We start from the raw sequence: 55,936 nt of genomic DNA, 5'->3' as shown, positions 1-55,936 counted from the left end.
GGCTGGCGCTGACGCTGTCACCGCAGCTGAGGCTATCCCAGCCCTGTCGGCCCTGACACTGGCTACCGCGCTGCTGATACTGATAGAGATTGAATGAGATGCCATTGTGATAGCCAATCTGCCGCGAATGGCCGCGTACGCCATCGCTGCCCTGCAGCAAGGCAGCAGAAGCGCTCAGCGTACTGTCGCCCAGTGCGCCCTGCCAGTCGATGCGTGATTCATTGTATAACTTGTCACCCAGGCTGGAGAAACCGCTGGTCAGCGTCATCGAACGCAAAAATCGTGCGCGAACGCCCATCTGCCAGGCTGGCGTAGCCTCACTCTGACGTTCGCTAACCCGTCCTGCCTGGACAAACCACTCATGGCCAGTGGCGCGACTATTGCCTGCGGCTTTGGAAAAAGGGATCTCTTCGCCTCGCACCAGGACGCCGTTTTCAAAAATACGCAGCTGAACCAGATAGCTGCCGTCCGGAAAGCTATCACTGTTCAGCTCCTGCAAACCGGCGGTAAAATATTGTGTGCCCAGCAGTTGCTCGCCGCGATAGAGGTCAATGCGTGCCGGACGATTTAGCACCACGGTCAGCGGCGTGGCATCTTCTTTGCGTGCCACCGCCTGATTCAGCCACGCCTGCGTAGTGCCGAGACGCACGCCATCGAACTGCGGCATCGGCAACAGCGAGAAATTAAAGCTGCCGCCCAGCGGGCTCGCCAGATTACGCTGATCCAGCCTGCCTGCCTGAACATAATGGCTTTTACCGATATCCTGACGCAGCCACAGATCCTGTAGCTGCAGGTTGGTTTGCGTACGCGCAGCGGAGGTTGCCGCTATCGCCTGCCAGTTAGCTGCCAGATAGCGTCCTTCGCCAAGTCCAAGCGTGCTGGTGGCGTTAAGCGAGGCATTGTGCATCGTGCGCGATGAGGACCAGTTCAGCGTCTGACTCTGGATAAATGCATTACGCGACTGCGCCGCCTGATAGTAGCGGCTGGCCGTGCTGCGTGCCGCCAGCCATGCGGGATTAACAAAAAGATCGATGGCATTGCGACTCTCATCAAAGATGATCGCCACGCTATCGCTCTCGATAAAACCACACCCGGCCTGTGCTTCACTCTGACAAAACAGATGCCCATTACGGGCCAGCGGCATCGTAAGGGCTGCAAGCAGCGCATCGGCATACTCGGGGCGGATTTTTTCCTGCTGCTGTAACGCCGCTGTGATCAATTCAGGCTGCAGAAATTGCAGTGTATTGGGCTTGACCTGCGCCATATACAGTCCCAGAGTGGTACCAAGAATAGTGACTTCAACCTGCTCATCCTGCCCTAACAACAGCGACTCAAAGCCTGCAGGAACCCGTTCGGTATGGCCTCCCTGTGCGGCATCGCTTTTGCCCGCATAGAGAACGGCAGCGATCGCCAGCGCCATCGCGGTAGGCAGTGGATATTTCATTACCTCTCCTGAAGATAAGCGCGTGCGAACACGCGCTTGCGGCGATTAATTTCCAACGGCCTGCGTCAGCACCAGCTGCACCATGCCCTGATAGGTACCAGCAGTATCAACAGGAGCCTTGGTGGCCTGGCTGATCACCAGCGGCAGGGTCACTGACTCGCCAACGCCAGACGCCGAACCAAACAGTTCAGCGGCGGTCAGGGTTTGCTCGACCGTAGTCAGGGGTTTAGTCGCCAAAGTAACCGCTAACGGGATAGTCGCAGCTGTGGTATTGGTGGAATGAACCAGCTGTGGCTGACTGCCCAGACGCACAGTCACGTCTTTTGCCTTATCATTGGTGTAGATTTTGGTCTCCATGCGATGACCATCAAGGCCGACGCCGGGCAGGTAGCCCAGACGAATATTTTGTTCTAACAGCGTGCCATCGGCGTTACGCAGTTCCAGCGTAGGGTCAATATTGGCGGTAACGTTAATAATGGCTTCGGCAGCCAGCGCAGAGGTGCTAAACAGCGCGGCAAACAGTGCCGCAGTTGCTGCGATTTTCATAAAAACTCCTGATAGTAAGATGCCGTTATCCGGCGTGGTGTAAGACTGCGCGCTACCGTTCTGACAGGCGCAGGGTTTGAAGAGTGTCTTTGTCGTCAAGGTATCTGACGCGCAGCGCCTGGCTGGCTGCGAGATCGGATAATTTCAGCGCGGCGCCAGGAAACAGGCTTTTTTTCAACGGCTGCCAGCTGCAGCGGCTATCCGCGTGCGCAGCGGGACAACGGCTGTATTCACGCAGGCGCAGCCTCAGCGTGCCGTTATTGGTGATGCCCGGTAAGGCGTGGTCACGTGATAAGGCAATAATGCTTTTTTCCGGCAGCTGGCGAATCAGTACGCCCCATACCAGGCTAAAGGAAACCTGCGCGCTGGTCTGACGTTCGGCAGGGTTGCCCTGCTCTTCGGCCGTCACCGGCTCGAAGTAAGCGCGGTAAAAGGTTTCCCGCTGCGGTTTATGTAACGCGATGATACGTACTGTTTTTGTCGCACCTGCAGCAAGCGCAAAGCGCGTCGGCGAAATCACAATGCCTTTGCCCTGCCAGCTCTCAATTTCCTGCTCCTTTTCCTGCGGCGTCGCCGGATTGAGCACTTCCTTAATCACGACGCGGACATACTGCGTACGATCTGATTTCGACATCACATTGATGGTTTGACCGCGCTGCTCCTGGCCATCAATCTTTAATGACATCGGGTACACCAACATATTGGCAGCGCCAGGTAGCGCCGTGGTAAGCAGCAGTAACAGAAGTGCGAGGTGGCGTTTCATGGCGGTTCCTTTGCCGGTAGTGATCCAGAAGATTCTTGTGGTATTACATAGCGACAATTCAGGCAGGAAATTAAACCGGGCAGGATTTTTTAATTTGAAACAAAAAAAAGAACAAATTAAATTAAAAAATAATTTTTACCTCTTAATTAAAATATAAAAAAATAAATCATCATAAAAAACCAATAATATAAATAAAGCGACAAATAAGAAAAATATAGCAGAGATGATTTTTACCCATAAAAAAGCCAGCCCCAAAGGACTGGCCTGATTAATAAAACAACAGATTAGCTTAGCTGGGTCTGCACCCCGCTCTGAATCAGCAGTTCCGCATCTTCGCCGCTGTGCTGCCAGACAGTATATTCCACGCCGCCGACCGTCAGCGTGCCATTCTGCTGCTGCCAGTCGCCGCTGTCGCCCAGCACATCGTCAAGGCTCACCACGTCGCTGGCGTCGCCTTTGATCATCAGTTGATTTTTGCCGTCGGCGATAAACAGATCTTTTTCGCCAAACGACAGCACATCTTCTGCCGTGACGGTCAGCATGGTGCTGCCGTGGTCGGTGAGATCAACGCCTTTCTGCACGGTGCCCGTAAGTGCGTCAGCCATCAGCAACGCGGCGGATTGTTCATCAGGCGTAAACAGCAGGGCATCTTCCTGAGTATTCAGCATACGAGCATTGCCACCCGTAACACTTTGCGGGTTGAGCAGCTCTTCTGAGCGGATATTATCCAGGCTGATATTATTACCTTCGACGGCAGAAGTGCTGTTTTTTATCTTTATATCAACCACTTTAGTGGAGGTCGCATAAAAATAACCTTCATAAGTATTCCACTCCGTTCTGGACAGCGTTTGCGGGGTAATTACCGTTACGCCATCAACTTCAAAACTGAGTTTGCCAACCGCAAGTGTCTGATGCGCTTCTTTGGCATCAAAGCTGAACTTATATATTTTTCCAGCCTGCACGCTCATCTTGCGGGTCATTACCTCGCCGCTCCAGTTTGTCCCGGCAGCGGTAAAAAACTGCAGGAAATAGCCCGATTTTCCGGAACGGAAAACTGACTCACCGCTGTTGCCATAATTGCCCTTTAACGTCCAGCCGCCCAGCGTAGCGCCATCGAAATTGGTTTCCAGCGACGTTTTCCACTCCGGCTGCGCAGGCACCCTCGGCGCAATGACAATATTGTCGAAGGCAAAATCATTGCCCAAACGAGAGTTCTGGCCGTTAGTCACCGCCACCCGCACGGTTTTGGTTTCGTTTGCAATGTAAGTGCCGCTGCGGTTTTGCCAGCTTTGTCCCACATCAGCCTGAGCAATAACGGTTTGACCATCCACGGTCATGCCCAGTTTAGGCGCATAACTGTGGCCGTTAAGGCGTAAAACATCAAAGCTAAAAGTATATACCTGGCCTTTTAGCACCGTGATATCGCGGTACACCACATTGCCGGAAAATCCGTCACTGGTACCATTGGTATAACTGCCTGCTTCATTGCTGTTGCCTGGCGCGGACCAGTTTTTCACCAGAACCTGCCCGGATTCAGCATACTTGCCTGCCGCCGTCCAGCCCTGCAGCGTGCCGTCGTTGAAGTCCCATACCGTGCGGCTGTCGATCAGATTACCGCGCACTTCTACTGCGGTTTGCGTACTGAGTTCACTGGTGTTCCCCGCCGCATCAACCGCTCTTGCCCTGAAGTACCAGCGGCCATCCGTCAGGTCCGGTGCCGGAATAGTGACTTTCCAGTTGCCGTTTTTATCGGTGCTGGTTTGAACATAGCGGTTACCGTTGCCCCATCCTTCATTGCCTTTAGCCAATACAACGATAATTGTGCTGTTTGGCTCCGCCGTACCGCGAATTTCTGGCGTGCGATCGTTGGTGAAATCACCATATCCCAGCTCACGTAACGATCCTGCATTATCCCACATGCTGGTGATTACCGGGCTCTGAGGGGCAACCGAATCAACGGTAAAGGTCAATTTACTCGACCATCCGCTTTCATTACCTGCGGCATCGACAGCCTTGGCGCGCACGTCCCATTTGTTATTCGCCAACTGGGGCAGTGGCGCTGACCAGCTACCGTTATTCGGAACGATGATCTCAAGGCGCTGCGCCTTTGACCAGGGATCGCTATTCAGGGCGAACTCTACGATAATTCGGCTGCCCGGCTCGGCCGTGCCGCGCATCTCCGGTGTGGTGTCTTTAATATAACCGTTGTGGGCAACTAATTTGCCTGTGCCAGTATTGTCCCACGCCCCTTCTATAACCGGAGAACCCGCCGTTGTATCAAGTTTGATATGGAAGCGATTGGTATAATCAAAGGTCGTGCTGCTGCTGACGTAGAAATCCCATGTGTGATCCTGATACAGCTCAGGGGTAAACGACCACTCGCCTTTGGCATTGGCTTTCACGCTGGCCATTGGCTCCCAATCAATACCGGAGCGACTAAAGCGAATATAAACAATACTGTTCGCCTCCGCCGTGCCGCGCAGCGTCGGCGTGCTGTCATTAGTGATAGCACCGTTGGCCAGCGCGCCGGTAACCGTCCCGGAATCATCGTATGCATCCACAATGATCGGCTTCAGGGCGTTGCCGCTTTGAATATTTAAGGTAAACACCTCATCATTCGGATTACGGGTAGCGCTGCTACCTGCCTGGAATTCGTAAAGGCCGCTGCCGCCTTTCAATTCACGGGATTGATGCTCCCATTGACCGTCAATACCCGCTTTGCTACTGCCAAGCACCACCCAAGTGCCGTTAACGTGGCGCGCATGGATATATACAATGCTGTTCGCCTCCGCCGTACCGCGCAGCATTGGTGTGAGATCATCGGTGGTTGCGCCATTAGCCAGCTCGCCGGTGGCCGTCCCGGAATCATCGTATGCATCCACAATGACCGGCTTCAGCGCATTGCCGCTTTTTACATCCAGTTTAAAAGCACCGGCAACATCACGATCGGCGAGATTACCGGTGGTGCTGACGTAAAAGTCCCACATATGGTCCTGGTAAAGATTTGGCGTAAACGTCCACTCGCCTTTGGCGTTTGCCTGTACGCTGGCGGTAGGCTCCCAGTTGACTCCTGAGCGGCTAAAATGGATGTAAACGATGCTGTTGGCTTCCGCAGTGCCGCGCAGCGTCGGCGTACGGTCGTCGGTAATGGCGCCATTGGCCAGCGCGCCGGTGGCCGCGCCTGAATCATCCCAGGCATCAATAATCACCGGCTTCAGCGTGTCGCTGCCGCTTTGCGCAATAGTCAGGCGAAAAATGTCCGCCGCCGGGTTGCGCACGTCGCTGCTGCTGACCTGAAAATCATACTGTCCGGCGTTAAGCTGCGTCGTTTCTATTGACCAGTTGCCGTTGGACTCTGCCCGCGTGCTGCCCACAATCAGCCACTGGTCGGCGGCATTTTTAACAAACAGGTACACCAGCCCGCCCGGCTCCGCCATGCCCTTGAGCGTTGGCCGGTTATCGTCGGTTACTGCCCCAAATGCCAGCTCGCCCTGCGCCGCGCCCACGCTGTCCATGCCGCTGGTGATGTAAGGCTCGGAGGACGGAGGTGCATCCGGATCTTTGATGTTTATCACCCAGCTTTCAGAAGGTTCACTGGTCTGATTGTGGCGATCGGTGGCAGTGACATAGACCTCATGCTGGCCGTAGCCCAGCTCTTCCTCAATCACCCAGCGGCCATTGTTGCTGGCAACCGCCGACCCGAGAAGCTCACCGGTTGTCTTGTCGAACAGGCGCACAGTGCTGCCGGGTTCGGCAAATCCCACCAGCGTAGGCCGGGTATCATCGGTAATTTGTCCTGAGGACAGCGGCATGGTGGTGCCCACGTCATCAATCACCGACTGAATCTTCGGCTGGTCCGGTGGCGTCGTGTCGACGTTGATGATGGCCTGAATCGGCGCGCCGTAGTTCATCGCCACGTCAATATAGCGCAGGGTGAGATTGTGCAGGCCATCCATCAGCCTTAACGGCAGCTGGAATTCCCATGAACCATCGGCTTCGATGGTCACCGTATAAACCGTATCGTTAATGACAAATTCCACCTTGCCGCCAGCTTCTTCAGGCGCCGAGCCTTTCCAGAACTGATAGGGAGAGTTGCTGTAGTTTGTTCGTCCAGTGGTGGGGTCGTAAGGAAAATCTGACATGGGTTCATCCTTTAAATGTGACGTTGTTACGCAGGTAATTAGCGTGCGTAAGGTCTCATTTTGATAAATACTGATGAACAAGCCCTGTCCCAAAAAAAAGCTGTCTAGCTGCGCTTTTTGAAGAGGAAAAAAGTGTTGGCCAGGAGATACTGGCGTGCTAACAAAAGTCGAATAGCGTCTGTAACGCGCATCAGTTCAGTGAAAAGCTTTGCTATCGCGCAATAAGCGCAGCGAAAAAGCGGATTAAACAGGCAAATACTTAAAAAGAATGCCGGAGCAGGCTCCGGCAGAAGAAAGAAAGTTAGATCGCTTTGGCTAATTTAGATGGGCTGACCTGCCACTCCAGTTTGCTTTCCGTGTCATCATCGCTAAAAGTCACGCAGGCGATAGCGGAGGTGGCGAACATCGGCGGCGCTTCCGCCGGGCACAGCTCGCTGACCAGATAGCCCACCAGCGGCAAGTGCGAAATCACCAGCGCCGATTTTACGCCCATTTTTTCCAGCGCATGCAGGTAGCTGGCGACCTGAGCGGGATCGCCGCCCGGCGTCAGTTCAGGCAGCACTTCTGCCGAAACCGGCAGCTTCAGCGCTTCGCGCACCGTTGCCAGCGTCTGCTCTGCACGCAGATAGGGACTAACCAGGACACGCTCAATATTCAGGTTCTGGCCGTTAAGCCAGGTCGCCATTTGGCGTGATTCGTCACAGCCGCAATGTGTAAGGGGTCTTACCGAATCACTTGCTGCTTCAAGGGCGGCATCGCCGTGACGCATGATGAAAACTTGCATAAAGCACCGATGTTGTTTGACATGATCGCCGGTAAACCGCGCCTACCGACTCTTCATTCACGCGAATGAACGCTGTGTTTTACCGCAATGCTCTGAGTATAGTCAACTGATTGTTTATTAAATAAGCGCTTCTCAGAGCAGTGCCAGTCGGGCCCTTTTTTACAGCCTCAACTAAGCCGCTGAATTGGGATGTTTATTCGCCACATCCGGCAGCGGATAATAGCGTTCACCCTGCTCAGCCAATCGGTTCAGCGCCGCACAGGGTGCGAAACGATCGCCATGCAGCTGCATCAGGCTATGCAGCAGCTGCCGCAGGTTCTCAGCGCCAAAACTGTCGATATAACGGAATGGCCCACCCGTAAACGGCGGAAAGCCAATACCGAATATGGCGCCGATATCGCCGTCGCGTGCGCTACGAATCACCCCTTCATCCAGACAGCGCACCGCTTCATTCAGCATCATCGCCACGCAGCGCTGGGCAACCGCGCCGTCGGCCAGCTGGGTTTTCGGCTGCACCTTAAGCAGCGAATAGAGGCTGGTATCAGGCTGACGCCCACGCCAGCGTGGCGCATCGTAGCGATAAAAGCCGCGGCTATTCTTGCGACCTTTGCGGCCATCGTTGAGCACCGCAGCAAACGCTGGCGGTGCGGCAAAGCGCTCACCAAATGCCTCGGTTAACACCGGCACAATTTTACTGCCGACATCAATGCCGACCTCATCCAGCAGCTGCAATGGCCCTACCGGAAAGCCGAACTGCACCAGCGATTTATCGATGTGCTCAATCGGCTCGCCTGCCAGCAGGCAATGCAGCGCTTCATTAATGTAGGGTGCCAGAATGCGGTTAACGTAAAACCCGGCTTTATCCGCCACGACGATTGGCGTTTTGCCCTGCTTTCTTGCCAACGCCACCGTGGTTGCGACGGTTTCAGGCGATGTCGCCGCATGCGGAATGACCTCCACCAGCGGCATTTTGTCGACCGGACTGAAATAGTGCAGCCCGATGATGTTCTCAGGCCGCTGCGCGCCAGCGGCGATAGCCGCAATCGGCAGCGATGAGGTATTGGAGGCAAAAATGGTCATCTCGCCGCACTGCTGTTCTACTTCCGCCACCATCTGCTGCTTCAGTGCCAGATCCTCAAACACCGCTTCCAGCACAATATCGCGATGGGCAAAGCCTTGATAATCGGTGCCGCCGGAGATCATCGACATTTTCTGCTGGCGTTCCGCTGGCTTCATCTGCCGACGCTGCACTTTCTTGCTCAGCAGATCCCAGCTGTACTGCATGGCATGGTTGATGCCCTGATTATTAATATCTTTAATGCGTACCGGCAGCCCGGCATGCATCGCGGTCACGCTGGCGATGCCGCCGCCCATCAGGCCGCCGCCCAGCACGCCGACGCGCGCGATGGTGCGCGGCTCCGCGTCCTGCTCTTTTTTCATTTCGGTGGTAGCAAAAAACAGGCTGCGCAGTGCGACAGACTGCGGCGTCATCGCCAGCTCCCCAAAGGCCTGCGCCTCCGCGGCATAGCCATTGCTTTGGCCTAATCCGCGCCGAACCACCGCCAGAATCTGTTCCGCCGCCGGATAGTTGCCGTGGGTTTTGCGCTGGGTCTGCTTGCGCACCACAGAGAACAGCAGCGGACGCGCGATCGCACTCTGCGCCAGCCGTTCGCGCCACGGCAGAGGCCGACGCTTTTTCTTGCCCTGCAGTGCGCTTTTCACCGCGGTCTCCAGCAAAATAGAGACGGCAACGGCATCATCCACCAGCCCGCATTTTAACGCCTGGCGGGCGCGCAGGGTTTTACCGGTGAGTATCAGGGGCAGCGCCTGCGTCACGCCAATCAGCGCGGGAAGCCGCTGCGTGCCGCCGGAGCCTGGCAGCAAACCTAGCTGCACTTCCGGCAGGCCGAGCCGGGTTTTGTCGTCCAGTGTGCAGATACGACGATCACAGGCCAGCGCCAGTTCCAGGCCGCCGCCGAGGCAGGCGCCGTGAATCGCCGCCACGGTAGGAAACGGCAGATGGGCAATCTCCGCCATCACCTGCTGTCCCTGCTCTGCCAGCGCCTGTGCCTGTTGCGCGCTCTGGCAGCGATCGATCATGCTGATATCAGCACCGGCAATAAACGAATCCTTTTTACCCGAGATAAACACCAGACCAGCCAGCCGCGGGTTTTCCCGCGCCTCGCTGATGATCTGCCGCAGCTGCGCAGCAAACTCCGCCTTCAGGGTATTCACCTTTTCATCAGGTACATCAATAGTAATCACCGCGACATGATCCGGCCGTAGAGTGAGATGAAACGCTGAACGGTTCATGCATCCACCTCCAGTACCATCGCCGCGCCTAACCCACTCGCCGCGCAGGCGGTGACCAGCCCGAGTCCGCCGCCGCGTCGTCGTAGCTCATGCAGCGTTTGGGTAATCATGCGCGCCCCGGTGGCGGCAAACGGATGGCCGTAGGCGATAGAGCCGCCGAGCACGTTGAATTTCTCTTCGTCGATCTCACCCAGCGCCTGCGGGCGGTTGAGCACCTCGCGGGCGAAGCGATGATCGTGAAACAACTTGAGGTTGGTCAGGGTTTGCGCGGCGAAAGCTTCATGCATATCAATCAGGGTGAGCTGATCGAGGGTGATCCCGGCACGATCCAGCGCCAGCGGCGAGGCGTAAACCGGGCCCAACAGCATATCCTGATGCACATCAATGGCGGTAAACGCGTAGCTGCGCAGCCAACCGAGCGGCGTGATGCCCAGCTCGCGCGCACGGGATTCGGTCATCATGATCACCGCCGCTGCTCCATCGGTAAGCGGCGTGCTGTTCGCTGCGGTCACCGTGCCGTGCCGGCGATCAAAGGCGGGACGCAGGCGCGCATAATCCTGCGGCTGCGAATCGTGACGCACGTTGTTGTCCTGCTCAAACGGCGCGCGCCACGGCGGGATAAAGGCGGTCATCACCTCCTGCTGCAGCTTGCCCTGCTGCCAGGCGAGCGCCGCCCGCTGGTGAGATCGGTGCGCCAGCGCATCCTGCTGTTCGCGGCTAATGCCGTGGCTTTTTGCCATCTGCTCGGCGGTATCGCCCATGCGCAGACCGGTGGAATATTCCGCGACCGCGGGCGGCACCGGTAACAGATCTTTTGGCCGCAGCCGTTTCAATACCGCGAGCTTCTGCCCCAGCCGCCGCGCCTTGCTCAGATCGAGCAGCGCGCGTGCCAGTGCTTTGCTGACGCCAATCGGCAGCACCGAGGTGGAATCGGCACCGCCAGCAATACCGGCGCGAATAGTGCCCGCACGCAGGCTTTCCGCCACGTTGGCCACCGCCTGAAAGCTGGTGGCACAGGCGCGGCTGACGCTGTAAGCATCGGTGTGCACGCTAAGCCCGCTGGAGAGCACGATTTCGCGCGCAATGTTCGGCGCCTCCGGCATCTGCACCACCTGCCCGAACACCAGCTGCTCAATGATTTCCGGCGGCAGTTCGCTGCGCGCCATCATTTCGGCAATCAGCAGCCGACCCAGCTCCACGGCGGGCAGCGCCTGCAAAGCGGTTGACTGGCGGGCAAAGGGCGTACGAAGCCCGTGAGTAATAGCGATGCGTTCACCCTGGCGCAAATGCGGCTGACTCATTGTTTCCACCTGTAATCAAATGTTGGCTTCATGCCAAAAAGAGGTCTGACCTCCCAAGTGTTAACCGGATTGTTGCGCGACGCCAGAGTGAGAAAAAGAAAATGCGAGAGAAAACACGAAATTGCGGGCCAACAACTGGCCCGTTTTGTTTAGCGCAGGCCGAGCTGAAAAATCAGGGTTTCTGCCTGACAGCAAAAGGTAAAATCGACGTCGAGGCGCACGCCGTCGCCGTCGGGCAGAAAGCGCGGCGCAATAAAACAGGGCTCTGATTCCACCTGATGCGCTTTCGCCGACAGGCTGGCCAGCATCGCTTCTGCCTCTTCACGGCTGGCAAATACCCGCGACCAGGAGGCGGTACAGTCGCTGTTATCCATTATCGTGCCGACATCGACACAGCAACAGGCGGCGGTTTCGGTGGCGCGGGGTTTGTTCAGATCAGACATAGTCGACTCCGGTAAGCTAAAAGCGGATAAGTGTACTGCGTGAATTTTACCCCTTTCGCGGAACGATGTTTACTGCATCAGGTGGGCAAAGGTTGATCCAGAATAACGATGTTGCATTCTGTGAAATCAGAGCCAAATGAATTTGTTAAGCAGATCTTATTTTGTCGATCAAATCGGCAATATTTGAAAAACATTATTGCAACATCACCAGCGGTCAGCTCTATACTGGCCCAACTGGTCTGATTTGTCAGTTTCAGATTAGTCCCTAGAATCCGCCTTCACCTGTTACCCGTTGTAACAGAGTCTAATAAAAATCTAACTGAGGTTGTGGTCATGAACCATAAGAACCTGTTTGCAAAATCAGCAGTGGCAATTGCGGTGGCGCTCATCTCTACACACGCTTCGGCAGCGGGCTTTCAGCTTAATGAATTCTCTTCGATTGGTTTAGGCCGCGCCTATTCAGGTGAAGGTGCAATGGGTGATACCGCCGCGTCAGCCAGCCGTAACCCGGCAACCATGGCGCTGATGGATCGTCCGATGTTTTCAATGGGTGCGGTTTATATCGATCCTGATGTCAATATCAGCGGCACCAGCGATACAACGGGTAATAGCCTGGATGCCAAAAACATTGCGCCCTCAGAATGGGTGCCTAACCTGCATTATGTGCAGCCAATTAACGATCAATGGTGGGTGGGCGCGTCGGCCACCGCCAATTACGGTTTGGCGACCGAGTTCAATAACGGCTATGCGGCCGGCGCTTACGGCGGCAAAACCGATCTCACCACGGTTAACTTTAACCTCAGCACCGCCTGGCGCATGAACGACCACTTCAGCCTTGGCGTCGGCTTTGATGCGGTTTATGCCCGAGCGAAAATCGAGCGCTATGCCGGAGAAGGCGGCGCACGCCTCGGCATTCCTGCCGACACGCAGGTGGCGCATCTGAAAGGCGACGAATGGGGCTATGGCTGGAACGCCGGTGTGCTCTACGAAGTGGATGAAAATAACCGCTTCGGCTTTACCTATCGCTCAGAGGTGAAGGTCGATTTCGACGGCGATTACAAGAGCAGCCTGCCGCCAGCGTTAAATGCCCGCAACACCGGCTTACCGTACGCCACCGGCGGCACCACCATTCCTGGCGCGCTGACCCTGAACCTGCCGGAAATGTGGGAAGTGTCGGGCTGGCATAAAGTGGCGCCGCAGTGGGCGGTACACTACAGCATGGCTTACACCAGCTGGAGCCAGTTCCAGGAGTTGAAGGCCACCGGTTCAAACGGCCAGACGCTGTTCTATAAAGATGAGAGCTTCCACGACGCTTACCGCATCGCGCTTGGCACCACCTACTCTTATGACGATAACTGGACCTTCCGCACCGGTATCGCCTTTGACGACAGCCCGGCACCGGCAGAAAACCGCTCTATTTCCATTCCCGATCAGGATCGCCTCTGGCTGAGCGCCGGTACGTCCTATGCGTTTAATCAGGATGCGTCAGTAGACGTCGGTATTTCTTATATGCACGGTCAGCATGTGACTATCGAAGAAGGCCCGTACAAATTTGAGTCAACCGGCAAAGCCTGGCTCTACGGCGCAAACTTTAACTACACGTTCTGATGCTGCCCTGAAGGCATAAAAAAAGCCGATCTGACGATCGGCTTTTTTTTATCTGTCTGGCTGTGCTTACTCGGCGTCAATATCCTTGAGATCGCCTTCGATCGCCGCCGCATTAGGGTTCTCTTCCGGCTTCAACTCACCGCCGCGGGCGAGGAAATCGTGCCGCTGGAAATAGGCGTTGCGGATAAAGGCGTACGGATCGTCCTGCTGGCGCAGAATGCCGTCAGAATCAAGCAGCTGCGCGCGTGTTTCCACCCCTTCGAGCGCCCATTTGCCCAGCGATATTGGCCACGTCAGCCAGCCCAGCACCGGATAGAGCGTATCGACGTAATCGCCGCCGTCTTCACGGATGGTAAAGCTACCGTAGGCTGGCAGTTCGACATAAGGACCGTAACCGACACCATAATGGCCGAGCGTGCTGCCAAAGCGACGAGGACCGCCACGCGCCAGCTCAGGATTGGCCTTGCCCGCCACGTCGATGAAGCCGCCGAGACCCAAGGTGGAGTTAAGGAAGAAGCGCGTAAAGTGAATCATCGCCTGACGCGGTTCACCAATCAAAAAGGCGTTAACCATGCTGGCTGGCTCCTCCAGATTGCCCAGCACGTTGCTCAGCCCGGTGCGCGCCGGTGCTGGCAAATAATCGCGCCACGCCACCGCCACCGGCCGCAGCACGTAAGGATCAACTACGTTGTAGTTGAAGTTAAACATGGTGCGGTTAAAACCTTCCAGTGGATCGCTACGGCCCTGCGGTTCATCCCCAGGTTGCGAGCTGGCGCAGCCGATCATCAACACGCTGGCAAGCGCGACGCCGCTAAGGCGATAGTTCATGGTGTTCTCCCTGTGCTGATTTACTGGGCCCCGTTCAGCGCTGCTGCTGATTAACCTCAACAGACACCGACTGATGACCATCATATGGCGTGACCGCGCTTTCGCCGAACCAGTCACCGGACTGCGGATTCGCGCTGCCGTCACGAGAAATACGCACCCGCACTTTGACCTGATGCTGCGCTGACAACAAACGATCCGGCATCATCGCGTTGCTGTCATCCAGCGTCAGCGATAGTGGAAAGTGGCCTGGTGGCACACGCTTCACCGCGACCGGCACCGGCGAAAGCCCGTCGGAAACAGAAATATACATGACTCCGCCCGGCGGTAACATTTTTTCTGCCGCGGCGGAGAGGCTGATGGTCAGCGGTAAGCTGCCCGCCTGTTCCCCGGCCGCGGCTTTTGCCTGAGCGATACTGTGGGTGATTTTTTCCACCCGTGCATCGCCTGCGGGCAGCAGCGTCAGCATGGTCTGCCAGGCGTCAATCGCCTGCGCATAATGTTGCTGTTCCCAGGCGTTAAAGGCCAGCAGCGCCAGAATGCGCAAATTGCTGCCATCCTGCTGCTGCATTTCCTGCAACAGAGCACCGCCTTCACGGTTATCCTCTGCATCGCCGGAGCGCGTCAGCACTTCAGCATAGCTTAAACGCACCTCTTCGTTGGTCGGCGCCAGTTGCAATGCGTGCTGAAAGGCCTGCGTGGCGGTGGTGACATCGTTTAGCACCATGCCGATGCGCCCCAGAATCATCCAGTCGTTGAGGTTTTGCGGATCCTGCTGCAGGCTGCTGCGAATGCCCAGTCCAAGCCGCGCCAGCTCTTCCATCGACAGTGGTTTGGCCTGCGGGTCCATCATCCGCGCGCGCAGCTGCGGCAGCGAGGCCTGCACCTGTGTCCAGGCCGTCAACTGCGTCAGACCGCCGGTTTTCAGATAGACGCCCAGCGTGACGCCGATCAACAGCAGCACGCCTGGCAGCAATACCCAGCGGGAAACCGCGGCGCGCGCATTGCCGGTCTCAGCATCAGGAATATCCGCCAGCAGCGTCTGTTGCAGTTCGCGCACCATTCCTGGTCGCTCCGCTACCGTGCCCTGCGCTTCATCTTCCTCCAGCTCCTGCAAACGCTGATGATAAAACGCCTTGTTCAGGGCATCGCGCTGATGGCGATCGACGCCGTGATTCCGCCAGGCTGGCAGCACAAACAGCGCGCAGGCGGCCAGCAGTAATAATAAAAGCGTTAGCCAGTAGAGGCTCATGGTTGCTTCCTGTTGTGATCGAGCAGGGCATTCAGCCGCTGTTGCTCATCGCTATTCAGCGTCGGCACCTGCCGCTTACGACTGCGTAAAATAATCGCCGCCCCGCCCACCAGCACAAACAGCAGCGGGCCGAGCCATAGAATCAGCGTCGCGGCGGTCAGCGGCGGCTCATAGGTCACAAAGTTGCCGTAGCGCGCCACCATGTAATCGGTGATCTGCGCCTTGCTCTGCCCTTGCTTCATCAGCTCATACACCTTCAGCCGCATATCTGCCGCAATCATGGCGTTGGAATCGGCGATGCTGTTGTTCTGGCATTTCGGACAGCGCAGCGACGCGGTGAGTTCACGATACTGCTGCTCCTGCGCCACCGAATCAAAGTGCAAGGTATCGATAGCCGCGAACAGGCTGCCGCTGAGCAGCAGACCTGCCAGCAATATAACGATGCGCCTCATACTCCGCTCTCCCGACTGTATTTCTCCCACAGCGGCTTCACTTCCTGATTCCAGACGCGCTCGTTGAGATCGCCAGCGTGGCGATAGCGAATAATGCCTTTGCCATCAATCAGAAAGGTTTCCGGCGCGCCATATACGCCGAGATCGAGGCCAAGCATGCCGTTGCCGTCGTACAGGCTGAGCGCATAGGGATTGCCCAGCGTATTCAGCCAGTTAATCGCCTTGCTGCGATGGTCTTTGTAGTTCAGCCCGACCACGCGAATGCCCTGTTCGGCCAGTCCGTTAAGGTATTGATGCTCGGCGCGGCAGGTCGGACACCAGGTAGCCCAGACGTTAAGCAGGATCGGCTTGCCGTCGGTGAGGATCTGCTGATCGTAAATTTTGCCAGGCTGATCCAGCGACTCCAGCCGAAACACGGGCACCGGCTTGCCAATCAGTGCCGACTCCAGCCGCGTAGGATCGTCGCCGCTGGCATTGCGCGTCAGCTGCCAAAGCAGCGCCGCCGCCAGCAGCAAAAACAGCACCAGCGGGATATAAAGGATTTTTTTATTCATGCTGGCTCCTGCTGCGCTTTCTTACGGGAACGGTAGCGCGGATCAAGCAGGCAGAGCACGCCGCCCGCTGCCATAAACAGGCCACCAAACCAGATCCAGCGGACAAAAGGCTTGTAATAAATTCGCACCGCCCAGGTGTTGTTATCCAGCTCTTCGCCCAACGCCGCGTAGAGATCGCGAGTAAAGCCGCCGTCAATTGCCGCCTCAGTCATCATCGCGCGCGCCACGTTGTAATAGCGTTTTTCCGCATGCAGCGTTGCTTCCGGCTTGCCGTTGCGCGTGACGTCGATGATGCCCACGCCGCCGCTGTAGTTAGGGCCTTGCAGACTGTGCACGTCGCGAAAGGTAAAGTGATAGTTGTGAATATCCACCGTGTCACCCGCCTTCATGCGCACATCGCGTTCGACGCTGTAGCTCTGGCTGAAGGCGATGCCGATCACCGTTACCGCCACGCCAAGATGGCCCAGCACCATGCCCCAGTGGCTGCGCGAAAGGTGGCGCAGTCCGGCAAAAAAGCGATGGCGATGGGTGGCGCGTTCATGCAGTTCCATCAACGTCAGCAGAATTACCCACACCGCCATCAGCAGGCCAACTACCGTCATCGCCTCAATGCGATCCTGTAGCAGCCACGGCAGCACAATGGACAACGCCAGCGTAACCAGCAGCGCTACCGCCAGCCGCCGCCACAGCTTTTGCGGCTCATCACGACGCCAGCGCACCAGCGGGCCGATGCCCAGCGCCAGCGCCAGCGGTGCCATCAGCCAGGTAAACATCGTATTAAAGAAGGGTTCGCCAATCGAGATGCTGCCGAGGCCGAGCTGTTTGTGCACCAGCGGCAACAGCGTGCCGAGCAACACCACCAGCATCGCGGCGATCAGCAGCACGTTGTTGCCCAGCAGAAAGGATTCGCGTGACCAGGCTTCATTCTGTATCCGGCTGCGCACCTTACTGCCCTTGATGGCGTAAAGCAGCAGCGAACTGCCAATGACAATCACCAGAAAGGCGAGAATAAACATGCCGCGCGCCGGATCGGAGGCAAACGAGTGCACCGAGACCAGCACCCCGGAACGTACCAGGAAGGTGCCGAGCAGGCTCAGCGAGAAGGCGGTGATAGCCAGCAGCACCGTCCAGGCTTTGAACGCGCCGCGCTTTTCGGTCACCGCCAGCGAGTGAATCAGCGCGGTGCCCGCCAGCCACGGCATAAACGAGGCGTTTTCTACCGGATCCCAGAACCACCAGCCGCCCCAGCCAAGTTCGTAATAGGCCCATGCCGAGCCAAGCACGATGCCAATGGTCAGAAACACCCACGCCGCGGTGGTCCACGGACGCGACCAGCGCGCCCATGCGGTATCAAGTCGTCCAGCCATCAGCGAAGCGATAGCAAAGGCAAAGGCCACCGAAAAGCCGACGTAACCCATGTAAAGCAGCGGCGGATGAAAAATCAGCCCAATATCCTGCAGCATGGGATTGAGATCGCGGCCATCAATCGGAAAGTCGGGCAAGGTACGCGTAAAGGGATTGGAGGTAAAGGTGATGAACAGCAGAAAGCCGAAGTTAATCATCCCCATTACCGCCAGCACGCGCGCCACCGCATCCTGCGGCATGCTGCGGCTAAACAGCGCCACCGCCAGCGTCCAGCCGCTGAGCATCAGCACCCACAGCAGCAGCGATCCTTCATGCGCGCCCCAGGTGGCAGCAATGCGGTAGTAAACCGGCAGTTGGGTGTTGGAGTTGGCCACCACATAGGCGACGGTAAAATCATTGGCGATAAAAGCGTGAATCAGAATGATAAACGCCGCGGCGATGCAAAAAAATACGCCCCAGGCGAGTGGGCGTGCCAGCGCCATTAATCGTCCATCCTGGCGAGCGGCGCCCCATAAAGGATAAACGCTTAACAGCAGCGACAGCCCCAGCGCCAGACAGAGCAGAAAGCTACCAATTTCCGGGATCATGGTTGGGCTCCCGCCAGTGCAGCCGGGCTGGTATGGTTCTTTTTCATGGCGTCTTCAATTTCCGGCGGAGTATATTTTTCATCGTGCTTAGCCAGCACCTCTTTTGCATTGATCAGGCTGCCGTTCTCCAGCACGCCCTGCGCAACCACGCCCTGCCCTTCCCGAAACAGATCGGGAAGAATCCCCTCAAAGGTCACGCTGACCACGCCACTGGCATCATAAAGTTTGAACGAGACCTGCAGGCTTTGCGGATCGCGCTTCACGCTGCCCGGCATCACCATGCCGCCGACGCGCAGGCGCTGACCAGGCTCGGGTTTTTCGTGCGCCTCGCCTTTGCCCTGCAGAATTTCACTCGGGGTATAAAACAGATCGATATTGGCGCGCAGCGCATACATCACCAGCGTGGTGATTAATCCCAGGCCCACGACAATAGCGATAACGACCAGCATGCGGTTTTTACGGCGGCTGTTCACGGTTGATCTCCTGCCGACGTGGCGTGGTTTTTCTGTTTCGCCGCACGGATGCGCCGATCGCGGGCCTGCTGCTGTTGAATGGCGGTGAGCAAGCGACGTCGTTGCAGCACGGTGTGCAGCACCAGCCCGGAAAGCGCAATCAGGGTGACGATGACTGAAAGCCAGACGAAGAAGGCGTAGCCGCCCATGGCAAAAAACGCCTGCCAGGATGAGAATGCTGGCGTCATGGCTGGCCTCCGGTTTTCGTCGCCACGGCGATTGCCCACGGGCGATGCCGTTCGGTAAACAGGATCAGGTTACGCAGCCGCATCAGCGTCAGGGTAATAAACAGCAGCAGGCAGCCAAGGATCGACCAGCGCAACGGTGTACGCATGCTGGGCGCGATCGCCTGTTGCAGCATGCCGGACGATCCCTGATGCAGCGTATTCCACCACTGCACCGAATAGTGGATGATCGGCAGATTGACCACGCCCACCAGAATCAGGATGCTGGCCGCGCGGCCCGCCAGACGGCGATCGTCAAACGCATGCCACAGCGCAATCACGCCCATATAAAGGAACAGCAGCACCAGTTCAGAGGTTAACCGCGCATCCCAAATCCACCAGGTGCCCCACATCGGTTTACCCCACGCAGAGCCGGTGACCAGCGCGATAAAGGTGAAGGTTGCCCCCACCGGCGCCATTGCCGCCGCCGCCAGATCGGCCATTTTTATCTGCCAGATCAGGCCGGTAAACGCCGCCACCGCCATCGCCGCGTAAATGCCCATAGACCACATGGCGGCCGGAACATGAATATAGATAATGCGATAGCTGTTGCCCTGCTGGTAGTCCGCCGGGGCAAAACCAAAGCCCCAAATCCAGCCGGTTAACAGCGTCGCCAGTGCCAGCAGCGCAAACCAGGGCACAAGACGACCGCATAACTGGTAGAGCCGCTCAGGCTTTGCCAGCTGATGTAACCACTTCCACATTTTTATTGCTCACAGTGAAGATAAGAAATCGAATCAGTGCAGGCTGATACGCAACGCGGCGGCGGTCGCAAACGGCGACAGCATGGCGCTGAGCACCAACATCGCGCCGAGAATGGCCAAATAGCCGCCGATCGGTAAACCCATGCCGGCGGCATCGATGGCCGCACTGGCAAATATTAATACCGGTATCGCCAGCGGCAATACCAACAGGCTCAGCAGCACACCGCCACGGCGCAGGCCCACGGTCAGCCCGACGCCGATCGCCCCTAAAAAGCTGAGCGTCGGCGTGCCGAGCAACAGGGTCAGCGCCACGGCGCGCCAGCTGGCCATATCCAGTGACAGCAGCAGTGCCACCAGCGGCGACAGCAGGATCAGCGGTACGCCGGTCAGCAACCAGTGCGCCACCACTTTGCCGATCACCGTGACCGGCAGCGGCGTGGGCAGCAGCAGCAGTTGCTCCAGCGAACCATCGAGAAAATCATCGCGAAACAGCCGCTCCAGCGCCAGCAGCGAGGCCAGTAAGGCAGCCACCCAGACGATGCCCGGCGCGATACGCGCCAGCAGCTGCGGCTCCGGGCCGACGCCCAGCGGAAACAGCGTAATCACGATCAGGAAAAACCACAGCGGATTGACGATCTCTGCGCCGCTGCGAAAGGCGAGCTGCAGTTCACGCCGGATAACGCGAATCAGCATGCGTCAGGCTCCACGCCGCACAGCTGGATTTTGCGCACGCGTCCATTGCCTTCCGGCAGATCCTGATGGGTAGTTAAGATGACCATGCCCCCGTTATCGGCATGTTGCATGAAATGCATCATTAATTTATTTACGCCCGATTTATCGATAGCGGTCAGCGGTTCATCGAGGATCCACAGCGGCGCCTGGCTAAGCCAGAGACGCGCCAGCGCCACACGCCGTTGTTGTCCGGCAGAAAGTTGCGCCACCGGCACCGTTTCATAGCCGAGCAGATCGACGCTCTCCAGCGCTGCATCACGCTGCGCTTCCGTGCTGCTCGCATGTAAAAAGGCCAAATTTTCGCGTGGCGTCAGCACCGCTTTGATTCCGGCATGATGACCTAAGTAGAGCAGATCGCGATGCCAGCGCTCACGCTGACGCGCTATCGCCGTGCCGTGCCAGTGAATGGCACCGCTTTCCGGCTGGCTAAGCCCGGCCAACAGCCGCAGCAGCGAGGTTTTTCCGGCGCCATTCGGCCCGTCAATCTGCACAATATCGCCCGCGTCCGCGCGAAAATTCAACGCGCTAAATAGCGTACGCTCATCGCGAACACAGGTGAGATTAATGATTTCCAGCATGAGGGAAAAATCGCGCTATAAAAATGAGGGCGGCATGATAACACATGCCAGCATACTGCCGAAGCGCGCGCGGTGGCCGTAAAGGCCGCTCTGGCCGCGGATTGCCCTGCTGAAACAGCAAAAGCGGGCTAAAATAAGCAGAGTTAATACCTTGTTACTCTTGGTTGTATTTACCGTAACAATTTCAGAACACAAAAACCCGCTACGCTTATTGCCGTGCGCAAATATCACTGGGGAAAAACATGAAGTCAGAAGAAACAATAAAAGAGCACGACGGCGAAAGTAACGAAGTCGATAGCGAAGAAAAAGACAAGGGCGAAGAGATTGAGGTCGACGAGGAAGATCTGCCTTCCGGTGCCGCGGCGATCCATGAACAGATTCGTGAAGATGGCCAGAAAGAGCTTGAGCGCGACGGCATGGCGCTGCTCTGGTCCGCGATTGCCGCTGGTCTGTCGATGGGCGCCTCGCTGATGGCGAAAGGGATTTTTCAGGTCCATCTGGAAGGCGTGCCCGGCGGCTTTTTGCTGGAGAACCTCGGCTACACCTTTGGCTTTGTGATTGTCATCATGGCACGTCAGCAGCTGTTTACGGAGAACACCGTCACCGCCGTGCTGCCGATCATGCATAAGCCCACCGCAGGCAACTTTGCGCTGCTGCTGCGCCTGTGGGGATTGGTGCTGCTCGGCAATATGATCGGTACCGCCACTGCGGCGCTGGCTTTTAGCCAGATGCCAATCTTTGACGATGCCACGCGCCAGGCATTTACCCATATCAGCGAGAAAGTCATGGAGAATTCGCCTGGCGAGATGTTTGCCAATGCGGTGATCTCCGGCTGGATCATCGCCACCATGGTGTGGATGTTCCCTTACGCAGAATCGGCAAAAATCGTGGTGATCATTCTGATGACCTGGCTGGTGGCGCTTGGCGATTTGGCGCATATCGTGGTGGGTTCGGTGGAAGTATTCTATCTGGTGTTTACCGGTGCTGCGAGCTGGCATGAATTTTTATGGCCGTTTGCCGTGCCGACGCTGCTTGGCAATATCACCGGCGGCACGCTGATTTTTGCGCTGATCAGTCATGCGCAGATTCGTAACGACATGAGCAACGACAAGAAGCAGAAAACGTCGTCGCGTAAAAAAACCGCCTCGAAACAGTAAAACGCGCGCCGCTGGCCACTCTGGTGCCAGCGGCGCGTTGCCCCTAAGGATGAGTGATGTCCCCTTCCGACCAGCAACTTGAACACCTTTATCAACAGGCTACCAAGCGTACGCTTACCGGCTGGCAGCAGCAGCCCGATATCGGCAACCTTCTGAGTGCGCCGCGCTATGCACAGGATAAATTTGCGCTTACCGCGGGTATCACGCCGGTCATAAACGCGGAGATTCAGTCACTGTTAGCCACGCTGCACCAGCTCGCCGCTGAGGATCCGCTGGCCGATGTCATGCCGCCTGGCGCAGTGCATTTTACCTTTCTCGCCATTACGCCGCCGCACTATGACACGGCGGATGCGCAGGATGATTTCAGCCAACTGACACAGGCATTTCAGACGATTACACCGCTGCGCGTGCGGCTGGAAAAACTGCGGCTGGTGGCGTTGCCAGGGCAGCTGTTGCTGGCGGGGATACCCGATGCGTACAGCCTGGCCATGCGCGCCGCCTTCACGCAACAATTGCTGGCAAGCCCATGGCAGAACGCGTTGCACCAGCGCTATCCGCATACGCCGCTGCCGCCGCCCTTTTGGCACAGCACCCTGCTGCGCTATGAAGCGGAGCAGCTGCCGCCGCACCTCCGTGCGTTTTTCATGCAGCATCAGCATCGATTTTACGGCGCGGTCGATGCGCCGCTGAAGCTGGTGATGAGTAATTACAACTGGAGCAAAGCCAGAGTGATTGCCGCCTCGCCTTAGTTAAACAGCGCGAAGGTGCTGACAAAATAGGAGCCGGCAAAGGCGACATAGCTCAGCCACACCAGCATGATTAGCGTCACAGAGAGTTTGAGAGACATGATGTTACCTCGTCAGCAAGGGGGTCAGGGAAAGCGTCTTTACTTTCCTTTACGTTATGCCTGACTGCCGGGAGGGTTATTGATCCAGCGCAATTCTGTGTGCGTTGGCGATAGCCGGAATAATGCGCTGCGGACAGCTGCGGCCGGAGGCGGTATTGATCGCAACAAAACCCTGCCATCACTTGTAAAAAATGCGGCAATTACGGTAACATGCGCCGCGACACTGATGTGTCAGGTTGTCTCCTTAGTTAAATGGATATAACGAGCCCCTCCTAAGGGCTAGTTGCAGGTTCGATTCCTGCAGGGGACACCATTCATTCATTACCCGCCATTCCCTCGCATTACTCAAACCCGCACTGGTTAGGCCTTCCCGCTCAATTGATGTTACCCGAAGTAACCCAAAGTGAATTGACTGCACCAAACTTTTGCGGGCATATTGCGGGCACAATGCAAAATGCCCACGGAATTATGCCCACATGCTAACGGTTAAGCAGATAGACGCGGCCAAGCCAAAAGAAAAATCATATCGCCTTGCCGACTCAGGTGGCCTGTTCCTGTTTATACCGCCTACCGGTAAAAAGGTGTGGCGCATGCGATACCGATTTGAAGGCAAAGAAAAGACGCTGGTGATTGGGCCTTATCCGGAGATCGGATTAACAGAGGCACGGGCGCGCCAGTCAGAAGCCAGAATGAAACTGGTGCAGGCGTTAGATCCGGCCGGAGAGAAGCAGCAGGCTAAGCAGCGTGAAGTTCAGAAGGCGACAACCTTCGGCACCATCTTCGATGAGTGGTACAAGCATAAGCGTGAGGTTTGGTCTGAAGGATATGCCGTGGAACTGCTCAGCATGTTTGAAAAGGATATTCTTCCGTACATCGGCCATCTGACTATGGAAGAAGTGGAACCAATGGTGCTGCTTGGCGTGTTAAGGCGTTTTGAAGAGCGCGGAGCTATGGAGAGGGCCAATAAAGCCAGAGGAAGGTGTGGAGAGGTTTTCCGTTATGCCGTAGTAACCGGTCGCGCCAAATATAACCCGGCGCCCGACCTGGCTGATGCACTTCGCGGTTATCGGAAAAAGAACTACCCTTTCCTGCCGCAAGACCAGATCCCCGCCTTTAATAAGGCGCTGGCAACATATCCGGGAAGCATCATAGCCAAGACGGCTACGCAGATTCTGCAGTACACGGCTATGCGTACAAAGGAACTTCGCTCCATGCAATGGGTGAACGTCGATTACGAGAACATGCTCATCACCATCGATGCCGAAGTGATGAAAAGTCGCAAAGCGCATATCGTCCCGATGTCACAACAGGTTCATGACCTGCTGAAAATGCTGCAGCCGATAACCTCAGTTTCTGATTTCGTGTTTGCCGGCCGCAATGACAAGCGTAAGTCGATTAGTGAAAACACCGTGTTACAGGTTATCAGGCAAATTGGCTATGAAGGGCTGGCGAGTGGGCACGGATTCCGGCACCAGTTCAGTACGGTTATGAATGAGCACCAGTGGCCTCACGATGCTATAGAGAAGCAGCTGGCGCATACTGACCGCAACAACATCCGCGGCATTTACAACCACGCGCAGTATCTCGATAAGCGAAGGGAAATGATGCAATGGTGGGCGGACTGGATTGATGGAAAGGCGGAATAACCACCTCATTCAAAACGGCAGGCCAAACTGGTCATAGTCGAACTCAAAAAAATGTACTCCGATCAGATTTTTTTCTGTCTATAAAGTGTGAGTAATCCCTGCCGATAACTTAAAGTTCTGAACATGACCAACCAACGCTCATCATATTTAAGTTTTAATTATATTCATGCTCGCCCGCTTATTGCGGGCTTTTTTTTACCGCTTACGCTTGAACCCCTTAAAAAGCCTATTAGGCTTAATTTTATCTTAGGACAAACCGGGCGCTCCTACCGTTCGGTGTGTGGGGTCAGGCTCGCAGGAACGCGGGTCTTTTCTCTCTATCTTCACATGAGATTTGAACAGAACTCTTATAACAGAGCGCATTAAGCGTTCGTGCATCACCACGCTACTGCCCATCATCGCCTCTGATGATGGGACTTTTTTCCTTATCTCAAATTAGCGGCTATGCTTGAATGGCATAAGTAGTGTGGTGAGTTGATGTAATTGATTGCTGTTTTTAGGCCTGCCAAAGAGTTGAGTTTTAACCCGCCCTTGTGGCGGGTTTTTCGTATCTGTTAAAACAGCAGGCCAAACTGGTCATCGTCGAACACTTCCAGCTGCGGTCTGATGCTCTCAAGTGCAAGCAGATAGTCGATCCCCTGCGCCAGTGACGTCGGCTGCCCGAACTCCATCCAGAAGTAGAAAGTATACGTCCGGCCAAACCAGTAACCTCCGCCGCACTCCTTGGCTCGCTGGAAGAACACCCACTCTCCTTCTCGAAAGTTTTCAAGGCTCTCCCCTCGGTAAATCACCTGATAGTTACTGTCTCTCCCGCCCATAAATCCTCCTACGATAGATGCTGTATGGATAAACAGTAATATCGATCAGCGGATTTGATCAAGCCGAAACGGGAAGCAAATTTGTAAAGCTGATGAGAGTGCTGGATTTTTAGGCTGGCGGCTGCGGACATGCGTGACTAATCTCAAATCACACACCCCGAAGCCTGCTCAGAGAGGCACGGCTGAGTCATTGTCCGGTCGCCGGGCTTTTTTATTCTGCTCATAACTCAAGGGAATTAGTTTCAAATCAAACTACGATTGGGCTTGTGAGTTAAGATAAGGTAATCTTTATGGAGCTATCGCTGGTTGGCGATCTGGCGTGATTAATCAGAGGGTTGTTTATGTATTACACTGAAATTGAAGGGAACATTAAGAACACAGGGAGTGCATATATAAGCATAAATAACTTCCCAGTTAAGTTAGACCTATTAAATCCCCATGAAAGACGCTATGCCGCCTGCGCCGTTCTTGATGTCCAGTATCCTCAGTATGATATTGACCGAATGCTTATAAGTAAGTTTGTTCGAGAAGGTGATCGGGTGTTAGACGCAGGTGCAAACATCGGTTTAACAGCTCTGCTATTTCTTGAAAGCGGCGCATCATCAGTTACAGCAATCGAGCCTATACCTGAAATTTACAGGAGAATTAAAAATATTGGCTGCGATCAGATAAAACCTTTGAAGGCTGCTTTATCTGATAAAGAAGGGTTGATAGATATTTATGTCTCAGAGGCCCACAATCAGGGCTCTACATACGATATCGAAAGTGTAAATATGTTCAGGCACATCTTCAATGAAGAACCAAAGAAAATTTGCGTCCCTAAAATAACCATTGATGGCATTAATGAAAGTTATGACATCTGGAAAATGGATATTGAAGGTGCCGAAAAAGACGCATTGATGGGTGCTGGTAAAACCCTAAAATCTCATCCGCCCAGAGTGATATTTTCTGAGCTTTGGGGTGATAAGCTTGAAGAGTTTTATGCAATTATCAAGCACACACATCAATACGTTTACAGAGCTGCCATATCGAAAGATGGTTATAAACTACATTTAATAGCACCTGAAGATTTTTTAAATGTAGAGAGTGATTACCACTCCATTTCTCCAACCTTTGTCTTTCTACGAGAAAAGCCGGATGAGCTACTCTGAATCGCCTTGCTCTGCTGGAATTTGAGACGGATCTTCTACGGGGTTTGAAGTTAGTTTAAACCCCTTGTCAAAATAAAAGCGACCGTCTTTTTTGTTGTAGAACATCCCTATCTGGCACGGCTTATCTGAGATTGGAACAAAATAGTACCCCAACATCTTAAACTCTTCATTTTCTGCAACGATTGTATTCATAACCTCAATGTCATCATCTGCGATCATGGCAAGATTCGCGGTCATTATGCATACTCCTCAATTATCATTATGCCTGAAATGCCAGGGTTTCCCTGAACTGCTGATGTTGTAGATGGAACGCCAATTCCTCCAGAACCGTAATATCCGCCCTCAATAGGTGAAGGCAACGGCATCTGCCCAAGGTTTGTACCAGGAACTACCTGGATTACAGTGCTGGCTTTAGCGATGCCTCCAGATGAGTTAATAGGCGTAATTGTGGAGGTAATTGGCCGGCTTGATAGACTAGCCCCTGCTGCAGCTGCCCCCGTCGATAGAGGCATTGACACACCGCCAGGGCCGCCCGGGAGTGTGAAGATAGACCCGAAGGATGTGGCGCCGCCCGCCCCCCCTGTATTCTGACCTGCTGCTGCTGCTGCCCCGCCAGATCCGATTACTATTGATACGGGCGCAGCAAAGGAAGAAGCAGGAATTACAATATCGATATATTGACCGTAATAACCACCCTGAGACATTCCGCCATTACTTCCACTAGAGGCTGGTTCGCTTCCACTTGCGCCACCGCCAGCTACCGCCCTTACTCTGATAAAAGTTGTACCCGATGTTGGCGTATAGTTTCCAGAAGTAAGGAAGGTCGACACATTCAAAAGCCTGCCAGGGGTAAACTTTTTCATGCCGGACTTTAAGTTAGAAAGAATTGTTGCCGGAGTTCCATTATCCAAGACACCAACGCCTGCTGAGTCTGAGATAAATTGGGCCAAAACATAGGCCACCGCCGTACTCCTTCGCGCGCTGGAAGAATACCCACTCCCCTTCTCGAAAGTTCTCAAGACTCTCTCCGCGGTAAATCACCTGATAGTTACTGTCTCTCCCGCCCATAAATCCTCCTACGATAGATACTGTATGGATAAACAGTATTATTGATCGGTAGATTTGATCAAGGCGGAGCGGCTGAGAGATTTGTAAATGCTGCAGGAAGTGGGGTTTGATGCATGATTTGTAAGCGGGCTAACTAATCCTTACTACACGCTCAGAAAATTAGGTTACTATATCTTATCACTTCCTTTACGAATTCATGACAACCGCTAACTCTCAAAGAGTGCGCGCCCGTCATGTCAAAAATAATAATGTCTGATTCATGAGAGATGACGATAGATGCACCTATCAAAAGAAGAAAGTAACGCCCTTTATCTGGTGAAAGCCATTGGCATCATTGCCGTTGTTTTAGGCCACTATGCAGATTTTATGAGCGTCCTGAAGCCTTATTACTTTCACATGCCGCTATTCTTTTTTGTCGGCGGGATCACGTTAAAAGACCGGTTAAACGTACGTAAACTTTTTAAATCAGTTGGCACATCATTAACTTATCTTATTATTCGATATTGCATTATTGGCTGCCTCGCACTGGCCCTCATTGACATTGGATTTTCATCGCTGTCGAATCCGTTTGGCAGTAACGTGCTTGATAGCATCAGCAAGGCTTATTTCGGCAATATGCATAACAACCAGTTGTTTCTGGTAGCGTGGTTTTTGCTGGCCTACATCGTTGCCTTGGTGCTTTGCACTATCATTGTCGCTCTGTTCAACAAAATTCCGGCAAGCGAATCGGTCCGATCTTCATTGCTGATAGCTCTCGCCATTACTGGCGGCTTGGTTGCCATGAATGTTGTGGCGGTTGAATACCAGTCTTCACACAGGCAGATTTATAACCTCGCAACGCAGTCAATGTATGGCTCAATGTTTATGCTGATCGGTTATGCAGTCAGAGCATTTATATTCCGCGCATACTCTTTTAGCGCACTATTGCTGGTGTTCATGCTGACTACGGTCATAACGGTGTCGTATGGCACGACCCCTATGGTTATGTCATGGAGTGAATATAAGGATGGTTTCATCCTGACAACGCTGATCGCCCTTCTCATCATCTATTGTGTTTTTATCCTGGCGAACGCGTTCTCAAGGTCCGTCAGTGACAGTTCAGCCGTTATTCTGGTGGGGAAGAGCACGCGCTCCATCATGACGTGGCACCTGAGCATATTTATTTTATTAGACCTAATGTCAACATTCATCGCTAAGCCAGTTCCGCTATCATCGTTCAGAGTGTTTCAGCATTTCCATAATGACTTTTCAATTGCGACATACACTTTGTCCGGGGTTTTGATACCAGCATACCTGTCGAAATTAGATGTAATTAACAAACTAAAATCACTATATCTAAGGGCTCCAGCCAGAGAGGTTGTCTAAATAATGATGAACTCACAGGCATCAATGCATGAAAAAATGCAAAACATGCCTATGATTTCTTCCCATACATCTGAATATGATCAGCGCGGATTACCTTGACAAAAATATGGGATTTACTACGATCATCGCCAACCCCCGGCGCAGCTAAGTCACGAATGAACCTTCAACAATTATTTCGCCTCGTTACACGAGTCAGCGGTATCACATGTGCCATCACCATACTGATGACAAAAGACGTTTTCTATTTCAATGGCCTTTTCATTCTGGTGGTGGCCGTCTGGCTATGGGGCGAGTATGACTGGTACGCAGAGCGGAAAGGCATGTGACTCTTCCGCCCCAGGAATCCCTGCTTGGTTTAGCCAGCACCACCTATATAATGCGCAGCAAACTCTGTCCGCGATGCTGAGATCGTTCCGTCTCCTGTAGAAAGCGTAAGCTTAATGAACAACGCATCACCCGCCAGCACGTTCAATTCAGTATTCAGGCATCCAGCAACAGCTGTTGTCGTGTATGGAGGTATGACCTGATAACAAACATCTTCGTTAGCCACTCCCGCCCTCACTCTGACCAAGGTAAGATAAGCTGTGGCTCCAGCCGTCATACCTGTTATGTGTATTTTTGTACTGACGCCAACCCGACCAGCAATCCGGCAGTATTTATAACCCATAGTTGCAGCATTGGTTATATCAAGCGTTTTTTGAGGGTCGCGAGTGGTGAAATTAAATCCTATGCGCCCAGCATAATTACTAACCATATAACTATAAAGAGCGTTCCCGGTAAGCGTTGCCTCTGAGTGTGCCCAGAAGACATCGTTACGAGATGAATAACCATTCTGATCATAAAGGTCTGTAATGACGATACCTTCAGGGTTGCCACCTGAGCGGAAAAAAGCAAAGTTATTGTTGTTGTAGCAACCCACCACAAAGTTCGTGCCGGGCCCGTCGTTATAAATGCTCGCTTCGAAATTGCAGCCTACAAACTTTACCCCACGACATCTGTCTAGGCGTACTGCGCCCACAGTTTGGCTGTCCCCATAGATGCTGCATCCACTGAAGGTAAATCCTGCGGTCTGCGCCACCATGTTCACGTTGTACCGCGAATTATGGGCGATGGTCATGCCTACAACCTGTCCGTGAGTAGTATTTGTACCTACCTCCGGACAGGTGAAGCCTTCAGCATTGTCGACCAGCATTCCGCCAATAAACTGGCAGTTGCCGGCTGACGTGCGTGATCCGATCTCACAACCGGATGCTTTGAAGTTAATCCACCCTGTAAACTCGTTCATCAGGTTAGAACTGGTGGAATTGGCTACGTCTTCACGGCCAACAAAGCAAAAATATGCTGAGCAATTTGTCCAGGAACCTTTATTTCCACGAGGCGCCTCCCATGTGCCAACTGTATTCTGATAGAACGCACGGCCAGCAATTCCGGAAGCGGTTACAGCATCGACACGGTAATTCTGACATCCGCTTTCCAGAATACCGATTTGGCCTTTGTCGGTAATCCCACCCATACCAATCAGAGATAGACGGCCTTCAATGTTCCAGTCATCAACGTCTACCGCATAAATCATCGCGGAGGTTGTTGAAGTGCTTTTGATACGTGCGCCCTTACTGATGAACCTGGTGCCTGGCAGGATATTGATAGAACCGGAACTGACATTGTAATAACCCTGCAACATCACAGGCTTACCTGTAGCAATAGCCGCGTTAATCGCTACCCGGTCATCGTTAACGCCATCAGCGACGGCACCAAACATCTCCGGAGTAACAAAATACAACGCGTCTGCAAGAGTCCCAGATGGACTAATGCCTATAAGTTGAGACCCTGTCGCTTTATTCAATTGCGCTCTGAGCGAAGCATCACCCACAGAAATCCACTTTCCAACGTCTAAACCCCCTGAGTTCTGGGGTATAGACCCAGCAGCTACGACCTTTGGCAAAGCTCCATCCCACCGATAATATTCCCCATTACTTGTATCGCGCAGAACTTGGTTAGGCAACGTGATAGTTGCGCCAGCCTGGAATGAGTCAAGAGTAATATAGCCAAACTGAGATATAGCATATTGAGCCAGCCACCTTAGCCCCTCAATCGTATAATGTTTGCTTCCGAATCTATCAATATACTGCCGCTCTAAAGAAGTCACAAATTCGTCAATCTTACCGGCATTAAACTTAAGATCGCGAGGTGACTCACTTGGAACAGGCAGCTGAGTAGGTTGTGTGGCCATAATTTTTCCATAAAAAAAGCCAGCGCTTAGGCTGGCCTGATGTTAAGAGGATAGTATCAGGGATAAACCAAATCGTTATATTCAGCGAGGGTTAAAGCTGTTGTGCCATCGCTATTAGGTTGCTTTTCGCTTATCACCCACTGAGTGGCGTTAAGCTCCTCTATGGTTGCGATTACGTAACGGGAGGGAGACTGAACGTCATATCCGTCAAAGATGTTCAATGCCATCTGGGGGATAGCCGCAGTGAATCCAAATGCTGTGTCGGAACGAGGAGAAGCAGGATAGCGAGCAGATGAATTGCCCATGGAATCAGTAATGACGACATACATCGAGCCAGTAAAGCTTATTCGTTCGCTCGTTTCAAAGTCATTCCCACTGCGCGAAACAATATAGCCAGCCTGCTGATTGGTGTCGTATGTGTCAGGAACCTGAACCATATCTCCTACGTTAACCCACTCACCGTCTGCAAGGGCTGTAATAGCCATGCTCATCCGCGAATAAAGCAGCCGTCTGCACTCTTTCTGCGCCCGAAAATCTGCCTGAAAACCATCCCTCACATACATCATCTCGAACTTTTTAGCTTTGAGTGGCCGACCGGCTTCGATCTGATTGTTTCTCACCCGATAGCGTATATAAGCCTGCTTGTTGGTGGTCGGATTGCGGTACTGAACCTCAACGCCGTCATAGCCGCCCGGAAGCGTCATGTCGTAGCTTAAAGAGTACCCTGCATCAACAGTGTTGGATCGGTTGAAAACTGTTGCCGGCACAGTCCTTTTTGCGTCGAGCGTAAAAGACAGAACGCTGTCATCCCAGTAAACACTTACCCCAGCCGCATCGCATATGGTCTCCATTCTCTGTCCCAGCGACACATCCTCATCATCAAAGGTGTAGTCAAAATAGCTAAGCCGCTGGTCTCTGCCGTCGAGCTCTGCCTGTATCTGATAGAGTCCATGTATGTCGATTGAACTTTCAGGCTGCCCGCCAATAACAAGCCAGTTATACAGAGCAATGTCAGCAAAATTGCGCGACGCCCTCAGCGCGTAATCTACCTTCTGCATGCTCATGTTGTAAGTGATTACATGCCGGTTAATGAGGGCATTGTATTTCCTGTCTCGCGCACTGGTGGCGTTCTCTGTCTGCCTGACCGTTACGCGCACAAGCGTGTCGCCGAAATAGGTGACGTTGCTCCGCGTATTGACGCTATGAATTGCCTCAATCTTGAGCTTGCTGCTATCACTGCTGTTATCTGTGCGCTGGAACGTCACCGCATAGCGTCCATATCCTGCGGTAGGTGTTAGCTTATCTGTGCGATAGAATGTGTCAGATGTAGACTGGTGAGGCGTAGTTTGTCGATATAGGAGCGTCTGAGTTGTTCCCGGTACCTGGACATTATCATCATCGACTTTCCAGATCGTAACCTGCCAGTTGGTCTCGCTTTTACCACCCAATCCTGACTGCGTGTGCAGCCACAGCTGCGAGGATTGTACCGGTGAAAAGAAGGGGCCAATCGCCAGCGCCTGGTTGTCATTAAGGATGAACTTAGTCGTGTTGATTGTTGCGGTAGATATGTATGAGGCGTTTGATCCTTCAATGCTGTCGATCACAAAATTGTAGTAATAAATCGGGGCTGTAACGGACCCGTTAGATGTCTGCGTGGCCGATATGAGATTGCCTGATAACGTAAAATCCTCGGTCACATTTCCACTTGCGGTAGGGTATGTAACGTTAACTATGAACGACACCGCATGAGGAAGCGTGAGCCCCATGAAATAGTCAAAGCTTGCTTGCTTTACTATCTTCATGAGGATCTGACCGCCGGAGTAGCTTCCGCTTATCACAGTGCTGGCAGTGGCGCTCTCAATAGGGAAATCCTCTGACTCGTTCTTGCCGGGAACCTCTTGCCCGTCAACGTCATCGAACTGATAACCCTCATTTATCGTGCCAATTACATCACCTGGGTTATAGACGGTGAAAGACGCCCCCGCCATCGACCCAAGGTTACTTTCCGAATATCTGACTGAGCTGACAGTGTAAGTCCCAATGCCAAAGTTCATGAACTCGGTCAGGTATTTCAGATTGTCCGTATATTCAAAAAGAGACTCCTGAATCAGGTCAGGAAATGCCCTAATCAGTCCGTAATTGTCAGGCTTTGCCTCACCATTTCTGGCAAGGTTAGACTGTCCCTTCAGGCTGTTATTCGATGAAGTTTTGCTTTGCCCGATATCGCCTGTCCCAGGCTGCTTGATGAGCCCACTCATGATTTTCTGAGTAAACTTTATCGGGTTGAAGTGCTCGAGCGGGTTTAGGAGGGTTTTAGCCAGATCGCCTGATTTAGGCTGGTCGAAGATGATAACCCTGTCATCTTCTTGCAGGATGAAGCCGATCTCGTCATCGTCCCGAAGCTCGCGACCGTTAACGCTGATGCGTAGTTCGTTATGAAGATTCTGGTCCGCCAGCCACTCATTGAACGGCACCCCCGCTGGGGCTTTAACTCTCTCTTTCGGTAGCCCCGGAACACGCTGAATCTGGACGATTGGCATACTGATAGAACTCCACGCGCGTGAATAGTTTTTGTATTGTTCGGATGCTGTCTGAGTGCACATGCCCATTCTCTCCGCGACTGTGCAATGCGCGCCCGTCAAGAGTCAGTCCGACGTGAACAGGCTGGCTGCCGTACCAGGCAATAAAAATTCCGTTGTCACTGAAGATATCCGTTTGCCGCCAGTACACGACTTCGCCTGTAAAGCACGTCAGGAAGTCGGCGCCAGATTCGTAGTCAGGCTGATGATGAATCTCTACGCCCATCACATGGCGGTAGTAGAGAACTACCAGCGCCCAACAGTCCATAGCCTCAAAGGTACATGACCTGTCACGCCATGGGGCTCCTGTCACCCTCTCGATGAACTCAGCTTTAAGCATTCTGTAGCCCCGGAAATTCCTCTGGCGTATACAACCGGCCAACGTTGTTATTGAGAGGGTTTTTAAGCGTCAAAGTAACCGTGACATCGTTCTGATCCATGCTGACGTCGTTGACGTAGAGCGTCCACGGCTTGAGTGGCGTGTTCATATCCGCCGAATCAAAACGCTGATATGTGGCCGAAATTGGAGTGATGCGCGCATATCCTCGCCAGAGCTTTAGCTGTTGCTTAAAGTCCTGTGCGAGACGGCTGAATTTGACGCTGCAATCAATAACTGGCGTGCTGCTCTGCTGGCTTTCATTGATTTCCATGCGACATGGTGTGTAGATTTGGCCGGCAAACGTTTTGGGGAACACCTGCTTGTCTACCAGCCGGATATAGCCGAATGTCTGGTTATAAAACGTAAGCGTGTCGAACAGCACCCGGTTGGGCCGCTGGCTTTTGAACTCTCTGAAAGTCGGCATTAAGGCACCCTTGGTAATGATTCCTTATCCCGCCCGTCGGGATAACCAGTGACGACAATGTCCAGCCAGCTACCCCATGGCGGCGGAAGCTCAACCAGGATGTCGTCGAATTCGTCATCTGAGTTATTCAGTTCTCTGGCTATTACGCTGCCCGTCCAAGTGAACACAGGCCCGCTCTGGTTCCATGTTGGATAGGCGGTGAAATGAAGCTCCTGAACTTCCAGCCCTGAGTCGCCAGTCCCGGTCGATAGCCTCATGCTGAACCACTGATTGCCGTTATCCAGATAGTTAGGGCTGCGCAACCACTGGTAAAAGGCACGGTGCTGATCACGTGTGAATATCCATGTCAGGCTGAATGAGGATTTAAGGTCGTCAGTAAGCTTCTGGAAGATTGGCGCACCAACCTGTGGCTGGTCGGTGCGGAAACCCGTGTCGCTGGTGACGTTTTTATTAGACTTCTGAGCCAGCGGGAGCCAGTCAGGATAATCAATAGCCATTATTCTGTAGCCCTCGCTGATGCAGTTGTGTTGCGGGTAATTGCCTGACGAATCGGGCCACCTTGATTCAGATCGGCAACAATCACGTCAACGGTTATTCCGCCGCCGGTATTGTTTGCCTGAGCATCAACAGTCGCCGATGTGTAGTTCTGAATGTTGATAACGACACCACCGCCAGCCGCCGCGCCGCCGCCTGAACTAAGGTCTTTGTTGCTGATGACAGATCCGTTATCGCCAGGGATCATGTACTGCCTGCCGTTACCAGCTTGATAGATTTCAGGCATACCGCCCTCACCTACCTGATACATACCCCCCGCAGATACCGGGCCACCATTTTTGCGCTTACCAGATAACGCCGCGACCAGCCCAAACGATGCAAGAAGCGCAGCGCCGCCCACCACCGCTGCGGCACCAAATGAACCGATTGAGGCAACCAGAGCAGCAGGCAACCAGGCAGCCATTGTGGTGCCAGCTGCAGCGGTGCTTGCTGCGGTAGTGGTTGCAGTGCCAGCGACTGACGCTGCTGTGGTCGTTGCGATAGCCGTCTGCTGGGCAGCGGCACCCATTACTGATGATTTAACCCACTCTGCGCCCATCTGCACGAATGAGTTAATTAGGCTGTTTAGCGCATTGCTTGCCAGAGAATGAATGGCCTCGCCAGCATCCATGCTTCCTGTGACAATGCCTGTCAGCGCATTTGAGGCGTTACCTTGCAATGATTCAAAAGTAGCTGCCAATGCTGCATTTCCAGCATTTTGCTGACTGAACAAAGTCCACATGGCCGCAGTTCTTTGCTGCTCATATTGCGTATTGGCTGCATTTCGAAGGGCGAGACTTTGTTGCTCGGTAAGAACTTTTTGGTTCTCGAACTGCTGAATCAGCGCCAATTTTTGGGCATTCTCATTAGCCAGTTGCTGAACCGGATCAACTGCGCCGACTGCGGCCTGCTGTGGGGTGACAGCCTGCTCGGCGCGGATTTTTGCAAGGTTCGTCTGATGCTGCTGCTCCAGTTGTTCAGACGTCGCGTTGTATTGCTCCTGGCTGATTTTCTTCGCAGATATTGCAGCGCTCAGGTCGTCAACATCTTGCTTGTAACTCGCGTTTTCTTTAGCTTCTGGCAGTAACTTCTCAGCTGCAGCCTGCGCCCTAATGGCATTTCCAGTGTCCCATTTAGCTGCAGCGTACTTTCCTGCTAACGCAATGTCTTCCTTGGTGGCTGCGCTTCCGAGTGATTGCTGAGCCGTCAACATGGCCTGCTCACGGCTCATTTCTCTGGTTGATTCGGCAGCCAACTCTGACTGCTGCTTTAGATTTTGCAGCTTCTGTGCAACAGACTCAGCCTGCTTTTCTGCTCGCTTACCTTCAGCTATTCCGGCGCGAGCTTCCTTGTTGCGGTTCGCCTCTGCCTGCTGAAGGTCATATTGTGCTCCAGCAAGTTCGCCAGCCGTATTTATCTGGTTCTGGTTGCCACCTTTGGCGTTTGCCTCCATGCGAGCCTTAGTGACGGCCCGAAGGCGCTTGTCCGTAATGGCAAGTAAGGCGTTTTCAGATTCCAGATCCTTGTTATAGGCATCAGCCTGATCGCTGCGAGGCAACTGCAAGTTGGTGGAGTTAAATTTTTCCTTTGCTTTGCTAGCAAGGTCTATGGCGCTACCGAATTGATTCATCAAGGCTGAAGCAACTCCAGCCGCCTCACCATCACGTTTAAGCAGATCAATACCCTGCACAAAGGCACCATTCATCTGCGCGCGCAGAATGCCGGTCTTACTGACTGTCTGGCTCAGTTTATTTTGAGCTGTCTCGTTTTGCGCCAACAATTGCGTATGTTCGCTCTGCGCTTCAGTAAGCTGGGAAAGCGTTACCTTGTAGAGCAGGCTCCCTTCCTGAAGCGAGCTAAGGGTGCGGCGCAGGCGAGCCTGCTGAAGTTCGTTTGCTTCAATGGTGGATTGATTATCTTTTAGAGCGTCAGCCTGAGCGCTGATTGACTTGCTGGCATTATCAATCTCAGCAGCAAGCTGAACCTGACTCATGCTTTTCATTTTGGCAATTACGCTATCAAGCTTGTCAGCGAAATCGATGCTTTCCTGACGTGCCTGTTGCATCTTCTGATAGAAGTAGAAGATGCCTGCAGCCGCAATCACAGCTAGCCCTGCCGGGCCACCAATCAACGCCAGAGCGTTTTTAGCCAGGCCGCCAATCGTTGTCGTTGCAGCAGCGGAAGCCGCCGCCGATGCTCTGGTTGCCGCCGCCTCCACCAACTGCGCTTCTGCATATGCTGCTGAACGCTGTATTGCTACAGATTTAACTGCGATTAAATTTTCAAGCGCGAATGCCTCCGCCGCCGACCCTCTGGCAACGTTGTATTCAGTTTGTGCCAGAGCAAGGTTTGATAATGCCTGCTCCTTGTCCAGACCAGCCTTAAGCGCCGTCACGCGCGCGGCGTTAGCTGTAGCCGCTGCTGATTGAGCTATCGCTGCTGTCTGATTCTTCGCCGCCAGTGAATCATCAATGCGTGCTTTGGTTGCCAGAGCCAGCGCACCAACAAACCTGCCACCAAAGATAACGGCAGTCACCGCTATCGCATTTGCCACAATATCCAGATTCTGGCTGAGCGAAATCACTCCCTCATTAAAAACGCGAATTGATGTGGATACGCTGGAGCTTTCACCGACGAATTTGGTGATGTTGTTTGTGGCGATCGTGAACGCCTGCCCCATGGTAGTAACGGTATTAGCGAACTCTTTTGCAATTGCACCGCTTTGTTGCAGGAGGCCATTTACCACGACTTCTGTAGTCAGCTTTCCTTCTGCAGCCATTTTACGTAGCTGACCAATGGTGACACCCAATGAATCAGCAAGAGCGACCGCCAGGCGACTACCATTCTCAGAAATGGAGTTGAATTCCTCACCGCGCAGCACTCCAGATGCCAGCGCCTGAGAAAGCTGAGTCATTGTTGAACTTGCTTCTTCGGTAGTGGCTCCTGATACTGCCAATCCTTTGTTGATAGTCGAGGTCAGCGTGATTAGGTCTTTGGTGCTTGTGCCTGCGCTGCGGGTAGCGCGCTCAAGGCGCCCGTAAAGCGTGGCGGTCGCCTGCAAGCTGCTCATTGTATTCTGCGATATGTCGAAAACGCGCTGAGTAACCTGAGCAAGATCTTCATTGGCCCTTACGGAGTTTACTAGCTTGTTATTAACCGTTACCCACTCATTGCCATACTGAGCCACCTGCTGGACAGACAGCGCGGCCGCCAACCCTTTCGCCACACCGCTAAGGCTGGACATGGCGCCTTGCATAGAGGAAATAGAACGCTCTGTTCTGGTGACGCTGGCTTCCAGCCTGCCCATGCTGCCGCCCATGCCATTTAGCGCGGCATCTACTTCACGTCTGGCAGCAAGCAAGCGCGAGGTGTCCATGTCCACTTCATAAACGATGCTGCCTGCATTGGTTGAAGCTGCCATTCATTTCTCCAGACGTAAAAAAACCGCCGAAGCGGAAGGTTATTGTTTTGCTCTGGCCAGCTTTCTGGCCTTCTTCGCGATATAGTCATCTGCGACTGCGTCATATTCGTCACGCGTAAAGCCTTTTTGATCGGGATATTTCGCGTTAAGCATGATCTGAAACTCTGTCATGCTGAGCTGCTCCGCCTCTGTTCGGCTGATGCTGAAGTGATTGCGGGCGGCGCTAATGTAATCGAATGACCGGAACTCTGTAGTGGCCTGACTTGACTCGTGGCGCTGAAGTTGGCGCACTTTTGCCTTTCCGATGATGCCATGGGTGATGAGTGACTGGGCGATCAGCACCATATCAGCAACGTCCATCAGTCCCTTGCGATAGACGAATGTCCAGCGGCCGGACTTCCCCGGAATAATTTCTCCGGTTAGTCTGGAAACATCGCTTTCACTACAGGCTGACAGCACCGTCATGGCGGCCATAATTGCTGCCTTGTTGGTCTGCTTTCTGCCTGCGTGCTTAATTAGCCATGCTGGGATTGCACCGTATGCGTCAACTGCGCGCTGCAAAAGCGGCGTTACCTCATCGTTGTGCAGGTCATAAAACGCCTGAACAATCTCCTGCGGCTCGCCAATGCGTGACATTGCTGCGAATGAGGGCCGGAAGAAATAATCATTATCACCTACTGATATAAGGCACTCGCCAATCTCTTTTTGTGGGGTCATGGGATAATCCGGTAAGTGGCATTTTCGGGGCCACCAGGTGGAAGCCCCTGAAATGGCAATTAAGCGGTGATGGTTGCTGAGGTAGTGCCAGTAAAGCCGCCATCACTTGAGGTGAAAGTGATCGTTGCAGTACCCGCAGCGACACCAGTGACCAGGCCACTCGAACTGACCGTTGCTTTGGTCGCATCCGAGGTAGTCCATGTGCCGCCTTTATTGGTGGCATCAGCAGGAAGAACAGCGCCGGTCAACTGACGGGTTGCGCCTACAGCAAGAGAGGTAGTCGCTGGAGTTACGGTTACGCCAGTTACTGCAACGGCATCATCCGTATCAATAACCTGAATAGTGTCAGCCGCCGCCACCTTAAACTCTGTAGAAAAAGTGATGATGTCGTTAGTGCCACCGTCTGAGCTCAGGGCGTTGATCAGCATGTAGCCGATAAATGTCACCGGGCCAAACTCCATGCGCACCCACAAAGTAGGCTGTCGTGTCGCCTGGATTTCGGTGTTGAAATACTTAATCAGGCGGCCAACACCGTACTGATCCAGTTTGTCATTACGGCGTACCTCACCTTCAAACGAGATGGTAAAGTCAGCGTTGGTGACGATGTTCTCAACGTAGCCTTTAGTGTCATCAGCATCTGAAGTTACGCTGTTAGGCGAGAAGTCGAAGCCCTTTGACGTGCCGGCGGCTAGAGCTTTCCATTCAGACTCCTGCGGCACGGTGTCAGGGCAGCCATCGGCTACTTCGAGCACAATGGCCCGACCGAACAGCTTAGAGTTGTCGGTTTGGCAAATTGCCATAGTTCATTCCTCTTTGAATTTTCGGCTATTCGCCGTATTTGATTGCAAACTGGAGCCGATAGACCAGGCGGCCCTCAGCGGTCAGGACTGGGGCAGGAATGCCTCCAAGGTTTTCGATATAGCCGATACAGTTATTAGGAAGCGGATCAGACTGTACGCGCTGGATAATGGCTTGCACCGCTGCATCCGCAGCACCGTTACCACCCTTTGCGCCGATAACGTCAACCATCATGTAGTATTCGGCCCCGAGCTCATTGCGAATGCTGGAGCCACCGTTGGGTCGAAAGACCATGAAGCGATCGGACAGGTTGCCGCTGTCATTCCACATCAGTAGCTGCGTGGTGAATCCAGTGGTAAGCCCGGCATTGACAAAATAGTCACGCACACGCGTATGCATTGGAGGATTCAAAGCGACATCTCCCTTGCGATGGTTCTGTCGATAAGCTCTCGCTCATCTTCAAAGCCTTTGGTGAGAAACTCTTTCTGAGCGGTCGGGCGCCGAAAGTTCTGCGGAATAGACGGGTCATGCACGTAGGCTGCGTAATTGGCCGTGTAGCCAACTCTGCCGGTTATTCTGGTACCGTTAATCACTATCTCGCGGAACTGACTGTTTATCAGGTAAGAAGTATCAATTGGCGTATATATGGCCGCCTGAGACCCACCGATAATCATGGCGCTGGTTAATGCCCTGACAACCTTCCGATCCTGAATGTTATCAATGGCCCGGTTAACCTTTCGGGCTACCTGTTTAACGCCCTTCACTTTCACACCCATAATCAGGCTCCGGTAAGAATGGCGTAATCGTCAGTCAGGCGCTCAAAGGTGTCTGCATAGCGAATGGCCTGCATTACCTCGTCAGCACCGGCTGCGATTGGGTCAGGATTGGTTGATACGCCGATGAGCAGATAATCGCCTGTGTCAGCCAGCGCATACTCCGTCCACACCGTGTTCTTGACTACCTTCTCGCCGCCAATGTCACCGAGGCGTTTAGATAGGCCGCCCTGATAATCGCAGGCAATCACCAAAGGTGCTTCGAACACAGGATCGCCGTAATCATTGCTTGCACCAGAGCGCTTCCAGATCGTCGCCTTTGCCGTGTATGACCAGCTAGCCAGTGATGACATGCTATTTCCTCCAGCCCGTCACGGTGGGCTTCTGCGCGGCAATCCGAGGGCAGTTAATTACCCACTCGCCGCTGCTGTTCACATACCCCGTCGTTTCACGGCCATTAGATGTTTTAATCCATACCCGCTCGAATGGTTTGGGTAGCTGACAGCCTGTTGATACCCAAACCATCAGCAGCCTCCCACCACGTCAAAGAATCCGACCGACAAGCCAGAGAGCGGCAATCCACTCAGGCAGCCATTCGGGTCCCATGCCTGCAACTGACGGTAAAGATAATCAGTGCCGGCACTGTCGTAAGTGAAAGATCGTGAAGCGCCAGACGGCGCCGATTGTGACGATATTTTCCGGGCTCCGGACAGGGCGGCCATTCTCACCGCTGCGTAGATGAGCATCAGCTTCTGCAGGCTATCGGAGTAGCCCGCCCCGTCCATACATGCAGTAACCGGATTAATTTGGTCAATCAGCAGCTGAAGTACAGCATCAGGAACCGTGAAGCCCAGCTCAGCCATCAGCGGCTTTACGTCATCCAGCGTGATTTGGGCTGCCATGGTTACTTATCCTTTTTGATTGCTGCAGCCAGCGCTGCTTCAGCTTCGTCTGCGCGCTTGGTTTCAAGCGCCAGCGCATCGGCATGCTCTTTTTCTTTATTTGCTGCGGCATCCTGAAGCTGCTTAACCTGCTCCAGCGCATCGTTGAGCCGCGTCTGGAGAGCCGAGCTGTCTGCAGATACCGGAGCAGATGGAGTTGCCACCTCGAAGGTCAGCTTCTCGCCTTTCTTCTCGGTGGCCTTTTCGGCTTTACCCTGAGCAAGCCACTTTTCAGCGACCGACTCCTCTACGTCATAAACCTGACCGGCATCCAGTTTCTGGAAGCCGGCACCGGCAAAGAGGTTGGATACCAATACCTTTACGAGTGCCATGTTCTTTTCCTTAGCTTGAAGCGTGGATAACGGAATATTTGTTGTTGATGTCCTGCTTGACCATCAGGCCCATCGCACCCCAAGTGCGCCAGATGTAATCGCTGTTGTAGAATGGGCGCGGGTCGGCAACAGTGCCGATGGCCTGGCCTACCACAGGTGCGATAACGCCAGCGGTCAGGGGCACAATCAGGATTTCGTTACCTGACAAGCCTGCATCTTCTTTAATTGCTGCGATGCCAGACAGCTTCAGGAGCTCTTCCATAACGGTGCGGGTTGCGTTCACGTCGAAATAACGCTCAAGGTTCGACATGACCTCTGCCGACACGTACCACGTCTGCGGCGCATACTGGCTATTGGTTACGCGAACCACATCACGCAGGGCGATCGCATTGGTGCGCAGCGCTACCGGATCAGCGCTTGTTGCAAAGTTAAAGGTCAGAGTCACCTGAGCAACGCGCTCGTCAGCCTTCAGACCTTTCCAGGTCAGGCCGTCAAACTTAACGAAGTTGCCTTCTGAGTCGCGGAAGCCGTTGAACATGTAGTCAATGTACTGGCGCTGCACATCTTCAACAGAGCCGCTTTGCGCATCGGCCTGAGACTGGAGCGCTGACGGGCTGTTGAAGATTGGGTCACGCCAGGTGAACTTGAAGCCTGAGTCATGCACCGGAACCATGGTGCCGTCAAAGGTGTAGCTCTTCGCGTCCAGAGCCGCGCCAATCTGGCCGGACATGGATGTGTGCGCCCAGCCACGGCCACCGGTACGGGCGTAATCGTAGCGTGACTGTTCAATGCGCACTGAGCGAGATAGCGGCATCAGGTCATTCAGCAGCGTGAACTGAGTGGTTGGCTCGAACTGAGCCAGAACGGTGGTATCGAAAGCGCGATAGAGACGGCGGATATCGTCAACAGCATTGACGGCATCTAGGCGGCCAGCATCTTCACGAATGCCACGCACGCGGCCGAGGAAATCGGCTGCAGCCTGAGCACCCGCATTACGCGCCATTTGCAGTTCGGCAAACTGAGACTGGTTAACCTCAAGGTTTCCAGTGCGCTCGCCCAAAGAACGGGAAAATACAAACATTCAGGTGCTCCTTACTTGATCACGACGCGCAGCAGGTCACCTGCAGCAGCGGTAAATGCTTTGTCTTCTTCCACAAAGCAGCGAATGGACTCGTCACCGGCGTGAGCCTTGACCTGACCATTTGCAATTGAAAGCGGCTGGCCTTTTTTGTAGGTACCGGCCGCGGCGCGCACATTCAGGAACATGCCCTGCATTGGCTGAATGCCAACAACCAACTCGCCGACTGCAATGCTGTCATCAACGGTCATGCAGCGCAGGTAGTCGTAGTTAGCGACATACAGAATTGCCTGTTCATTGCCGTCTACAGAGGCGGTGAACTTACCCGTATCAAAGAAGCCGATAGTGCCCGGCTTAGTGGCTGCTGCCGCGGCACCTTCACGATTCAGGAGCGGATTAGGGAATACGCCGCCCGCGTGAATTACATGCTTTCCATCTTTAGCCATCATTTACTCCGGCATTTCGCTGAGGGTTTTGTCTGAGTTGACCTGACGGAAAGAACCGTTGAGGCCGGTGGTGGTCTGGCACTGTGCATACAGGCCATCCAGCGCAGCACCATCTAGGGCGTTGACAGCCAGATCGTCGAGGCCAAACTTCGCTTTCACGGCGCTACGTTTTTCGCCCTTTTCTTTGTCGGCGTTAACCGCCAGGCCGCTTTCAATGGTGGTCAGTTTGTCGGCAAACGGCTTGAACCATGCCGGAGCCTGATCGCTATTGGTGGCTGTTTCTTTGGCCTTTTTGTCAGCCTCTTCTTTCTCTTTCTTGGCCCTTTCATCAGCTGCAGTTTTCGCTGTAGCATCTTCGGCGGCCATTTGGTTGTAAGCATCCATCAGCTCAGCATCGGACTTACCTTCAACGTCGATACCTTTCGCTTTCAGCGCATTGGTGATGAGTTCTTTCATCGGGTTTGCTTCCTCTTTGACGGAATTGCTGTTGGCGCTGAAAAACGCCTTTAGCTGGTTGAAAAGTGTTTTAAGTGCGGGGTCTTGCGGTAAATCAGGATCTGGCGTCTCGGCTTCAGCCAGATTCACCACTTCCAGTTCCTGCTCGGAGCCATCGGAGTTGACGAAGATGCCTACGCCCTCCTCCGGCGTGCCGGCGCCAGCTTCATCAAGTAGCACGGCAACATGGTCAAACATCATGTTCGTCGCGATTTCGTTGTACTTCTTGCCCTTTGACTCGCCGTTGGCTGCGATGCCGGAATAAAGCAGACCGGTAGAGATGTGGATCGGCTCAACGTTGGCTTTAGCAGCCATTTCATCCAGGCGGTTAATCAGGCGCTTCCCGTTGTCGCTAGCTTCGGCATAGCGGCGGTCAACGTACATGTCACCTACGACCTTGCCGTCAACGTGCGTCACGTTCTGCAGCCATGCGCCGACGTGATAGTTGTTCACCGCGCGGACATCGCGAGCCGATACGTGTTTGCCATCCACTTTAGGGTGACCGAACGGCATTGGATTTCGCTCAAGCGTGTTAAACGCCTTTTCAATTTCTGCTGCCGGGTACAACTTCCGGTTCATCACGATATCGTCGACAACAGGCGTGATGCCGCGAACCACGATGTGTGGTTTGCCGTCGATGGTTTCAGTGGTGATGTTTGAAGCGGAGTTGACGACGGTCAGCACGTTAACGCGATTGCGCTTCATGCTTCGACCTCATAGCTAGATTTTTGGCAATAAAAAACCCGCACCAGGCGGGTTAGTTTACGATACTGATTGTGGGTCAAGCCCAGCACGGGTAATGATTTCTGTGAGCCTCTCTCTGGCCTCGTCTTCATTATCCCGTTGGGTACTGAATGACTCGCGGCCAACCGTTGCGGTATACCAAGTTTTCCCTTCAATAACTTCTTTATGTAAGTTCATCAATACACCTATAGCACTGGTCAGGAGAGTCAATGCTGCCACTGTTTGCGCTCTGTAGCCAACTTTTCAGCCAAGCCGCTATTAACGATTTTGCCGTCATTGTTGAGAATCACAGGCACGTTACCGCAGTAACAGCGGTATCGATTTCCACTGACTGCGTAGAACGCTTCGACTTCAGCAGTGGTGTAAGTTCTTCCGTGCCTCGCTGCATGCCATGATCGGGTTGTGGGCTTCAGCGCTGACAGCCAGAGAATTGCAGTATTCAGGCCTAACCGTTCCTTTGCCCAATCCGTTTCAAGCCACTGTGCTTTGCGCAGCGCTCCAACCTGCTCGGTCTGTGCGATGTTCTTGGCCTGAGCCATCGACACATCCAGACGCTTGCTGATAATACCGGCAGTTTCTCTCGGGTTAACGCCGCGCCCAATTGAGTCGGACACGACATTAGCCAGGTCGGCACGGGCGGCATCGCTGATGCCCTTCCAGTCGCTGTAGGTGGAGACGTATGCTGCGGCAATCTGGTTCTGATATGCCGGGCTACTCAGCAACTGCGCCAGCGTGGTCTGCTGCTCATAAATCGGAGACTGCACGGAGAGATTGTTGAAAGCCTGTCTGGTGCCGCGTTCATACTCCACGGCCACGTAGCCAAGCGCCCATAGATTCTGGCTGCCACCGTCGAGCAAGTGATCATCGAGAATCAACTGAACTCGCTGCAGCAGGTCGGCCAGTTGCGCGGCCGTCATGTCGTAGATGTAGGTTCCGGCATTCACCTGGTAGATGACATCGCTATAGACAGCATGCGAAGCATTGCCAGCCCGTTCTGAGCCAGTTAAACGCTCATCAAACAACTGCCTGAGCGCTAACTTGATTTGGTAATAGCGACCTTCGATGTCGCGATACATCCGGCCAATCTGACGAGCTGATTGTGTTGGGTCAGCTTTATTGCGCGGTATTACCGGCGTCCGGATTAGCTGCTGGGTTGTCATCTGTCAGCGGGTCCTTATCGATAATCTTCTTGTTAGGGTCTGGTATTGTCGGGGACTTTCTTGGCTCCAGTTCGCCGACTGCCCTTACTTCATTTTCATCGATAGCGGATGCGCCAAATGCCTGCTGTGTTTTCTGAGCTACATCAGCCAGCGCCTGCATATTGGCAATTTTGTCTTTCTCGCTAGGGGCGAGTAAGTCAGACCACGCCAGCGTGACCTCTCCCGATGATGGAGTGGCAATAGCGCCAAGCGTCCAAAGCCGCTCAATAAGGGTTTGAACTACCGAGCTCATAAAGCCCCATCGGCGTCCATTGCAACGCTTCGCCCAGTCTGCTTTATCTTGATCTGATGCGAGGCGCCCGGTTTGCTGACCGAACAGAATGGTGAACGGACACTGAATTGATGCCGCGAACTCATTGGCTGTTACTTCCCATGTTGGCTTAGGATCAGCCGCGGCGACTGAGAGCACTTCGGTTGTGCCTGACTGAGTGACAAGCGCCGAATCCGTGCCCTGATTGAGCTTATTCATTTTGTCATTCATGGCTTCGCCGAGATCTCTATACCCAGCCTCTTTTGCCATAGCTGCAATAGTTGCCATGTCCGTTTTTGAGTCGAAGCTGATGCCAAGTTGTCGGCTGGCATTCTTAAGGAACCCCTCTGCGCTGCCGCCTGACACCTTTTCAAGGTCGAGCAGTTTGTTATAGCCAGCTCGAAGATAAGGAACACCAGAAAGCATGTTCTCATCTTCAGATCCTTCACAGAGGATGATGACCCGATCTGGATGCACCGTAACGCCGCGCACAGGGCCATAAGTGCCGTCATCGCCAACTGGTTGCTCATTGAAGTTGTACGACACTGGCTGACCGTAGGTTTCGGATAGCGTGTCTGTATCGAAGTTGCCGGGCTTAACCTGTGATTCCCATGCCGGGATAAGCTTCACTATCGCCTTATCAGCAAGCCGCCCAACAACAGCCCGGTCAACTGGCTGACTCCACTCCCTGCCATCCCTGAACTGAATCAGGATCGCCGAGTACCGGCCAATTAGGTTGCGTCGGTCTGCATCCTTAATCTTCGGCCAGTGTTTTTTCAGCAGGCGTGTTACATCTTTCTCCCACTGTGTAGTTTCGGTCGATTCTTTATTCTCGCCGCCGTCAATGATGGTTGGATTGTCCACCCAGCAGGAGTCGAGTAGCTTGTGTACGGCAGCATAGCCAACAGCGTTACGCTCATAGGCCCGGTAATAGCGATCGAACTCCAGATTGTCCGGATATCCAAACTCGTCCCATAACTTGGTGCGCTTCGTGTTGCCAGGCTTACCGGAATACATCATGCGCTGGCGCCCTATCTCATGAGCGAGGGCGTTCACAAGGAATTGTTCCCCGTTGCTTAGTTCACTCACTGATGAGCTCCTTAGAAGAATATTGCGCCGGTCTGTTTGTGATTCGTTTTCGCCACAGCAAAGTAGCGGAACGCATCAGCGCCGTGCGATGTGAAGTCGTGCAAAGGCTTGTCTTTCCAGCATCCTCGCTTGTCATCCCACTCCTTGCGATATCCCTCAAGATGAGAGATTCCCTGCTCACATTTGGACGCGTCAAAGGCGCACTTAGGGAGGATTTCACGCACGGAGTCTATGCCGGTATCTACGCCTAGCTTTGGCGCGACCTTGAAGCGGATTGAATAAACCTGACCGTCGATTTCAAAGCCTTCTGCAGCTATCTGCTTGCGGCTCTTGCCATCACCGGCAAACTCACGGTTATCGATATCGTGAGGAGCCCAATGGTCACCATACTCATAGCCGCGGTCTTTCAGTACCTTCATGTAATGCCGCAGGCCTTCACCTGAGTTTTCGTAGTAGTCGATAACGTGGAACTCTTCACCAACCTCTCGCACGAACCAGATAGCCGTTGAGTCGCCTACCCCGATATCCCAGAAGGTGTGAACCAGCTGATGAGAGTTATCAGGCAGCTCACCAACACGCTTATTGGTGTAGAGCTTGCGGAACTGTTTGGCATAATAGGCGCCCTCAACCGACTGCTGAAACGCCTCTGCCGGTATCGACGGATATTCACGCTTCATGTCATCGCCGAGCGTCTTCTCTTTGGCGTAATACCAGGCTCTCTGGCGCTCGTTGGTCGCCACCCCATGCTTCGCCTCAATGTCAGCGAAATAATCGCTCAGGCGCTGCGGTATTGGCTCAACGGGGTCGATTGCATAAAGGGGATTCTTCCACCACGAGAAGAAGAAAAACTTCCAGTCGAGGCTGCTGAGCTGCTTGCCCTGAAGCTGAGCCTTTTCAGCAGACTGACAGTAATCGAAAAAGTAGCCAGCCCGGCCTTCTGCTGTGCTTTCAATCGTCGTGAAACAGTCGCCTGATACAGCCTCAAAGGCACCGGTGACAATCTCACGAGCTTTATCCGGGAACTTGGCGCATATCTTTCCGAATTCTGAAACATGGAGATAGCGAAGTGTGCCCCCGCGGAAAGACGTGCTGATATAGAGTGAGCCGCCCTTCTTAAATACCAGTTCACCAGAAGCATCATTGCTTGCAGGGTTAGCCGCCTTGATTTCATCAGGGATGCGGTCATAGGCGTATTTAATCTTCTCGCGGAAAAGGCGCTTGGCGTCGTTCAGGGTATGGGCGATCAGCGCGCACTTTGCGGCTTCAAACAAAGCGGCGTCGAGCTGGATAATGCAGACTTCAGTCGTAAAGCCTAACTGGCGCGCCTTCAGGATGATGTTGCGGGTGTGCATGCCCTCGAAGTATTCGAGCTGCTCCGGCGTCATCTGGAATCGTACCGGCTTGCCTTCTTTGTCAGTTATCCAGTAGAGGTGATTCAGGCGCCATAACTTATCTCGCAACAACTTGAGATGTTCAGGCTTCATGCTCACCCCTTCGCGAGATCGTCCATCAGGTCAGAAAGTTTCTTCGATGCGTCATCACCGGCGGGGCCGTCAATGTCGTATGCCTGACGCTCCAGGCCAATGAGTGTTTTCAGTGTGTCGGAGAGGTCTTTCATCGACTTCACCCTCCCCGGCATGCTGATAACCTTGTGATAGATTTCGTTGAGCTTGTCATAGCCCTTATCATCAGGCTCAAACATCAGATCGCCCAACTGATGCAACGCCCCTACATCAGCGCATTCGGCTTCGAGTTCACCAAACAGCGAACTGGCAATATTGCGTGCGCGCCGAATGTCTCCGCGATGTTCCATACGAACAGTGGCAATAACCTCAGCGTTAGCCTCAATCAGTATCCGTTCGTTGGTAGCCGTTTCAATGGATACCTGAGTGGATACCTCACGTTTGGATACCAGCGCATCTGCCTTGGCTTTTATCTTCGCCTTTAAATCTCGCTCCCACCCATCACGCTTAGCTCGTTTATTGATAGCGCCATGCGTAATGCCGTGCTGGGATGCGATTTCACGGATGGACAACAAGCCAGCACGGTAAGCCGACTCGATGGCCTCCCAATCTGGTGTTGCCATATTCACTCCAATAAAAAACCGCCCGGAGGCGGCTTGCGGATAACTTGGTTTTACTTATCGCACTGCACTTGAAAGGGTGAGAGAAGTGTTTGTGCAATCAGACGATTCAACAGTATTGATTGTCCTGTCTAGGCGAACCATACATTTTTCGACTGTTAAACCACCACGCCCATCGCTGCTGATATTTGTAACGAATGGACCAGCCTTGCTTGAACAGCCAGCCATTACAACTGTCGACAATACTAAGCACGCAGCTAAATACTTGTTCATTTTCATTTCCCAGTTTCAATAATATTGATTCTTTATCGGCTCTTGGAAAATAAACTTGATAGGCTATTTCACAGCGTGGCTAACCGTTAACAGGAGGGATGTTCATGGCAGTAAACATCATCAGGCGCACTCGTAAATGCACCTTGTGATGGTCACTTTGGTAACCCGGGGATGGTAATCTGTGCCTGCTGCTCCAGCCTTTCAATCCTTGCCATAAGTTGAGGCTTTTTCACGCGCCCCCATCGGTTGAGCAATCTGCCAGACATGCTGGCAACATCCTTTTCTTTCATCAGCTCAAGCATCAGTTCGTTATGCTCTCGCTGATAGGAGTGAGCCAGCTCCATCAGCTTCTCGCGCATCCAGTTGAAGGCCTTGATAAACGCCTCTTTGATGGCTGCAGCCTTCTTGCCGGTGAATGACATGATGATGTACATTGCGCCGTCTTTTGAGATTTCATACTCAACATACTGATTACCCTTATGCTCATAGGTAACCCGCGAAAAGTTGCTGGTTAGAAATTCATCTGAGCAGTCGAGTTTTTCAATCTTCTGAATGATGTGATGGTGCTGCTTATCGAAATACGCTGCTACCTTGCGGGAGGTTGTGATCACACGATCGCCAGACACGGCTACCATGTCCCGAAAGTCGAGAGTTGCTAACTGATTATTCATTGCGATTACCTTTTAGAAAGATGAGCCTGTTCGCACAGAAAAGCCGCCCCGAGATGGTCGCCACCATATACGGCAGTTCTCAGGCTCAGCTTTCTGAAAGACTCGGGAGTGATATGCGCTGCGACGCGCGTGGTTTACTGCGGACATAAAAAAGCCCCGCACAATGACGAGGCTGATGTTGCTCTGTTAGCTGGAGTGAATCTTCTTGGGGTTCGTCATGCTGTATAAAAAAGCAAATCAAAGTAAGTGCTGACAGGAAGGAGTTGGCGGTATGTAACCTTCTATCATTTCAAAACAAAGCGGACACGGCCGCGCCTTTTCAATTAATACTTGTGCTGTTTTAAATGCATCACGCTCATGATAGAACGTGCCAAGGAAGAGCCTTTTATCCTTTGGCGGCAGAGACTCACAACCCTGAACGTGTACGAAGGCCGCTCCATTTTGCTGTGGAATACGTGAAAGATAGTAATATCTGGGCATTGTAAAAAAATTGGTCCATTTTAATAAAAGCGGCACATATTTACTCAGTTACGCCAAGATTTAACGCTGTTCATCCCTATCAATATTATCGATTAATCCTATGATTTATTTACACAAATAAAAGGATTAATGCTTCAACTTAAATAAAATAATTAATATATAATTCCTAAAAAATAATTGACTACACGTCACAAATAGCCTTCCACGCCTTGTTGTGAACCAGAATGGCGCGCTTGGTGCGCTCATCCATCGAGAGGATATCGGCTTCAGTCAGGTAGATGGGCTTCACCCACTGGCATGACGTGTCCACAACCTCAGTCCTTATTGAGCCATTCTGAGCGCAGCTCGTCATCAACAGCACTGCCAGGCATGCGGGAAACAGTTTCCTGTACATCAGCTGCTCCTTTCGTCACTTCACTCTGGCGCTGGTTAGCTGCCTTTATGGAATCGATGGTAGCCTGAGTCTCACGCTCATCAGCGGCCTGCTCTGCTTTAGCCTTGCCTTTGGAGTGGCCGACGCCGAAAGCAGTCATTACCGCGGCGATGATTACGCCAATGATGCCGAGGATGTATTCAAAGCTCATGGTTTCGCTCCGGTATCGATGTTGGCTTCAATCTTCTGCTGCTGAATGTCTTTGTCGGTGGCAATTTTCTTGTTGATGATGTTGGCACCAACGGCGACACCGAAATAAGCCGTGAACATCCATTCACTCAGCTCCAGCTTGTAGCCGTACCATGCAATAACGCCGGAACTCACAAGGAAGGCGATCAGCTGCGTCCACTTACTCAGGCTTTGCTTTCCGTCACCAACGCTTTTAACGATGTCTGCCAGCGCCATCAGATTTCCACCCTTTCAAACCATCCGTAGGTGAATGTTTCATTGGTCTCGCGAGCTTCGGAAAGCGAAATGTACCGCTCACCCTGCAGGCTGTTTAATGCTTTGAGTATCACCTTTTCACCCGCTTCCTTACGACCGGACAGGAAGGATTTCAAAGCGGAGAGAGTGCGCGGGCCGATCTGACCATCTGCGATGATGTCCGGGTAAAGCTTTCCCTGATTGTTGAATACGTTCAGGGCGCGCTGCAGGAACTTGGCGGCCACGGCTGGCCCCATGTTCACGCCGGTATCGGCCAGTTCGATAGCGATAAGGCCACTGATGGAATCAACCTGATCGAAGCGCGGCCCTTTCCAGTAATCAGCCTCAAGAATCTGAAGCGCCTGATTGCGGGTAAGGTCTCGCATGTCACCGGTGTAGCCGTGAGCACGCGCTACCGCCTGAGTTATTCCCCAGTTGGTCGGGCCGCCTTTATCGTTCGGGTTGTTTACATAGCCGCCTTCTTTGCCGAGGATCGAATTGAAAATGTCGTCTTTGGTCATTTCGCTTCGTCCTCTTTAACGACCTGCTTCACCTGAGCGGCGGTTTTGTTTGCTGTGCGGTCTGGTAGTGAGCTCATCTGCTGCTGAAGGGAGGCAACCTGATTAGCCAGGCTGGCTACCTTTGCATCGCGGCGTTCGGCCACCTTGCGGTAGTCGTTGCGGATGTCTTCAATACGGTTGTTGGCGTCATTGGTGACGTAAACAAACATGCAGGTCATGGCAACGCAGATGAGTGTCATCAGGGTAAGAACGCCGCCGACTATCAGGCTGCGTTTGTGATTCTGGTTAGCGTTGTTCGTCATCGCTGTGGGTCTCCATTTTCGCAATCAGCCGATCTATCTCGGTTCTGAATCGCTCATTTCCGACAGCGGTACTGGCCTCAGACATCGCAAGGAGGATGCTCAGGGCGTTTTTAATCAGCTTCAGGTCAGTCTCAAGAGTCGATATGCGGCGCAGGTTACGGTCGTGCCGCTCGCGCAACTCATCATTTTCTTCGCGGAGAATGGCGTTGCTCTCTTTCAGCAACTGCACCTGCTCTTTGTAATTGGAGATTATCTCTCCGCCAGCGCGATTGCTTATGCCGAGAGAGACAAGGCTGGCCGCTAATGGTTTCCAGAGAACTGCCACTGCGCCGCCGCCAAATAAGAGGCCGAGCACGCCTGTGATTATGCTGCTTTCACCCATGAGCTACCTCGCGGGCTACTGATTGTGTGTTTTTCATGGCCGTCTCCGGCGTAACCCGGATAGTCCGGCTTCATGCTGTGAAGGAAAAAACGCCTGCTGCCGCCGGTAAAATCCAGGAAGACCCGTTGGAGCGGCAGAGGCGAAAGACGTAAAAAAGGCCGCTCTGATGGCGACCTTATAAATTTGGTGGATTGTAGAAACGAGAAAGCCCCGGCGTTAACCGAGGCTTTAATTGTGTTGCTCAACTACTTGTGTCACGAGCATATCAGAAATGTACCAGGTGCCCGTCTCGTTTTCAAATTATTTTTGCATGTTTTTGCATTTAAGCTGCAATTTTGTGATTTATCCCATTCAGTTCGCGCATTATCGCGTGATATACGGATGCCTCAAGTAGGTCTCGGCACCACCGGATTCGCTTTCGGCTGGATTCAACATGAATCCCTGTCAGTCGCGACAGCTCATAGGCGATGTCTTGCGCGCACTTGCGCTCGCAATAGTATTTAATGGCTACATGGCGGATCGGATTAGCCGGTTCAAACAGCCTGCAGATTACAGCTTCCACAATGTCGGCATCTTCCTGTTCGTTGGCGCGGTCGAGAAGATTGCTGACTGAGTTTTGAGGGTTAATGAGCTGCTGAGCTTTGATAAACAGCTCATTGCCCTTGTATCCCTGCTTATGCAGGTTATCGACAACTTCCAGTATCCGTTCCGATTCCCGGTCATTCCATTCCTTGCGTATCATCAGGCGCCCTATCACGCTCGACTTGCCGCTGTCTGGGCCTACTGAGCCGCCGTACTTCTCTCCCCATACATCCAGCAGGCATCGCACCCAAGCAGATTGCAGCGGGGTGATTAGCTTGACCGGCTTCAGGTATCGCTTCTTAAGGTCAGATTTACGCATCACCTGTGCGAGCTGGGCTAAGGCGTCGTTGTTCATGCGGCTCTCCCCATTATCTTGGCTGTATTTTTCAGGATTCGGTAGTCAACCAGCAGCGTGTTGCGTGATTTGAACATGCGAAGGAACCGCCATTGCTTCTTGAGATAATCGGTCATGCAGCCTCCGATGGTTTTGGCCCTTGGTACTCGCCGTACAGCAAGGCTCTTGCCTTCGCCTTGGTGCTGCGATGCGTTACCTTTTCTCCGAATAGCGCCTGCTCCACCGTCATCCCTTTTTTTAGTCTGAGCACTACTGTGTTGCCGGCTACTCTGACTCTAGGGTCTCTGGCCCACTCAGTTGCTGTCATAGTTACCCCTTCAAAAGTGATTGCATGCCGACGCTTCACCGTGTGCTGTGGTATATGAACCCGCGACCTCATTGTGTTGCATGCCCGACATAAAACCCTCAGGTTGCCTGGTTCGTTGTTGTCGACGGAATCATCAATGTGATCGATGTGTGCGGTTTTCCAGTTCACTGATTTTGAACATAGTTCGCATGGAGGAAGACTTTCACCGTGACGGTCGTAAACAACCTTTCGGTGCTCGTATACCGACCCGTTAGCCATTGCGAGCGGGTGGTCAGGAAGGAAAAGCATTTGATAGCCTTTAGCGTTGTGCGAGCGAGGCTGGCGCTTACCTTTTTTAGTAAGTTCGTATGTGCCATAGCGCATCATCCTGAAGTAGTGCATCTGGCATATTCCTTTCCCCGGATAGTGCTTGCACTCACGGCCACACCCTTCAACTTTGCATTTCATACAGCCTCCATCTCGGTGATGATGATTTCCAGCCTGCCGCCCTTGACCACTTCGCAACGAACCATGCGCACGTCATCAATCAGGCTGTCGTCAGCTATGACTCCTGCCTGGGTGAGTGAGTCGAGGGGGGCTTTGAAGAGGTTGTCTAGGTCACGCCGGGCGCGAGTAGGTGGATATGCGAGAATTTTTACTTTCAGCCTGCCGGCCAGTTGGAATTGATGATTTGCTTCGGTGATTTGCTTAATGACTGCGGAGGTGTATTCCCTTCCCTTTTTGCTTTTGATTTTCCTGCCGCGAAACACTGAGAAAAGATGATTATTTCCGGGCGGCCAGGGTAGGTCTATTCGGTATTCATTCATCGCTTCACCTTTCCTTCCCTCAGCAACGCATCCTGTGTCCGTATAATGCCTTCCAGGTGGGCGATACGCGCCTCAGTGACATCACAGCGGCGTGTGCGCCTGTCTATCTCATCATGGCGACCTGAGCAGGCCCATGCGCCAAACAGGTCATCTGGTTTCATGCCAGTACCGCAAATGCCAACCATCCGGTAATGCGCGAGTACGACTGTCTCAGGGTTTCCATTGCATATGCCCGGCAGCCTGACTTGGCATTCCCTGCCCCGCGCCTCTTTGCGTAAGTTAGCCATCACTTTCTCCTGTCATGTCGAAGTTCGGATCGAGGAGTAGCCACAGGTCGAGGCATGAGCCACAAGCGTAAACTTCGGTAGCCAGCAACTGAGCACCACAGCCAGCGCAGGCAGAAACAGATAGCTCTCCATCGCCAGTAGGCTGACTTGATCTGACCTCGTTCGGATTCTTCATAGATATAATCCTGCTCACACGGCTCGCAAGAGCTGCCGTAGTTGTGCTTGTCTTCAGTGGTGAGGGTTGCGTGACAACGGCAGCAGCGATCAGCGCCAGATGTGGTTTTCATATGTTTTATCCCTCCTTGGCTCAAAGTTACTTTCAGGCAGCAGCGCGCTGACCAGCCAGAGGCGGGGGTCGGTAGCGAGAGTCTTTTGGGTTTGAATGTTGCGGGCGGCATAT

General features: G+C 53.4%; 60 protein-coding genes and 1 tRNA gene (2 of these 61 cut by a window edge). 7 read left to right on the top strand and 54 right to left on the bottom strand.

Annotation, left to right across the window (positions count from 1 at the left end; all coding sequences use genetic code 11):
* From ACJY2L_RS09170 to ACJY2L_RS09135, 8 genes are all read right to left on the bottom strand, one after another.
* Window positions 1-1,444 carry the 5' portion of a TcfC E-set like domain-containing protein gene (locus ACJY2L_RS09170; RefSeq protein WP_439212466.1) on the bottom strand. 1,199 nt of this gene lie to the left of the window's left edge, so only the first 1,444 of its 2,643 coding nucleotides appear in the window; it begins with the start codon at window positions 1,442-1,444; its stop codon lies off the left edge, out of view.
* A 45-nt stretch (window positions 1,445-1,489) separates the two neighbouring features.
* Complete coding sequence (locus ACJY2L_RS09165) at window positions 1,490-1,990, bottom strand: CS1 type fimbrial major subunit (protein ID WP_439212467.1); 501 nt, start codon at window positions 1,988-1,990, stop codon at window positions 1,490-1,492.
* A gap of 52 nt (window positions 1,991-2,042) precedes the next feature.
* Window positions 2,043-2,753: a fimbrial protein gene (locus tag ACJY2L_RS09160; RefSeq protein WP_439212468.1), complete on the bottom strand. Its 711-nt coding sequence runs from the start codon at window positions 2,751-2,753 to the stop codon at window positions 2,043-2,045.
* A gap of 284 nt (window positions 2,754-3,037) precedes the next feature.
* Entirely contained in the window at window positions 3,038-6,895 is a 3,858-nt protein-coding gene (locus tag ACJY2L_RS09155; RefSeq protein ID WP_439212469.1) for an Ig-like domain-containing protein, read from the bottom strand.
* 301 nt (window positions 6,896-7,196) lie between these two features.
* Window positions 7,197-7,679: a phosphohistidine phosphatase SixA gene (sixA, locus tag ACJY2L_RS09150; RefSeq protein WP_067432567.1), complete on the bottom strand. Its 483-nt coding sequence runs from the start codon at window positions 7,677-7,679 to the stop codon at window positions 7,197-7,199.
* A 171-nt stretch (window positions 7,680-7,850) separates the two neighbouring features.
* Window positions 7,851-9,992, bottom strand: coding sequence for a fatty acid oxidation complex subunit alpha FadJ (gene fadJ / locus ACJY2L_RS09145; protein ID WP_439212470.1), 2,142 nt, complete (start codon window positions 9,990-9,992; stop codon window positions 7,851-7,853).
* Window positions 9,989-11,293 carry an acetyl-CoA C-acyltransferase FadI gene (gene fadI / locus ACJY2L_RS09140; protein ID WP_439212471.1) on the bottom strand — a complete coding sequence of 435 codons (1,305 nt, stop codon included), beginning with the start codon at window positions 11,291-11,293 and terminating at the stop codon, window positions 9,989-9,991. Before fadI ends, fadJ begins: the two co-directional genes overlap by 4 nt.
* A 149-nt stretch (window positions 11,294-11,442) precedes the next feature.
* A complete protein-coding gene (locus tag ACJY2L_RS09135) occupies window positions 11,443-11,736 on the bottom strand; it encodes a YfcZ/YiiS family protein (RefSeq protein WP_157883888.1) in 294 nt (97 codons plus the stop codon).
* 333 nt (window positions 11,737-12,069) lie between these two features.
* Here ACJY2L_RS09135 and fadL point away from each other — a divergent pair, with 333 nt between their 5' ends.
* Complete coding sequence (fadL, locus tag ACJY2L_RS09130) at window positions 12,070-13,344, top strand: long-chain fatty acid transporter FadL (RefSeq protein WP_439212472.1); 1,275 nt, start codon at window positions 12,070-12,072, stop codon at window positions 13,342-13,344.
* 66 nt (window positions 13,345-13,410) lie between these two features.
* Here fadL and mlaA read toward each other — a convergent pair whose 3' ends face one another.
* From mlaA to ccmA, 10 genes are read right to left on the bottom strand one after another with little or no spacing between them, the layout of a single operon-like run.
* The gene (gene mlaA / locus ACJY2L_RS09125; protein ID WP_439212473.1) at window positions 13,411-14,172 is read right to left on the bottom strand and encodes a phospholipid-binding lipoprotein MlaA; all 762 of its coding nucleotides are present in this window, start codon (window positions 14,170-14,172) and stop codon (window positions 13,411-13,413) included.
* Window positions 14,173-14,206: 34 nt separating this feature from the next.
* The gene (gene ccmI / locus ACJY2L_RS09120) at window positions 14,207-15,421 is read right to left on the bottom strand and encodes a c-type cytochrome biogenesis protein CcmI (protein WP_439212474.1); all 1,215 of its coding nucleotides are present in this window, start codon (window positions 15,419-15,421) and stop codon (window positions 14,207-14,209) included.
* Complete coding sequence (locus ACJY2L_RS09115; RefSeq protein ID WP_439212475.1) at window positions 15,418-15,873, bottom strand: cytochrome c-type biogenesis protein; 456 nt, start codon at window positions 15,871-15,873, stop codon at window positions 15,418-15,420. Before ACJY2L_RS09115 ends, ccmI begins: the two co-directional genes overlap by 4 nt.
* Window positions 15,870-16,427 (bottom strand): DsbE family thiol:disulfide interchange protein, encoded by a 558-nt coding sequence (locus ACJY2L_RS09110; protein WP_439212476.1) that lies wholly within the window; start codon window positions 16,425-16,427, stop codon window positions 15,870-15,872. The genes ACJY2L_RS09115 and ACJY2L_RS09110 overlap by 4 nt, the downstream gene beginning before the upstream one ends.
* Entirely contained in the window at window positions 16,424-18,379 is a 1,956-nt protein-coding gene (locus tag ACJY2L_RS09105; RefSeq protein ID WP_439212477.1) for a heme lyase CcmF/NrfE family subunit, read from the bottom strand. The genes ACJY2L_RS09110 and ACJY2L_RS09105 overlap by 4 nt, the downstream gene beginning before the upstream one ends.
* Window positions 18,376-18,852, bottom strand: a complete 477-nt coding sequence (gene ccmE, locus ACJY2L_RS09100) for a cytochrome c maturation protein CcmE (RefSeq protein ID WP_067432593.1) — start codon at window positions 18,850-18,852, stop codon at window positions 18,376-18,378. The genes ACJY2L_RS09105 and ccmE overlap by 4 nt, the downstream gene beginning before the upstream one ends.
* Window positions 18,849-19,079 carry a heme exporter protein CcmD gene (gene ccmD / locus ACJY2L_RS09095; RefSeq protein WP_067432596.1) on the bottom strand — a complete coding sequence of 77 codons (231 nt, stop codon included), beginning with the start codon at window positions 19,077-19,079 and terminating at the stop codon, window positions 18,849-18,851. Before ccmD ends, ccmE begins: the two co-directional genes overlap by 4 nt.
* Window positions 19,076-19,819: a heme ABC transporter permease gene (locus ACJY2L_RS09090; RefSeq protein ID WP_067432599.1), complete on the bottom strand. Its 744-nt coding sequence runs from the start codon at window positions 19,817-19,819 to the stop codon at window positions 19,076-19,078. Before ACJY2L_RS09090 ends, ccmD begins: the two co-directional genes overlap by 4 nt.
* Before the next feature lie 33 nt (window positions 19,820-19,852).
* On the bottom strand, window positions 19,853-20,512 hold the full coding sequence (gene ccmB, locus ACJY2L_RS09085; protein WP_439212478.1) for a heme exporter protein CcmB: 660 nt from the start codon (window positions 20,510-20,512) through the stop codon (window positions 19,853-19,855).
* A complete protein-coding gene (ccmA, locus tag ACJY2L_RS09080) occupies window positions 20,506-21,129 on the bottom strand; it encodes a cytochrome c biogenesis heme-transporting ATPase CcmA (protein ID WP_439212479.1) in 624 nt (207 codons plus the stop codon). The genes ccmB and ccmA overlap by 7 nt, the downstream gene beginning before the upstream one ends.
* 242 nt (window positions 21,130-21,371) lie before the next feature.
* Between ccmA and ACJY2L_RS09075 the strand changes: the two genes are divergently transcribed.
* The 4 genes from ACJY2L_RS09075 (at window position 21,372) to ACJY2L_RS09060 (ending at window position 24,779) form a co-directional block, all read left to right on the top strand.
* Complete coding sequence (locus tag ACJY2L_RS09075) at window positions 21,372-22,286, top strand: formate/nitrite transporter family protein (RefSeq protein WP_439212480.1); 915 nt, start codon at window positions 21,372-21,374, stop codon at window positions 22,284-22,286.
* A gap of 56 nt (window positions 22,287-22,342) precedes the next feature.
* Window positions 22,343-23,035, top strand: a complete 693-nt coding sequence (locus tag ACJY2L_RS09070) for a hypothetical protein (protein WP_439212481.1) — start codon at window positions 22,343-22,345, stop codon at window positions 23,033-23,035.
* Window positions 23,036-23,371: 336 nt separating this feature from the next.
* A tRNA-Arg gene (locus ACJY2L_RS09065) sits at window positions 23,372-23,446 on the top strand.
* 163 nt (window positions 23,447-23,609) lie between these two features.
* Entirely contained in the window at window positions 23,610-24,779 is a 1,170-nt protein-coding gene (locus tag ACJY2L_RS09060; RefSeq protein WP_439212482.1) for a tyrosine-type recombinase/integrase, read from the top strand.
* 554 nt (window positions 24,780-25,333) lie between these two features.
* Here the strand turns inward: ACJY2L_RS09060 and ACJY2L_RS09055 are convergent.
* Window positions 25,334-25,522 (bottom strand): hypothetical protein, encoded by a 189-nt coding sequence (locus ACJY2L_RS09055; protein WP_439212483.1) that lies wholly within the window; start codon window positions 25,520-25,522, stop codon window positions 25,334-25,336.
* Between the two features lie 416 nt (window positions 25,523-25,938).
* Between ACJY2L_RS09055 and ACJY2L_RS09050 the strand changes: the two genes are divergently transcribed.
* A complete protein-coding gene (locus tag ACJY2L_RS09050; RefSeq protein ID WP_439212484.1) occupies window positions 25,939-26,748 on the top strand; it encodes an FkbM family methyltransferase in 810 nt (269 codons plus the stop codon).
* Here ACJY2L_RS09050 and ACJY2L_RS09045 read toward each other — a convergent pair.
* A complete protein-coding gene (locus tag ACJY2L_RS09045; protein ID WP_439212485.1) occupies window positions 26,740-26,985 on the bottom strand; it encodes a hypothetical protein in 246 nt (81 codons plus the stop codon). The two genes, ACJY2L_RS09050 and ACJY2L_RS09045, sit on opposite strands and share 9 nt — an antisense overlap.
* The gene (locus tag ACJY2L_RS09040; protein WP_439212486.1) at window positions 26,985-27,710 is read right to left on the bottom strand and encodes a hypothetical protein; all 726 of its coding nucleotides are present in this window, start codon (window positions 27,708-27,710) and stop codon (window positions 26,985-26,987) included. The genes ACJY2L_RS09045 and ACJY2L_RS09040 overlap by 1 nt, the downstream gene beginning before the upstream one ends.
* A gap of 382 nt (window positions 27,711-28,092) precedes the next feature.
* Here ACJY2L_RS09040 and ACJY2L_RS09035 point away from each other — a divergent pair, with 382 nt between their 5' ends.
* Window positions 28,093-29,181, top strand: coding sequence for an acyltransferase family protein (locus tag ACJY2L_RS09035; RefSeq protein WP_439212487.1), 1,089 nt, complete (start codon window positions 28,093-28,095; stop codon window positions 29,179-29,181).
* A 355-nt stretch (window positions 29,182-29,536) separates the two neighbouring features.
* On the opposite strand, the gene ACJY2L_RS09030 is transcribed toward ACJY2L_RS09035, so the two are convergent.
* From ACJY2L_RS09030 to ACJY2L_RS08870, 33 genes are all read right to left on the bottom strand, one after another.
* On the bottom strand, window positions 29,537-31,411 hold the full coding sequence (locus tag ACJY2L_RS09030; RefSeq protein ID WP_439212488.1) for a hypothetical protein: 1,875 nt from the start codon (window positions 31,409-31,411) through the stop codon (window positions 29,537-29,539).
* Window positions 31,412-31,467: 56 nt separating this feature from the next.
* The gene (locus tag ACJY2L_RS09025; RefSeq protein WP_439212489.1) at window positions 31,468-33,951 is read right to left on the bottom strand and encodes a host specificity factor TipJ family phage tail protein; all 2,484 of its coding nucleotides are present in this window, start codon (window positions 33,949-33,951) and stop codon (window positions 31,468-31,470) included.
* Window positions 33,952-34,322: 371 nt separating this feature from the next.
* On the bottom strand, window positions 34,323-34,793 hold the full coding sequence (locus ACJY2L_RS09020) for a DUF1833 family protein (RefSeq protein ID WP_187493357.1): 471 nt from the start codon (window positions 34,791-34,793) through the stop codon (window positions 34,323-34,325).
* Window positions 34,793-35,293, bottom strand: a complete 501-nt coding sequence (locus ACJY2L_RS09015; protein ID WP_439212674.1) for a hypothetical protein — start codon at window positions 35,291-35,293, stop codon at window positions 34,793-34,795. Before ACJY2L_RS09015 ends, ACJY2L_RS09020 begins: the two co-directional genes overlap by 1 nt.
* Window positions 35,290-38,748 carry a tape measure protein gene (locus tag ACJY2L_RS09010; protein ID WP_439212490.1) on the bottom strand — a complete coding sequence of 1,153 codons (3,459 nt, stop codon included), beginning with the start codon at window positions 38,746-38,748 and terminating at the stop codon, window positions 35,290-35,292. Before ACJY2L_RS09010 ends, ACJY2L_RS09015 begins: the two co-directional genes overlap by 4 nt.
* 39 nt (window positions 38,749-38,787) lie before the next feature.
* The gene (locus tag ACJY2L_RS09005) at window positions 38,788-39,465 is read right to left on the bottom strand and encodes a DUF6246 family protein (RefSeq protein WP_439212491.1); all 678 of its coding nucleotides are present in this window, start codon (window positions 39,463-39,465) and stop codon (window positions 38,788-38,790) included.
* Between the two features lie 59 nt (window positions 39,466-39,524).
* Window positions 39,525-40,265, bottom strand: a complete 741-nt coding sequence (locus ACJY2L_RS09000; RefSeq protein WP_439212492.1) for an Ig-like domain-containing protein — start codon at window positions 40,263-40,265, stop codon at window positions 39,525-39,527.
* 25 nt (window positions 40,266-40,290) lie between these two features.
* Window positions 40,291-40,674, bottom strand: coding sequence for a phage tail termination protein (locus ACJY2L_RS08995; protein ID WP_439212493.1), 384 nt, complete (start codon window positions 40,672-40,674; stop codon window positions 40,291-40,293).
* Complete coding sequence (locus ACJY2L_RS08990) at window positions 40,671-41,039, bottom strand: HK97 gp10 family phage protein (RefSeq protein ID WP_439212494.1); 369 nt, start codon at window positions 41,037-41,039, stop codon at window positions 40,671-40,673. The genes ACJY2L_RS08995 and ACJY2L_RS08990 overlap by 4 nt, the downstream gene beginning before the upstream one ends.
* A 2-nt stretch (window positions 41,040-41,041) precedes the next feature.
* Window positions 41,042-41,389, bottom strand: coding sequence for a hypothetical protein (locus ACJY2L_RS08985; protein ID WP_439212495.1), 348 nt, complete (start codon window positions 41,387-41,389; stop codon window positions 41,042-41,044).
* Between the two features lie 171 nt (window positions 41,390-41,560).
* Window positions 41,561-41,938, bottom strand: a complete 378-nt coding sequence (locus tag ACJY2L_RS08980) for a DUF7370 family protein (RefSeq protein WP_439212496.1) — start codon at window positions 41,936-41,938, stop codon at window positions 41,561-41,563.
* 2 nt (window positions 41,939-41,940) lie between these two features.
* A complete protein-coding gene (locus tag ACJY2L_RS08975; RefSeq protein ID WP_439212497.1) occupies window positions 41,941-42,309 on the bottom strand; it encodes a hypothetical protein in 369 nt (122 codons plus the stop codon).
* 10 nt (window positions 42,310-42,319) lie between these two features.
* A complete protein-coding gene (locus ACJY2L_RS08970) occupies window positions 42,320-43,390 on the bottom strand; it encodes a major capsid protein (protein ID WP_439212498.1) in 1,071 nt (356 codons plus the stop codon).
* An 11-nt stretch (window positions 43,391-43,401) separates the two neighbouring features.
* On the bottom strand, window positions 43,402-43,833 hold the full coding sequence (locus ACJY2L_RS08965) for a hypothetical protein (protein WP_439212675.1): 432 nt from the start codon (window positions 43,831-43,833) through the stop codon (window positions 43,402-43,404).
* 3 nt (window positions 43,834-43,836) lie between these two features.
* Window positions 43,837-45,033 carry a DUF2213 domain-containing protein gene (locus tag ACJY2L_RS08960; RefSeq protein ID WP_439212499.1) on the bottom strand — a complete coding sequence of 399 codons (1,197 nt, stop codon included), beginning with the start codon at window positions 45,031-45,033 and terminating at the stop codon, window positions 43,837-43,839.
* A gap of 245 nt (window positions 45,034-45,278) precedes the next feature.
* Window positions 45,279-46,232, bottom strand: a complete 954-nt coding sequence (locus tag ACJY2L_RS08955) for a phage minor head protein (RefSeq protein ID WP_439212500.1) — start codon at window positions 46,230-46,232, stop codon at window positions 45,279-45,281.
* A complete protein-coding gene (locus ACJY2L_RS08950; RefSeq protein ID WP_439212501.1) occupies window positions 46,186-47,631 on the bottom strand; it encodes a DUF1073 domain-containing protein in 1,446 nt (481 codons plus the stop codon). The genes ACJY2L_RS08955 and ACJY2L_RS08950 overlap by 47 nt, the downstream gene beginning before the upstream one ends.
* An 11-nt stretch (window positions 47,632-47,642) precedes the next feature.
* The gene (locus ACJY2L_RS08945; protein ID WP_439212502.1) at window positions 47,643-49,115 is read right to left on the bottom strand and encodes a terminase; all 1,473 of its coding nucleotides are present in this window, start codon (window positions 49,113-49,115) and stop codon (window positions 47,643-47,645) included.
* Between the two features lie 2 nt (window positions 49,116-49,117).
* A complete protein-coding gene (locus ACJY2L_RS08940) occupies window positions 49,118-49,717 on the bottom strand; it encodes a hypothetical protein (protein WP_439212503.1) in 600 nt (199 codons plus the stop codon).
* A 422-nt stretch (window positions 49,718-50,139) separates the two neighbouring features.
* A complete protein-coding gene (locus ACJY2L_RS08935; protein ID WP_439212504.1) occupies window positions 50,140-50,658 on the bottom strand; it encodes a Rha family transcriptional regulator in 519 nt (172 codons plus the stop codon).
* A gap of 661 nt (window positions 50,659-51,319) precedes the next feature.
* Window positions 51,320-51,448, bottom strand: a complete 129-nt coding sequence (locus ACJY2L_RS08930; RefSeq protein ID WP_439212505.1) for a hypothetical protein — start codon at window positions 51,446-51,448, stop codon at window positions 51,320-51,322.
* 4 nt (window positions 51,449-51,452) lie between these two features.
* Entirely contained in the window at window positions 51,453-51,722 is a 270-nt protein-coding gene (locus ACJY2L_RS08925) for a hypothetical protein (protein ID WP_439212506.1), read from the bottom strand.
* Window positions 51,719-51,976: a hypothetical protein gene (locus ACJY2L_RS08920; protein WP_439212507.1), complete on the bottom strand. Its 258-nt coding sequence runs from the start codon at window positions 51,974-51,976 to the stop codon at window positions 51,719-51,721. The genes ACJY2L_RS08925 and ACJY2L_RS08920 overlap by 4 nt, the downstream gene beginning before the upstream one ends.
* The gene (locus ACJY2L_RS08915) at window positions 51,976-52,515 is read right to left on the bottom strand and encodes a glycoside hydrolase family 108 protein (RefSeq protein ID WP_439212508.1); all 540 of its coding nucleotides are present in this window, start codon (window positions 52,513-52,515) and stop codon (window positions 51,976-51,978) included. The genes ACJY2L_RS08920 and ACJY2L_RS08915 overlap by 1 nt, the downstream gene beginning before the upstream one ends.
* Complete coding sequence (locus tag ACJY2L_RS08910) at window positions 52,512-52,817, bottom strand: hypothetical protein (protein ID WP_439212509.1); 306 nt, start codon at window positions 52,815-52,817, stop codon at window positions 52,512-52,514. The genes ACJY2L_RS08915 and ACJY2L_RS08910 overlap by 4 nt, the downstream gene beginning before the upstream one ends.
* Window positions 52,801-53,199, bottom strand: a complete 399-nt coding sequence (locus ACJY2L_RS08905) for a hypothetical protein (RefSeq protein WP_223563943.1) — start codon at window positions 53,197-53,199, stop codon at window positions 52,801-52,803. The genes ACJY2L_RS08910 and ACJY2L_RS08905 overlap by 17 nt, the downstream gene beginning before the upstream one ends.
* Before the next feature lie 322 nt (window positions 53,200-53,521).
* Complete coding sequence (locus ACJY2L_RS08900; RefSeq protein WP_439212510.1) at window positions 53,522-54,136, bottom strand: hypothetical protein; 615 nt, start codon at window positions 54,134-54,136, stop codon at window positions 53,522-53,524.
* On the bottom strand, window positions 54,133-54,213 hold the full coding sequence (locus tag ACJY2L_RS08895) for a YlcG family protein (protein WP_439351293.1): 81 nt from the start codon (window positions 54,211-54,213) through the stop codon (window positions 54,133-54,135). Before ACJY2L_RS08895 ends, ACJY2L_RS08900 begins: the two co-directional genes overlap by 4 nt.
* Window positions 54,214-54,248: 35 nt before the next feature.
* The gene (locus ACJY2L_RS08890; protein WP_439212512.1) at window positions 54,249-54,890 is read right to left on the bottom strand and encodes an HNH endonuclease signature motif containing protein; all 642 of its coding nucleotides are present in this window, start codon (window positions 54,888-54,890) and stop codon (window positions 54,249-54,251) included.
* Window positions 54,887-55,249 carry a RusA family crossover junction endodeoxyribonuclease gene (locus ACJY2L_RS08885; RefSeq protein WP_439212513.1) on the bottom strand — a complete coding sequence of 121 codons (363 nt, stop codon included), beginning with the start codon at window positions 55,247-55,249 and terminating at the stop codon, window positions 54,887-54,889. Before ACJY2L_RS08885 ends, ACJY2L_RS08890 begins: the two co-directional genes overlap by 4 nt.
* Window positions 55,246-55,536 (bottom strand): DUF1364 domain-containing protein, encoded by a 291-nt coding sequence (locus ACJY2L_RS08880; protein ID WP_439212514.1) that lies wholly within the window; start codon window positions 55,534-55,536, stop codon window positions 55,246-55,248. Before ACJY2L_RS08880 ends, ACJY2L_RS08885 begins: the two co-directional genes overlap by 4 nt.
* Entirely contained in the window at window positions 55,529-55,711 is a 183-nt protein-coding gene (locus tag ACJY2L_RS08875) for a hypothetical protein (protein WP_439212515.1), read from the bottom strand. Before ACJY2L_RS08875 ends, ACJY2L_RS08880 begins: the two co-directional genes overlap by 8 nt.
* An 89-nt stretch (window positions 55,712-55,800) precedes the next feature.
* Window positions 55,801-55,936, bottom strand: partial view of a hypothetical protein gene (locus tag ACJY2L_RS08870; RefSeq protein ID WP_439212516.1) — the 3' portion only. The gene runs 65 nt beyond the window's last position; the window shows 136 of its 201 coding nt (coding positions 66-201); the start codon falls outside the window, past its right edge; the stop codon is at window positions 55,801-55,803.

The organism is Duffyella sp. Ts4, assembly GCF_051851875.1.
Lineage (GTDB): Bacteria > Pseudomonadota > Gammaproteobacteria > Enterobacterales > Enterobacteriaceae > Duffyella > Duffyella gerundensis.
Note: the sequence above shows the minus strand (reverse complement) of the source record. Positions and strands in the feature narration are given on the sequence as shown.

What these genes read in the sequence shown, in the direction of transcription:
- ACJY2L_RS09165 (WP_439212467.1), bottom strand. Translation starts at nt 1,990, where the DNA reads ATGAAAATCGCAGCAACTGCGGCACTGTTTGCCGCGCTGTTTAGCACC.
- ACJY2L_RS09160 (WP_439212468.1), bottom strand. Translation starts at nt 2,753, where the DNA reads ATGAAACGCCACCTCGCACTTCTGTTACTGCTGCTTACCACGGCGCTA.
- ACJY2L_RS09155 (WP_439212469.1), bottom strand. Translation starts at nt 6,895, where the DNA reads ATGTCAGATTTTCCTTACGACCCCACCACTGGACGAACAAACTACAGC.
- sixA (WP_067432567.1), bottom strand. Translation starts at nt 7,679, where the DNA reads ATGCAAGTTTTCATCATGCGTCACGGCGATGCCGCCCTTGAAGCAGCA.
- fadJ (WP_439212470.1), bottom strand. Translation starts at nt 9,992, where the DNA reads ATGAACCGTTCAGCGTTTCATCTCACTCTACGGCCGGATCATGTCGCG.
- fadI (WP_439212471.1), bottom strand. Translation starts at nt 11,293, where the DNA reads ATGAGTCAGCCGCATTTGCGCCAGGGTGAACGCATCGCTATTACTCAC.
- ACJY2L_RS09135 (WP_157883888.1), bottom strand. Translation starts at nt 11,736, where the DNA reads ATGTCTGATCTGAACAAACCCCGCGCCACCGAAACCGCCGCCTGTTGC.
- fadL (WP_439212472.1), top strand. Translation starts at nt 12,070, where the DNA reads ATGAACCATAAGAACCTGTTTGCAAAATCAGCAGTGGCAATTGCGGTG.
- mlaA (WP_439212473.1), bottom strand. Translation starts at nt 14,172, where the DNA reads ATGAACTATCGCCTTAGCGGCGTCGCGCTTGCCAGCGTGTTGATGATC.
- ccmI (WP_439212474.1), bottom strand. Translation starts at nt 15,421, where the DNA reads ATGAGCCTCTACTGGCTAACGCTTTTATTATTACTGCTGGCCGCCTGC.
- ACJY2L_RS09115 (WP_439212475.1), bottom strand. Translation starts at nt 15,873, where the DNA reads ATGAGGCGCATCGTTATATTGCTGGCAGGTCTGCTGCTCAGCGGCAGC.
- ACJY2L_RS09110 (WP_439212476.1), bottom strand. Translation starts at nt 16,427, where the DNA reads ATGAATAAAAAAATCCTTTATATCCCGCTGGTGCTGTTTTTGCTGCTG.
- ACJY2L_RS09105 (WP_439212477.1), bottom strand. Translation starts at nt 18,379, where the DNA reads ATGATCCCGGAAATTGGTAGCTTTCTGCTCTGTCTGGCGCTGGGGCTG.
- ccmD (WP_067432596.1), bottom strand. Translation starts at nt 19,079, where the DNA reads ATGACGCCAGCATTCTCATCCTGGCAGGCGTTTTTTGCCATGGGCGGC.
- ACJY2L_RS09090 (WP_067432599.1), bottom strand. Translation starts at nt 19,819, where the DNA reads ATGTGGAAGTGGTTACATCAGCTGGCAAAGCCTGAGCGGCTCTACCAG.
- ccmB (WP_439212478.1), bottom strand. Translation starts at nt 20,512, where the DNA reads ATGCTGATTCGCGTTATCCGGCGTGAACTGCAGCTCGCCTTTCGCAGC.
- ccmA (WP_439212479.1), bottom strand. Translation starts at nt 21,129, where the DNA reads ATGCTGGAAATCATTAATCTCACCTGTGTTCGCGATGAGCGTACGCTA.
- ACJY2L_RS09075 (WP_439212480.1), top strand. Translation starts at nt 21,372, where the DNA reads ATGAAGTCAGAAGAAACAATAAAAGAGCACGACGGCGAAAGTAACGAA.
- ACJY2L_RS09070 (WP_439212481.1), top strand. Translation starts at nt 22,343, where the DNA reads ATGTCCCCTTCCGACCAGCAACTTGAACACCTTTATCAACAGGCTACC.
- ACJY2L_RS09060 (WP_439212482.1), top strand. Translation starts at nt 23,610, where the DNA reads ATGCTAACGGTTAAGCAGATAGACGCGGCCAAGCCAAAAGAAAAATCA.
- ACJY2L_RS09050 (WP_439212484.1), top strand. Translation starts at nt 25,939, where the DNA reads ATGTATTACACTGAAATTGAAGGGAACATTAAGAACACAGGGAGTGCA.
- ACJY2L_RS09045 (WP_439212485.1), bottom strand. Translation starts at nt 26,985, where the DNA reads ATGACCGCGAATCTTGCCATGATCGCAGATGATGACATTGAGGTTATG.
- ACJY2L_RS09035 (WP_439212487.1), top strand. Translation starts at nt 28,093, where the DNA reads ATGCACCTATCAAAAGAAGAAAGTAACGCCCTTTATCTGGTGAAAGCC.
- ACJY2L_RS09030 (WP_439212488.1), bottom strand. Translation starts at nt 31,411, where the DNA reads ATGGCCACACAACCTACTCAGCTGCCTGTTCCAAGTGAGTCACCTCGC.
- ACJY2L_RS09025 (WP_439212489.1), bottom strand. Translation starts at nt 33,951, where the DNA reads ATGCCAATCGTCCAGATTCAGCGTGTTCCGGGGCTACCGAAAGAGAGA.
- ACJY2L_RS09020 (WP_187493357.1), bottom strand. Translation starts at nt 34,793, where the DNA reads ATGCCGACTTTCAGAGAGTTCAAAAGCCAGCGGCCCAACCGGGTGCTG.
- ACJY2L_RS09010 (WP_439212490.1), bottom strand. Translation starts at nt 38,748, where the DNA reads ATGGCAGCTTCAACCAATGCAGGCAGCATCGTTTATGAAGTGGACATG.
- ACJY2L_RS09005 (WP_439212491.1), bottom strand. Translation starts at nt 39,465, where the DNA reads ATGACCCCACAAAAAGAGATTGGCGAGTGCCTTATATCAGTAGGTGAT.
- ACJY2L_RS09000 (WP_439212492.1), bottom strand. Translation starts at nt 40,265, where the DNA reads ATGGCAATTTGCCAAACCGACAACTCTAAGCTGTTCGGTCGGGCCATT.
- ACJY2L_RS08990 (WP_439212494.1), bottom strand. Translation starts at nt 41,039, where the DNA reads ATGGGTGTGAAAGTGAAGGGCGTTAAACAGGTAGCCCGAAAGGTTAAC.
- ACJY2L_RS08985 (WP_439212495.1), bottom strand. Translation starts at nt 41,389, where the DNA reads ATGTCATCACTGGCTAGCTGGTCATACACGGCAAAGGCGACGATCTGG.
- ACJY2L_RS08980 (WP_439212496.1), bottom strand. Translation starts at nt 41,938, where the DNA reads ATGGCAGCCCAAATCACGCTGGATGACGTAAAGCCGCTGATGGCTGAG.
- ACJY2L_RS08975 (WP_439212497.1), bottom strand. Translation starts at nt 42,309, where the DNA reads ATGGCACTCGTAAAGGTATTGGTATCCAACCTCTTTGCCGGTGCCGGC.
- ACJY2L_RS08970 (WP_439212498.1), bottom strand. Translation starts at nt 43,390, where the DNA reads ATGTTTGTATTTTCCCGTTCTTTGGGCGAGCGCACTGGAAACCTTGAG.
- ACJY2L_RS08965 (WP_439212675.1), bottom strand. Translation starts at nt 43,833, where the DNA reads ATGGCTAAAGATGGAAAGCATGTAATTCACGCGGGCGGCGTATTCCCT.
- ACJY2L_RS08960 (WP_439212499.1), bottom strand. Translation starts at nt 45,033, where the DNA reads ATGAAGCGCAATCGCGTTAACGTGCTGACCGTCGTCAACTCCGCTTCA.
- ACJY2L_RS08955 (WP_439212500.1), bottom strand. Translation starts at nt 46,232, where the DNA reads ATGACAACCCAGCAGCTAATCCGGACGCCGGTAATACCGCGCAATAAA.
- ACJY2L_RS08945 (WP_439212502.1), bottom strand. Translation starts at nt 49,115, where the DNA reads ATGAAGCCTGAACATCTCAAGTTGTTGCGAGATAAGTTATGGCGCCTG.
- ACJY2L_RS08940 (WP_439212503.1), bottom strand. Translation starts at nt 49,717, where the DNA reads ATGGCAACACCAGATTGGGAGGCCATCGAGTCGGCTTACCGTGCTGGC.
- ACJY2L_RS08935 (WP_439212504.1), bottom strand. Translation starts at nt 50,658, where the DNA reads ATGAATAATCAGTTAGCAACTCTCGACTTTCGGGACATGGTAGCCGTG.
- ACJY2L_RS08925 (WP_439212506.1), bottom strand. Translation starts at nt 51,722, where the DNA reads ATGAGCTTTGAATACATCCTCGGCATCATTGGCGTAATCATCGCCGCG.
- ACJY2L_RS08920 (WP_439212507.1), bottom strand. Translation starts at nt 51,976, where the DNA reads ATGGCGCTGGCAGACATCGTTAAAAGCGTTGGTGACGGAAAGCAAAGC.
- ACJY2L_RS08915 (WP_439212508.1), bottom strand. Translation starts at nt 52,515, where the DNA reads ATGACCAAAGACGACATTTTCAATTCGATCCTCGGCAAAGAAGGCGGC.
- ACJY2L_RS08910 (WP_439212509.1), bottom strand. Translation starts at nt 52,817, where the DNA reads ATGACGAACAACGCTAACCAGAATCACAAACGCAGCCTGATAGTCGGC.
- ACJY2L_RS08905 (WP_223563943.1), bottom strand. Translation starts at nt 53,199, where the DNA reads ATGGGTGAAAGCAGCATAATCACAGGCGTGCTCGGCCTCTTATTTGGC.
- ACJY2L_RS08900 (WP_439212510.1), bottom strand. Translation starts at nt 54,136, where the DNA reads ATGAACAACGACGCCTTAGCCCAGCTCGCACAGGTGATGCGTAAATCT.
- ACJY2L_RS08895 (WP_439351293.1), bottom strand. Translation starts at nt 54,213, where the DNA reads ATGTTCAAATCACGCAACACGCTGCTGGTTGACTACCGAATCCTGAAA.
- ACJY2L_RS08890 (WP_439212512.1), bottom strand. Translation starts at nt 54,890, where the DNA reads ATGAAATGCAAAGTTGAAGGGTGTGGCCGTGAGTGCAAGCACTATCCG.
- ACJY2L_RS08885 (WP_439212513.1), bottom strand. Translation starts at nt 55,249, where the DNA reads ATGAATGAATACCGAATAGACCTACCCTGGCCGCCCGGAAATAATCAT.
- ACJY2L_RS08880 (WP_439212514.1), bottom strand. Translation starts at nt 55,536, where the DNA reads ATGGCTAACTTACGCAAAGAGGCGCGGGGCAGGGAATGCCAAGTCAGG.
- ACJY2L_RS08875 (WP_439212515.1), bottom strand. Translation starts at nt 55,711, where the DNA reads ATGAAGAATCCGAACGAGGTCAGATCAAGTCAGCCTACTGGCGATGGA.